We start from the raw sequence: 56,733 nt of genomic DNA, 5'->3' as shown, positions 1-56,733 counted from the left end.
CGAAGTCCGGCCTGAACAAGGCGATCTTGGACAAGGGCTGGTACGGGTTGGAGATCGCGCTGCGGTCCAAGGCTCGCTACACCGGGACGGTGATCGCTGAGGTTCCGGCCCCGTACACCTCACAGACCTGCCCGGCACCGGCCTGCGGGGTGGTGGATGGGAAGAGCCGCAAGAGCCAAGCACTCTTCTCCTGCACCGCCTGCGGGCATACCGAGCACGCCGACATCGTCGGGGCCAAGAACACGCTAGCGAAGTATCAGGCGGCCGGGCTGGTCGTCTCAGGGCGTGGAGACCCATCCGGGTCCGTGAAGCGTCAAGCACCCCGTTCCACAGCACGGGCCGCGCCAGCGGCACGAACTGCCGCGTGAGCGGCACGGGAACCTCCGTCCTTCAGGGCGGAGAGCAAGTCAACCTATCTTGTGTACGCCGAACCCAGGGCCCGCAGCCGCTCGTGCGCCGACTCGTAGACCGCCGCCCGGCCGAGATACTCCTTGGGCATCTTGGCGACCATCGTGTAGTTGGTGTCGCACACGTTGCCGACCGGCGCCTGCCCGGCCTGGCTGACGAGCTGGTAGGCGTCCAGCGTGTCCAGCCCGGTCAGCTCGGAGGCCCAGGTGACGAGGTCGTGCTGGCTGATCCGGTACGCGTCCTCCAGCGGCCTGGCCGAGCCCGTGGACATCAGGTGCAGGTCGTCCTCCAGCCGGGGCCACGGCGTGGCCACGCCCTTGATCAGCTCGACCGCGACCACGGTGTTCATCGCCGACTCCACCGCCGTGCCGCACACCTCGCCGTGCCCCTGCCGCCCGTGCCCGTCGCCGATCGAGAACAGGCCGCCCTCGACGTTGACGCCCAGGTAGACGGTGACGCCCGCGCGCAGCTCGGGGGTGTCCATGTTGCCGCCGTGCGCGTCGGGGGTGATCGTCATGCGGGCCTCGTTCGCGCCGGGGGCCACGCCGACCGTGCCGTGCATCGGGTCGAGCGGCAGCGCCACGCTGAAGTCGCTGTTGCGCGCGTGGTAGACGGCCACGCCCCGGCCGAGGTCGATGTCGTAGCGCCAGACGCGCTCCTCCAGCGGCGGCTGGAGCATGGCCGTGGTGTGCGTGCCGGTCAGCGCGCCGAAGTGGGGGAACGTCGTGGACACCGCCCAGTCCCTGGCCGGGGTGATGGAGACGAAGTGCAGCGCCAGGGTGTCGCCCGGCTCGGCGCCCTCCACATGGAAGGGCCCGGTCACGGGATTGAGGTAGGGGAACTCGCACACCCGCGAGGGCAGGTCGTCCACGCTCCTGACCAGGCCGCCGAAGCAGTCCTCCGTGTACAGCTCCATGATCGTGCCCGGCCGCACCTTGCCGACGGGCGCGCGCCCGCCGAAGGTGTAGCTCAGTTCCTCAGGGGCGGGACGGTAGGAGACGACGTTCACATGACCTCCTTGGGAAGGACGGGCCCGCGGCCCGACAGGTACGACAGGCCGAGGACGACGAGGCCGAGGGCCAGCCAGATGCCGCCGACCCACTGGGCCGCGACGTTCTGGTTGATCACCACGGCCACCAGGATGCCGAAGCCGATCACCGGCGCGACCAGGTGCGCCCAGTAGTCGCGGCTGCCCTGCCTGATCGCGTAGTGGACGACCACGGCCACGTGCAGCAGCAGGAAGGCGGTCATGGCGCCGAAGTTGACCAGCGAGGTCAGCTCCCCGGCGCCCTGCTCCCTGGTGCTCATGAACAGGCCCACGGCCAGCGATATACCCGCCACCGCGAACGTCGCGTTGACCGGTACCTGCCGCTTCGGGTCCACCTTGGCCAGGAATCCGGGCAACTGCCGGTCGCGGGCCATGGCGAACAGCAGCCGCGAGGTGGCCGCCTGCGCGACCAGCGAGTTGGCGAAGCCCCAGGCGATGGCGGTGGCCACGGCGGTGAGCACCGCCAGCCACTGCCCTCCGGCGAACGCGGCGGTGTCGTAGAAGGCGTTGCCGGTGAGGTCGCCCTCGGCGATCAGCTTGTCCCTGCCGGGGGTGAGCAGCGCCGCCACCCAGGTCTGAACCACGAACAGCACGGCCGCGACGCCGAGCGCGGCGAGCATGGAACGGCCGAGGCGCCTGGCGTCCTCGCGGTTCTCCTCCGCCAGCGTGGAGATGCCGTCGAAGCCGAGGAACGACAGCACGGCCACCGACGCGGCCGCGAACATGACGCTCCAGGTGAAGGAGGAGGACTCGAAGATCGGGGAGAACGCGCCCGCCTGGCCCTTGCCCTGGGCCAGCGCGACGACGCCGGCCACGAGGAAGATCGCCAGCACGGCCAGCTCGGCGACCAGCATGACCCGGGTGATCCTGGCCGTCATCTGGATGCCCAGGTAGTTGATGCCGGTGTTGAGCAGCACGAACATGACCAGCCAGGCCCAGACGGGGATCGCCGGCACGAAGGAGTGCATGGCGCCGCTGGCGATCAGGTAGAGCAGCGAGGGCACGAGGACGTAGTCCAGCAGGATCGCCCAGCCGGCCATGAACCCGACCGGAGCCGCGATGCCGCGCCCGGCGTAGGTGTAGACCGATCCGGCCATCGGGAAGGCCCGCGCCATCTGCGCGTACGACAGCGCCGTGAACGCCATCGCCAGCAGCCCGATCACGTACGCCAGCGCCACCATCCCGTGCGAGGTGGAGAAGACGTAGCCGAAGATGCCGAAGGGCGCGATCGGCACCATGAAGATCAGGCCGTAGATCATCAGGTCGGCGAAGCCGAGCGTGCGCTTCAGCTCCTGCCGGTAGCCGAACTGTTCGATGGTGCTCATGGACGGCTCCTTGCTGCCTGGGGGGCTGCGCGGGGTGCTTGAGGGCTGCCCGGGGGGCGTTTCGCACCTTAGAGCCAAAGCTTTCTATTGAAAAGGTTTCTCTAGAAAGAAACTCAGGCCGTCGGCCCGGCCCAGGTGGACGGGGTGGCGGACCTGCCGGTCGAGCAGCGTGACCGTGCCGCGCGCGCTCGTGATCGTGGCCCCGTCGGCCGCCGCGTCGAGCGCCGGCACCGCCAGCGAGCCGGCCCGCGCGCTCAGGGCGGCCAGCATGGCCACCGCCTCGTAGCAGCCGTGGCCGTGGGCGTTGAGCAAAGGGGCGTCCTGGCCGAACCTGGCCGCGTACCGCTGTGCGAAGCCGAGGCCGGCCGTGGTGGGCAGGTCACGGAAGTAACCCATGGAGGCGTACAGGCCGCCCGTCGCGTCGCCGCCGATGCCGAGCAGGCCGTGCTCCTCCAGCGCGCCGCACAGCCGGGCCGCGCTCAGGCCGGAGTCCGCGTACGCGCGGTTGAATTCGATCAGGTCGCTGCCGATCAGCGTCAGCAGGATGGCGTCCGGCCTGGCCTCGGCCACCCGCTCCAGCAGGGGCGCCGCACCGCCGTTCGCGACCAGGCTCTCGCCGACCACGCTCGCCCCCGCCTCCCGCAGTCTCCCGCGGGCGCTGGCGTGCACCAGGCGCGGCCAGATGTAGTCGTTGCCGAGCAGGTACCAGCGGCGTGCCCGCCGGGCGCCGGCCAGCCACTCGATGCCGGGGGCGAGCTGCCGGTCGGGGGTCTCGCCCAGGAAGTAGACACCGGGCGCCCGGCCTCCTCCTTCGTACGGCGGCGCGTACACGAACGGCACCCGCCCCGCGATCGCGGCCACCACCTCCACCCGCACGTCGCTCGCGTGCGCCCCGACCGCGGCCCGCACCGTGCCCGACCGCACCAGATCCGCCACCTCGGCGGCCACCACCCGCGCGGGACGCCCGCCGTCGACCAGGACCAGCTCGATCGGCCGGCCCAGCACGCCGCCCCGGTCGTTGACCTCCTCGGCGGCCAGCACGGCGCAGTTGATCGCGCACGGGCCCATGAGGCCCAGCACGCCCGAGACGGGCACGATCAGCGCGACCCTGACCGAGCCCGACGGGAGGAGTCGTGCCTCGAAGGGATCGACCATCGGCGCCACGCCGACGAGTATCCTCCCTTCTAGCTCCCCGACGAAAGGACCTTGCGATGACCACCTCCGGGCTGGGGTCCTCACTCGCCTACCTGCTCAGCCGTGCGGAGCGGGGCGTCAACCGCGGGCTGGCCGCGGTGCTCGCCGGCGAGGACGTCACGGTCGAGCAGTGGCGCATCATGCGGGCCCTGGCCGACGGCCGCGGCGAGTCGATGGGCGAGCTGGCCGCGGCCGTGCTCATGCCGCACCCCACGCTGACCAAGGCCGTCGACCGGCTCATCGACCGGGCGCTGGTCTACCGGGGACCGGCGAAGGGCGACCGGCGGCGGGTGGCGGTGTTCGTCTCCGAACGCGGCGCCGAGCTGCTGGCGCGGGTGGACGGCACGGTGGCCGAGCAGCAGGGGGAGATCGCGCGGGCGTTCGGGCAGGAACGCACCGAGCAGCTCATGCGCGACCTGGAGGGCCTGGTCGAGGCGCTCGACTACGCCGAGCTCAAGCTCTGACCGCCCGCACGAAGCTGCGGTCGTCCGCGCGGACGGTGCTCAGCGCGGACGCCTCACCGATCCTCGCGCTTCTTGCTCGTGTCGGCCGCGATCAACGCCACCAGCCCGGCCGCGGCCACGCCCAGGTAGGCCGGCAGCGGCAGGTCGACGAGCCGGTGCAGGAAGCCCCACTCGCTGTCGAACCACATCCGCCCGACGAATCCGGCGACGCCCTGGATGACGGCGATCACGCCGACGATGTTGATGATGCCTCTCATGCGCATCACGATGCGGCACGAGGCCCGCCCAGGGCATCGAACCTTGGGCGGGCCTCCTGCTACTTAAGTAGGTCGCACGGTCACGGGTACAGGCCGCGCATCTGGTGCGCCTCGGCCACCCGGCTCACGCCGATGACGTGCGCCGCCTGCCTGAGCGTCAGCCCGCGGTCCGCGGCCGCGGCCGTGACCTCGGCGTAGGCGGCCAGCATGAGCTCGCGCAGCTTCAGCTCGACGTCGCCCGAGCTCCACGAGTAGGCCTGCATGTTCTGCACCCACTCCAGGTACGACACGATCACCCCGCCGGCGTTGGCCAGGATGTCGGGCACGACCGTGGTGCCGTTCGCGGCGAGGATCTCGTCCGCCTGGGGCGTGACGGGCCCGTTGGCGCCCTCGACGATCAGGCGGGCGCGCACCCGGGGCGCGTTGGCCTCGGTGATCGCGCCTTCGAGCGCGGCCGGGACCAGGACGTCCACGTCCAGCTCGAACAGGTCCTCACGAGGCAGCTCGTCGGCCTGGTGGAACCCGCGCACGCCGCCCGACTCGGCCGTCCAGGCGCGCAGGCGGGCGACGTCGAGGCCGGCCGCGTTGTAGACGGCGCCGCTGACGTCGGAGACCGCCACCACCTTGCAGCCCGCGTCGGCCAGGTATTGGGCGGCCGGGCCGCCCACCTTGCCGAAGCCCTGCACGGCCACGGTCACGCCCTCGGGTGAGCGGCCGAGCGCGGCCAGCGTCGCGATCTGCACGCCCCGCGAGGTCGCGCCCGCGCGTCCCAGCGAGCCGCCCAGCGTCGTCGGCTTGCCGGTGACCACGCCGGGCACCGAGTAGCCGGTGTTGACGCTGTAGGTGTCCATGATCCAGGCCATGGTCCGCTCGTCGGTGCCGACGTCGGGGGCCGGGATGTCCTTCTCCGGGCCGATCAGCGGCAGGATCTCGTTGACGTAGCGGCGGGTCAGCCGTTCGAGTTCGCGGGTGGTGAGCCCGGTCGGATCCACGGCCACGCCGCCTTTGGCGCCGCCGTACGGGATGCCGACCAGTGCGCACTTCCACGTCATCCACATCGCGAGCGCGGTGACCTCGTGGATGTCGACGGCGGGATGAAACCGCAGCCCGCCCTTGGCGGGGCCGCGTGAGACGTTGTGCTGCACCCGGTAGCCCTGGACGACGTCCAGGCGTCCGTCCTCGCGGCGCACCGGGACCGAGACGGTCAGGGAGCGGCGGGGCGTGGCCAGCATCGTGCGGAGCCCGTCGTCGAGCCCGAGATGTTCGGCGGCCCGGTCGAGCTGGTGCAGCGCGGAGTCGAGGGCCTGACGGCCCGGGGTGATCAGGGCCGGCGTCGTTGACGGCACCATGATGCTCATGGAAGAACTTCCTCCCGATATGTACGCCCTTTTTACCGGAATAGGCGCCGTTGCCTCTCCCTTTTGGGCGTTGATGTCACGATCATCCTAGAGCGGGGCGTTTGACCTTGCCGAGTTTTGGTAGAAATCGAAGCCGTTGATCGGATGTGGCGGACCGCGCCACTCTGGCAGGCTTGCGCACGAGAGTGTGACGGAACGTCGAACCAGGAGGTTTGTCCATTGCCCGCACTGGTGGTGGGGCCGATGCTGCGGTATGTCGACTCCGAAAGCGCGTCGATCTGGGTGGAGACCGCCGAGCCCTGCACGGTCGCCGTTGAGGCGGGAGGCAGGACTTACCGGTCGCCCACCTTCACCGTGCACGGTCACCACTACGCGATCGTGGATCTCGTCGAGTTGTCCCAGGATATCGCGTCGTACACGGTGGAGCTCGACGGGGAGCGGGTTTGGCCGATGGCGGGTCGCCCGCCGTCCCGGATCAGGCTGCTGCCCCGGGAAGGGGTGCGCCGGCTGGCGTTCGGATCGTGCCGCACCAGCGTGCCCCACGACGCCGCGCACGTGCGTTCCCACGGTGACGACGTCCTGCGCGCCTTCGGCGAGCACCTCCCCGAGGCCGGCGAGGACGAGTGGCCCGACCTGCTGCTGCTCCTCGGCGACCAGGTCTACGCCGACAACCCCTCGCCCGACATGCTGGCCTACATCCGCTCCCGCAGGGACACCGAGCCGCAGGGTGAGATCGCCGACTTCGAGGAGTACGCCGAGCTCTACCGTCAGGCATGGACCGAGACCGAGATCCGGTGGCTGCTGTCCACCGTGCCGAGCGCGATGATCTTCGACGACCACGACCTGCGCGACGACTGGAACACCTCGCAGCCCTGGCGCGAGCAGATGGCCAGGACGTCGTGGTGGCGCCGCCGGGTGGTGGCCGGGCTCGGGGCGTACTGGATCTACCAGCACCTCGGCAACCTCTCGCCCGCCGAGCGGGCGGAGGACCCGCTGCTGCGCAAGCTGATGGAGGGCGACGGCGGGCAGGCCCTCGACGCCTTCGCCGACAAGGCCGACGCCGAGCCCACCAGCAACCGCTGGAGCTACGCCCGCGACCTCGGCCCGGCCCGGCTCATCATGGTCGACACCCGGTGCGCCAGGCAGCTCACGCCCGGCAACCGCCGCATGCTCGACGCGGACGAGTGGGCCTGGCTGGAGGGTCAGGTCGGCCGCCCGGCCGAGCAGCTGATCATCGGCTCGTCGATCCCGTTCCTGCTGCCCGAGGGCGTCCACGGCGTGCAGAACTGGAACGAGGCCCTGAGCGACGGCAAGTGGGGGCCCGCGGTGCGGCGATGGTCGGAGACGTTCCGGCAGGCCATCGACCTGGAGCACTGGGCGGCGTTCCGGCGCTCGTTCGAGGACCTGGCCCGGCTGCTGATCGGGCTGGGCAAGCCGGTGATGATCCTGTCGGGCGACGTGCACTACTCCTACCTGGCCAAAGCCGACCGGGGGCCCGTCTTCCAGATCGTCTGCTCGCCGATCCGCAACCCGCTCAGCCGCATGCTGCGCTGGGCCAACGTGTTCACCCAGTTCTCGATCGCGACCCTGGTGGGCGGCCTGCTGGCGCGCTCGGCGGGCATCCCGCGCCCGCCGTTCCGCTGGCGGATCACGAAGGGCCCGCTGTTCCAGAACGCGCTCGCCGTGCTGACCCTGCCCGACGAGGTCACCTGGTACGGCTCCACCGGCGAGGTGGTCAAGCCGATCGACTCCGCCCGCCTACGCTGATCTCCATGGATGCCAACGCCGTCGCCGTACCCTTCTACGACCTCTGGCACGAGGACGGGCACGTGCCGCTGATCCGTGAGCTGCTGCCGCCCCTGCTGGCCGGGGTGCGGCGCGGGGTGATCGAGATCGGTGCCGGCACGGGCCTGATCACCGACGTGATCGCCCGCGCCACCCCGGCCGAGATCTACGCCGTCGAGCCGTCGCTCGGCATGCGTTCCGTGCTCGTCTCCCGGCTGGCCCAGGACCCGCCGACACTCCGGCGGGTGACCGTGCTGCCGTGCGGGGCCCTCGACGTGGACGTGGACGAGCCGGTCGAGGCCGTGGTGATGATCTCGGTGCTGCAGAGCTTCTCCGCCGCCGAACGGGCCGAGCTGTGGCGGGTGCTGGCCAGGCAGCTGGAGCCGGGCGGGCGGCTGCTGTTCAACTGGCGGCAGCGGGGCGCGGCCGTGCCGGGGGAGCTCGTGTCCATGGGCTCCTATCCGGTGGGGCGGCACACGTACGAGGTGGCCGGGCAGGTGCTCGACGCCTCGGGGGAGAGCGTCACCTCGCGCTTCGTCTACCGGACCAGGCAGCGCGGCGTGGTGGTGAGCGAGGACGAGGTGGTCTCCACCAGCCACTGGCCGGCCGGGGAGGTCCTGGTGGCCGAGCTGAAGGAGCAGGGGTTCGTCGCCGAGGACGCGCCCGACGGCATGCAGGTGTGGTCGCTGCCCGCATGACATGCCGGGAGCCCGGCCACCACGGGTGGCCGGGCCCCTGCCGCCTCCTGCCGCTCCGCCGGGCCCACCGGCGCTACGGCTGCCCTGCTACGGGTGCTGCAGGTCGTAGACGGCGTCGGTGAACTGGTCGATCGCCCAGAGCAGGTCCTCCTCCGAGATGACGATCGGCGGCGCCAGCCGGATCGTGGACCCGTGCGTGTCCTTGGCCAGCACGCCCCGCTTCAGCAGCGCCTTCGAGACCTCGCGGCCGGTGCCCAGGTCGGGGTGGATGTCCACGCCCGCCCACAGCCCGCGCCCGCGCACCGCGACCACTCCGCCCTTGCCGACCAGGTCGCGCAGCCGCGTGTGCAGCAGCTCGCCCAGCTTGGCGGCCCTGGCCTGGATCTCGCCGGTGGCCAGGATCTCGATCACCGCGTTGGCCACCGCGCACGCCAGCGGGTTGCCGCCGAACGTGGAGCCGTGCTGGCCGGGGTGGATGACCCCGAGCACGTCCCGGTTGGCCGCGACGGCCGAGACCGGGACGACGCCGCCGCCCAGCGCCTTGCCCAGGACGTACATGTCGGGCACGACGCCCTCGAAGTCGCACGCGAACGTCTGGCCCGTGCGCCCCAGCCCCGACTGGACCTCGTCGGCGATCATCAGGATGCCCTGGGCCGTGCACAGCTGCCGCACCTCGCCCAGGTAACCGTCCGGCGGCACCAGCACCCCGGCCTCGCCCTGGATCGGCTCGACCAGCACCCCGACCGTGTTCGCGTCCACGGCCTGCCTGATCGCCTCGATGTCGCCGTAGCGGACGACGCGGAAGCCCGGCGTGTACGGGCCGAAGTTGTCGTGCGCGTCGGGGTCGGTGGAGAAGCTGACGATCGTGGTGGTCCGGCCGTGGAAGTTGCCCTCCATCACGATGATGTTGGCCTGGTCCGGCTCGACGCCCTTGACCTCGTAGCCCCACTTGCGCGCCACCTTGATGGCGGTCTCCACCGCCTCGGCGCCGGTGTTCATGGGCAGGACCAGGTCCTTGCCGGTGAGGTCGCCCAGCCCGGCGCAGAACTGCGCGAACTGGTCGTGGTAGAAGGCGCGGCTGGTCAGCGTCAGCCGTTCGAGCTGCTCCTTCGCGGCCTGGATGATCTTCGGATGGCCGTGGCCGAAGTTGAGCGAGGAGTAGCCGGACAGGCAGTCCAGATACCGCTTGCCGTCGACGTCGGTGACCCAGGCGCCGTGCGCCTCGTGGATCACCACGGGCAGTGGATGGTAGTTGTGCGCGCTGCGGCGCTCGCTCACTTCGATCAGCTCTGCGCTGGTGGTCATGATCAGTTCTCCCCCCTGATCTCAAGTGTGCAGCACTTGGGGCCGCCGCCCGCCTTACGCAGCTCCGACAGATCGACCGGGATCACCTCGTAGCCGCGCCGCTTGAGCTCCAGTTGCAGATCGGAGGCCTCGGCGTTGACGACCACGTTCGTGCCGTCGCTGACCGCGTTCAGCCCGAGCACCTCGGCGTCGCGGTCCGTCGCGATCACCGCGTCGGGGAACATGCGGCGCAGCACCGCGAGGCTCCCCGGCGAGAAGGCGGCGGGGTAGTAGCCGACGTTGTGCCCGTCGATCGGGAACAGCGCCGTGTCGAGGTGGTAGAACCGCGGGTCCACCAGCGTCAGCGAGACGACGGGCCGGCCCAGGTATTCCTGCGCCTCCTGGTGGGCGACCACGTCCGTGCGGAAGCCCGTGCCGGCCAGGATGACGTCGTCGAGGGTGAGGAAGTCGCCCTCGCCCTCGTTGACGTGGGACGGTTCGAGCGCCTCGTAGCCGCGGTCGGTGAACCAGCGCAGGTATGCCGGGCCCTCGGCGGTGCGCTGCGGGTAGGCGAAGCGCGCGCCGTAGACGCGGCCGCCCACGACCAGGGCGCCGTTCGCGGCGAACACCATGTCGGGCAGCCCCTCGATCGGGTCGATCAGGCTCACCTGGTGTCCGAGCTCCTCGTACGCCGACTTGAGGCCCTCCCACTGCCGGACCGCCACGTCACGGTCCGCTCCGGCCTCGGGACGCATCCACGGATTGATCGTGTACTCGACCGTGAAGTAGTCCGGGCGGCACATGAGGAAGTGTTTGGGCATGCAACGCTCCAACGGGTCGTAACCAGGGAAAACCCCCTTCAGGGGACGCGCCCAGCCTAGGAATTCCCGATTGGGCAAGCCAAGGGGTTGACATTGCGTCTTGCCGCCGATCGGTTGCGTCTTTCACCCGGTCGAGGGGGATTCGTTGCGCACCTCGGGCACGGACGGGTTGTGAGTTGCGTCCACCAGCCGCGACAGCACGATGGCGCTCTTCGTCCGCACCACGAACGTCTCCGCCGCGATGCGCTCGATCACCCGTTCGACGTGCCGCACGTCCGTCGCCCTGATGTGCAGGAGCGCGTCCGCCTCGCCGGTGATCGTGGCCGCGCCCACGACCTCGGGGAACCTGGCCACGGCCAGCGCGATGTCCGACGGCTTCGTCTTGCCCTGGCAGAACAGCTCCACGTACGCCTCGGTCGTCCAGCCGAGCGCCTGCGGCGCCACCCGCGCGCTGAACCCGGTGATCGCCCCCAGCTCGCGCAGCCGGTCCACCCGCCGCTTGACCGCCGAGGCGCTCAGCCCGACCCGGTGGCCGATCTCGGCGTAGGTCTGGCGGGCGTCGTCCACGAGCGCCGCGATGATGTCACGATCGAGCCGGTCCAGTTCCACGCGCTCTGTATACCGCCTGGCCAGGCTGGCGCGCGACGAGCGGCACGCGGGAGACTGGGCGGGGCGGGCGGCGACCCCCGTCGAGCGCCGCCCCTTCGACTTGTGACCGGAAGGTATTTCGCAGCATGACTATCGCCGGCTTTCCCGAGGATTTCGTCTGGGGAGTGTCCACCTCGGCCTTCCAGATCGAGGGGGCGACCTCCGCCGACGGCCGCACCCCGTCGATCTGGGACACCTTCACCGCCGACCGGGCGGAGGCGTGCGACCATTACCACCGCTATCCCGAAGACGTGCGGCTGATGAAAGAGCTGGGCATGGCCGCCTACCGGTTCTCGGTGAGCTGGACGCGGGTCTTTCCCGACGACTCGGGAAAGGTCAACCAGGCCGGGCTCGACTTCTACGACAGATTGGTCGACGAGCTGACCGGCGCGGGCATCACGCCGTACGCCACGCTTTATCACTGGGATCTGCCGCAATGGGCCGAGGACGCGGGCGGCTGGCCCGCGCGGGACACGGCCTGTCGTTTCGCCGACTACGCCGCCGCCGTGCACGAGCGGCTCGGCGACCGGGTCGGCACCTGGTTCACGCTGAACGAGCCGTGGGTGGCGGCCTTCCTCGGCTACGGCTCCGGCGTGCACGCGCCGGGCCGCGCGTCGGCCCCCGACGCCTTCCGCGCCGCCCACCACATGCTGCTCGCGCACGGCCTGGGCGTGCGGGCCCTGCGCGACGCCGGAGCCGCCGAGGTCGGCGCCGTGCTCAACATCTCGCCCGTGATGACGCCGGCCCAGGTCAGCGACTTCGGCAGGACGCTGTCGGAGGAGGACGCCGAGGCCGTCGCGCGGATCGACGCCCTGGTCAACCGGCAGTTCCTCGAACCGATGCTGCGCGGCGCCTATCCCGCCGAGCTGCTGGAGATCGCCGAGCGACACGGCGGTCTCGGCCACGTGCGCGACGGGGACCTCGACGTCATCGCCCAGCCGCTCGACCTGCTCGGCGTCAACTACTACACCCCGCTGGTCGTCCAGGCCCAGCCGAGCGAGCCCGCCGGCGCGGCCTTTCCCGGCAGCGAGGGAATCCTCTTCTGCACCATTCCCACGGCCGTCACCGCCATGGGCTGGCCGATCGTGCCCAACTGCCTCGCGCTGCTCCTCGACCGCCTTTCCGGCGAATATCCCGACCTCGACCTCATGATCACCGAGAACGGCGCCGACTTCGTGGACGTGGTGACCGGCGACGGCATTCACGACGTCGACCGGATCAGCTTCGTCGAGGAACACCTGCGGGCTTTGCGGGGCGCCGTCGAGAAAGGCGCGAAAGTACGCGGATATCTCGTCTGGACGCTGCTCGACAATCTCGAATGGGCCGACGGATACCAGCGCAAGTTCGGTCTCGTGCACGTCGATTTCGCCACCCAGAAACGCCGGTTGAAGGACAGCGCGCTGTGGTACCGCGACGTCATCAGCCGCAACGGCCTGACCGAGGCCCGGCCCAAGCGCCCGACCCTGGAGACGGTGGCCGCCCGCGCCGGGGTGTCGAGGGCCACCGTCTCGCGCGTCGTCAACGGGGAGTCGTCGGTCAGCTCCGAGGTGCGGTTCGCCGTGATGCGGGCCGTCAGGGAGATCGGCTACGTGCCCAACGCCGCCGCCCGCAGCCTCGTCACCCGCCGCACCAACGCCGTCGCCCTCGTGCTGTCCGTGCCCCGCCAGGGCGGTGACGCGCTGACGGCCGCTGTCGTCCAGTCCGTCGTCCAGTACGTCACCAGCCTGCTGGAGGGCGCCGGCAAGCAGATCACGCTCATGCTGGCCGACACGGCCGAGAGTCATCGCCGCATCGTCGCGCACGTCGAGGGGCGGCTGGCGGACGGGGTCGTGCTGCTGCCGCCCGACCGGGGCGACACCCTCGCCGAGCGGCTCTCGCGCACCGAGGTGCCGGTCGTGCTGCTGGGCAAGCCGCCCATCGCGTCGATGGTCCCGTACGTGGACGTGGACAACGCGGGCGGCGCGGCGGCCGCCACCGACCACCTCGTCTCGCTCGGCCGGCGGCGCATCGGCATGATCTGCGGCCCCATGGACCTGGTCACCGTGCAGGACCGGCTGGCCGGCCACCGTACGGCACTGCGGCGGGCGGGCCTCCGCCCGCACCTGGCCGTGGCCGACGACCTCACCCGCGCGGCGGGGGAGGCCGCCACCCACCGTCTCCTCGGCGACCACCCGTCGTTGGACGCCGTCTTCGCCGCCACCGACCAGCTCGCCATCGGAGCGCTCACGGCGGCGCGGGAGGCCGGCCGGCGGGTGCCGGAGGACCTGGCGGTCGTCGGCTTCGACGACGTGGACGCCGCCTCGGCCACCACCCCGGCGCTGACCACCGTCCGCGTCCCGGTCGCCGACCAGGCGCTCGCGCTGGCCCGGCTGCTGCTGTCACGCCTGGAGGGACGGCACACCACCTCCGTCGTGCTCCCCGCCCGGCTCGTCGTGCGCGAGTCGGCCTGAGGGCGGCTCAGAGTTGCTGCTCGAAGAGGCGGGGGAAGACCTTGGAGACCTTGGACAGCAGGTACTCGCCGTACGTGCCGGTGAAGTCCACCTGGCCGTCCCACCGGCGTCCGGGGGCGTAGGGGAGGGGCGGGACCTCGCTGTCCCAGCCGGGGTCGAAGAAGAACGGGAAGCTGAGGCGCTCGTTGCCGCTGCGGTTGCGGACTCGGTGCGGGGTGGAGCGGTAGTGGCCGGCGGTGAGCTTGTCGAGCATGTCGCCGATGTTGCACACGAACGTGCCCGGCACCGGGGGCGCGTCGATCCAGCCGGATCGCGTACGGACCTGCAGGCCGCCGTTGGCGTCCTGGAGGAGCAGGGTGAGCAGGCCGTAGTCGGTGTGCTCGCCCACGCCCCAGCCGTCGTCGTCAGGCGGGCTCGGCGGGTAGTGGAAGATCCGGAACAGGACGGTCGGGTCGGCGGTGCAGCCCGTACGGAAGTAGTCCTCGTCCAGGCCCAGGCTGAGCGCGATCCCGCTCATGACCGCCTGCCCGAGCTCCGTCATCCGGCGCAGGTACGCCAGCACCGCCTCGCGCAGCTCGGGGACCTGCTCGGGGAAGAGGTTGGGGCCGTGCAGCGGCAGCGTGCCCGCCGGTTCCTCGGCGCCGAAGTAGACGCCCTCCTTCAGGTCCGGACGGCCTGAGGTCAGCTCGCCGCCGACTGGGAAGAAGCCGCGCCAGGCCCGGCCGCCCCGCTCCATCCGGATCTCGTCCTTCACCTCTTCCGGCAGGGCGAAGAAGCGCCGGGCGGCGGCGTCGAGCCGGTCGACGAGCTCGGCCGGCATGCCGTGACCCGAGACGTAGAAGAAGCCGCTCTCCCGGCAGGCCGCCCCGATCTCCTCCGCGACCCGCTGCCTGCCCGCTTCTGACTCAGGGCCGGCTGCGGCGGCGAGGAGGGGCGACACATCGATCACCGGCAAAGCGCTCACCCGCACCATTGTTCCCCAAATCGCCCGGGTATCCATGGCCGTGGCGGATGCTCGACTTAGCATCGAAGGGAGAACCCCGCCGGGGAGGCCCGATGCGCCTGTTACGCCGCAACCGTTCCCGCCCCAACCGTTCCCTCGGCCGCGACCGTACGGACGGCGCCGAGGACGGCGCCGAGGACGGCGAGGTCGTCCGCCGGGCACCCGCCGTGGCGTACGACGGCGACCTCTACCACCTGCCCGACTGGGCGGCGCGCCGGCGCGAGGAGCGCGAGCTGGGCCGCTCGCACGCCGCCGACGGCCAGATCGACACCCTCACCCTGCAGGCCGGCGGCGTGCCCCGCTTCCACGAGCTGGAGGACGAGCGGCTGGAGGAGCTGGCCAGGATCGAGGAGCGCACGGAGCAGGAGATCCAGCGGGCGCGGGCGGAGTTCGAAGGCCAGAAGATCAGCCTGGCGGAGTCGCAGCGCGCGTTCGGGGAGGCCAGGAAGGCTCTTGAGGACAGTCAGCGCCGGGTCGCGGAGCTGGAGCAGCCCAGCAGGCGCCCCGGCGACGGCCGGCCCAGCTCCATCGCCGTCTCGGGCAGCCGCTGGCCGGTCGTGCGCCGCTGGCTGCCCGCCGCGCTGCTGCTGCTCCTGCTGCTGATCGTCGAGGTGCCGATCCTCTACCAGGTCATCTTGAGCTGGGGCGACAGTGTGGCCATGACCGCGCTCCTGGCCGCGGGTGCCGCCCTGATCATGCTCGTGGCGCCGCACATGTACGGGCGCGCGTTCCGGTCGTGGCAGGAGCACGGCAGCCCGCTCAGGGGCCGCCTGCTGCTGATCGGCGCGGCGCTCGTCTGGCTCGGCCTCATCGCCGCCGTGGCCGTCCTGCGCCGCGACGCCCTGGTCAGGCCGCTGGTGGTGGACGGCCAGGAGATCGGCCCCACCTCCGACGGGGTCGGGCAGTTGCCCACCATGATCCTGCTGCTCGCGCTGCTGATCGCCACCGCCCTCATCGCCGCCGACCTGGGACGGCGCATGCACAACCCGAACGACCGCCGCCTGTGGGAGCTGCGCGCCAAGCGCGACGCCGAGTCCCGCGCCTGCGCCGCCGCCCAGGCCGCGTACCAGCGCGACGCCTCGTACGCGGAGAGCATCGCGCAGTACCTGCAAGGGGTGGAACGGCGGCGGGCCGGGCGGGTGCGGCAGCTCGACAGCGGGTTCGACAGCCTGGGGACGGCCTACCTCGGGGGCGTCGTGGAGGGGCTCAGGGATCCGGAGGCGGCCAGCTGGGCCGAACGCATCGTCCACCACCGCCGCACTTCTCGTCCCTGACCGTCCCTTATGCGAGGGCCGAGCCCGGGAAGGTGACCGGGCTCGGCGGGGCTCCTGAAGGCCCGAGTCCCCTCAGGAGGTCGAGAAGCTGAACCAGTTGACGTTGACGAAGTCGGCGGGCTGGCCGGAGGAGAAGGTCAGGTAGACGGTGTGCGTCCCCGTCACCCCTGAGATGTTGGCCGGCACCGTACGCCAGCTCTGCCACCCACCGGTGTTCCCCAGCGCGAAGTCACCGATGGGCGTGGCCGTGGGGCTGTCCAGGCGCACCTGGACGAGCCCGCTCACCCCGGCCCCTGCCCCTGAGGCGACCCGGGCGCGGAACTGGGTGGCGGCCGTCGAGCCGAAGTCGACCCCGTCGTAGCGCAGCCAGTCGCCGTTGGTGATGGCGCCGATGTTCTGGCCGCCGCCGGAGTCGGTGGTCGCCTCGGTGATGGTGCCGGACTGCGCCTGGTACGCCTCCGCCTGGATGGTCGAGCGGGCGTCGACCCCGCCGGGCGGGTTGGTCGGGCCGCCGTTGCTGCCGCTCTGCCACACCGCCACGTAGTCGACCGTCATCGGCCGCCCCGGCACGGTTGCCGCGGTCGGCGTCTGCCCGCCGAGCGCGTTCGGGAAGGCTCCGCCCATGGCCACGTTGAGCAGCAGGAAGTAACCGGCGTGCCCGGTCATGTTGCTCCAGGTCGTCGCGTCGAACTGGGCCTGGTTCACGCTGTGGAACTGCTGGCCGTCGACGTACCAGCGCAGCTGGTTGGGGCTGACGCTGCGGTCCCACTCGAAGCGGTAGGTGTGGAACGCGGACTGGCAGGTGGAGCCGGGGCAGGCGCGGCTGGCGCCCAGGCCGGTGGTCTCGTTGCACGGCCCGCCCGGGTTGACGCCGCAGTGGAGCACGGCCCACACGGAGTTGAGCCCGTTGACGTTCTCCATGATGTCGAACTCACCGATCGCCGGCCAGTTCCAGTAGTTCCCCCGGTACGGCGCCCCGAGCGCCCAGAAGGCCGGCCAGTAGCCGAGGGCGGCGTTGCCGGTCACGTTCGGCATCTGGATCCGGCTCTCGATGCGCAGCACGCGCCCGTCGGCGGGCTTGAAGTCGGCCCGCCTGGTCTCGATGCGGGCCGAGGTCCACTCGCCGGAGGAGCTGCGCAGGGGTGTGATGCGCAGGTTGCCGGAGCCGTCGAGGCTCAGGTTGGAGGTGCTGGAGGTGTAGTTCTGGATCTCGCCGGTGCCCCAGTTGCCGGGTCCTCCCGGGTACGCGTGCCCGGTGTCGATGATCCAGTTGGACGATGAGGGGAGGGTGTTGGCCGAGCCGTTGAAGTCGTCCGACCAGACCAGCGACCAGCCCGAGGGGGTGGGCGGGACGGCGGCGGAGGCACTCACGGCCACTCTGACGAGCAGGCCGCTGAGTGCCAGGAGCACCACGGCCACAGCCGCCAGGCGGCGTCTGTACCTGATTTCTGTTGTCATCATCGCTCCAGGGGGTGCTGAGGCGGGGTGAGAGAGCGCTCTCACCAGATGTGAACACAGGCGTGACTTCCTGTCAACAATCCGCACAGGACACCAGCAAGCGTGGTGACAAGGCGCGGGGAAACGTCAGAGAGCGCTCTCCGGTCCAGCTCAGAGCAGGTCCACCGTGGCCGCTCCCGCCGCCTCGAACGACTCCCTCCAGAAGCCTTCCAGCAGCGGGAACCGGTCGGGGTCCGACGTCTTCGCACGGAGGAAGCCGTGCACGACCACCGCGTACCCGCTGAGGTCCGGCAGCAGCCGCGCGTCCCTCAGCTCCTTGATCTTCCGCTGCCGTGCGCCCTCGCTCAGGTCCAGCCGGTTGACGTCCAGGTCGCCGCGGTTGTTGATCAGATCGCTGAACACGATGATCTGGTGCGCGCTGTCCGGCCGCCGGTGCGCGCTGAGCTGCTTGACCAGGTAACGCAGCGCCCCGAGGACGTCGGAGCCGTCGCCCTCGGCCGGGCAGTCGAACAGCTTCACCGCCCTCGGCAGCACCTCCGTGACGCGATGCTCCCTGACCCGCTCCTCGACGACCGGGTTGTCGTTCGGGTTCTCGGCCCTGGTGGCGGCCAGCGCGACCGGGTCCTGCCGGCACGTGCTGCTCTCCGAGCTGCCGGTGACCGCGGCGAAGGCGATCCAGTCGCAGCCCTCGGTGAAGGGCGGCAGCTTCGAGGTGACGTCGTTCCTGGAGGTGGCCGGGTCGGCGTAGCTGGTGGAGTCCACGATCACGCCACAGACGCCCCTCGCCTCGGTGCCGCAGCCCGCCAGCCCGGCGACGGCCAGCGCCAGCGCCCCGACCCCCGCGACCAGTCGCCGCGCGCCCCTCCCGCCTCCGCCCATCAGCCCCCGCCTCCAGCGGCGTCCTTCGAGCCGTCCCCCGAGCCGTCCTTCGAGCCGTCCTTCGAGCCGTCCCCCGGGCCGTCCCCCGGGCCGTCCCCCGGCGTGGGCTTCGGGGCGTCCTGCCGGGTGATCTCCGGGGTGGTCCCGGTTTCGGGGGCGGCGGGGAGTTCGCGGGGTAACACCTCCGCGTGCCACACCTCGATCCGCGCCTCCACCTCCCGCAGGATCCGCCCGATCTCCTCCCGCCCCGACACCGCCGCCGGCCGGTCACCGGTGGCGTCCATCGCGACGACCTCGCCCTTCCATAAGGAAGGGATCTCCTCCTTGCGCGGATGGCCGCGCAGCACGCCGCTCTTGTAGGCCGCGATGAGCCGCTCGGCCCTGGCGTGCACCGCCTCCACCTCGTGGTCGCGCTCGATCAGCGCGCTCTCCCACTCCTGGGTGAGGTGCTCGATGCGGGCCCGTGAGCGCTGCACGCCGGCGTTCGACTCCTCGACCAGGACCCGCCGCCGCGCCTCCTCCCGCCGCGCCCTCGACTCCGCGATCGAGATGAACGGGTCCGCCGACGCCGGGCCATCCCCGGAGGGCGGGGGCGCGTGGCCGTTCACGGGCGGGCGGGTGTCGGCGCGGCCCAGCTCGCGCAGGATCGTCTCCCGCTCCCCGAGCGCCCGCTCCAGCAGCGCCGTACGCGTGGCGGCCAGCCTCCGGTCCACCCGCGTGATCTCCTCACGGGCCAGGGCCCGGATCTCCGTCACGTACGCGGGCTGGAAGCCGGGATCGGTGAACTCGCTCAGGGGATGCTCGCGGGCGTCCCGCATCCCCCGCCGATGCGCCTCCTCGCGCTCGGCCGGCGGATCGGCCCGCTTGAACAGCCGCGACAAGAACGCCATCCGCGTCTCCTGGCTCCGCCCGGACCGGGACCCCGGTCCCGAGGTGTCCCTGAAACCCAGACTAAGGAGTCAGTGCCCCCGATGGCGCGCCGGAAAGCCAAAAGCGCGCGGCGCCGCACGAGTGTGCGGCGCCGCGACGGGGGGTCGGCGGAAGGTCAGCCCTTCTCGGCCTCGCCCGTGGCCTGCTCAAGGGCGTCTTCAGGGGAGGCCTCCAGGTCCTGTTCGGCGTCGGCGCCCGCCTGGGCGGAGGCCTTGTCCAGGCGCACCCAGCTCGTCACGCTCTCCACCGCGAACAGCACGAACAGGTACGCCGTCAGCACCGCCAGCACCGGCGTCAGCACATCGAGCGCCGCCCCGACGCCGATGATGAGCAGCCGCAGCTCCCAGCCGAGCCCCGCCCGGAACACCCAGGCGGGCGGCCAGATGCTCTGCCGCGTGCGGTAGACGGTGTCGTAGGTGTGGTAGCCGACCACGTACACCAGCACGAACAGCAGCCACTTCGGCGCGTCGGCGGCCAGGCCGACCGCGATCACGGTGAGGAACTCCGCGCCGCGCAGCAGCGGCGGCGTGAGCCAGTCGAAGCGGCCGAGGTGGTCGCGCGGCGTCGTCGGCAGCACGAGCAGCAGCACGATCGCCACGGGCAGCAGCAGGATCGGCCCGCGGTCGAGCAGCCCGGCGGCCGTGATGCCGACCATGGCGAGCAGGGCCACCAGCGTGGCGGGGACGGGCGGCACGCCGCCGCCGATCTTGGTGGACAGCGCGTGGGCGAGGGGCCCGTCGTCGCGGTAGGCGACGAGGCGGGCGGTCTGGATGCGGCGGCGCTCCTCGTCGGGGTCCGGCGTGGGGGTGGCCATGGCCTGCGGGTGGGTGATCATACGAGCGACCTCATGAGGCGTCCGGTGAGGGTGTAGGCGGCGGCGACGGAGCCCCAGATCACCAGGGTGATGAAGGTGATCCGGGCGTCGAAGAGGGCGGCGGTGATCGCGATGGCCGCGAAACGCTCGCCGATGGGGAAGACGATCATCTTACGCGCCCAATGGACCACACGGTACTTGCCCGCCTTCGTCCACATCTTCAGCACGCCGCGGAGCCCCTGGCTCCGCTCGGCCTTGCGGCGGGTGAGCGCCTGGCGCAGCTCGCGGTCGTCGGGGGCGTCGAGCGGCGTCGTGGGCAGCGGGTTGGGGGTCTTGCTGCGGCGGTTGGAGATGCCGAAGGAGAAGTCGAGCAGGTGGCGTACGGACTGCAGGCCGAGCGCGGCCAGCGCCAGGATCCAGATGTCGTCGCCGTTGCCCGAGACGACCCAGCCGACGGCCAGACCGGCGAAGACCACGTATTCCTTGAACCGGTCGAACGTGGCGTCCAGCCAGGCCCCGAGCACGCCGAACTTGCGCGCGTAGCGGGCCACCTGCCCGTCGACGCAGTCGAACACGAAGGCGAAGTAGATCAGCGCGCCGCCCGCCACCATCCAGGGCCGGTCGCCGGTGGCGAAGCAGGCGGCCGCGGCCACGCCCAGGGTGATCGAGATGAGCGTCACCTGGTTGGGCGTCAGCCCGCGCCGGGCGGCCCAGCGGGCGATGTAGCGCGAGTAGGTGGAGACGAAGTAGGTGGTGAAGAAGCCGTCGGCGCCCTTGACCGCGTTGTTGAGGCGGGCGCGGTCTTCGTCCATGCCGGCCATCTCGGCGCCGGCCTCGTTGATCTCCTCCTGGGTGGTGACCCGGCGGTAGAACAGGTCGCGGCGGCCCCTGATGCCGACCGACACGCCGTTGCGCACCAGGCCGAACACGACGAGCTGCATCAGGTCGTCGTCGGCGCCGAACCGGTCGGCCATGTCGGCCAGCTCGCGGCAGGTGGCGGCGAGCGTCGGCGCGTTGCGCGCGCTGATGTGCAGCGGGCCGAGGATGACCGCGTTGGGCCTGGTCACGGCGTGGTTGGCGGTGCCGACCGAGACGACGCGCGACTTGCCGACGCGGACGCGTACGGGCAGCCCCTCGACGCGGTTGAGCCCGATCTCGGGGTCGGCCTCGTCGATCGGGATGCGGTCTTCAGGACCGTTGTCGTCCTGGCCGTTGTCCTCTTGCTCCTCCGTCACCCCCACACGCGGTTCTTTCGCGACGAGCGCCAGCGCACCGCGCTTGGACTTGGTGATCTGGTAGATCAGCTCGTCGTGGACGACCGAGTTCTCCGGGATGATGAAGAGGTTCTCCGTTGCGGACTCGGCAACGTCGGCCAGGGCGCGAAGGGCGGTGGCCACGTCGCCTGACTGGATCGTGGCGAAACGCGGATCCATCGAGGTGAGCTGGCTGTTGAGGCGCTCGGCCACAGTGGGGGTGCCGGGCAGCGCGGCCAGCCTCAGGCCGGTCGGAGAGGTGTCGGGGCCGGGTGAGGAACCCAGCAGGACCACGCGGGTCATGACTCCCTTTCGAGGCGGTAGCGGGGGGTTGAACAACGGGTGATGCGGGGACAGGCGTCAAAGTCTAGTGACGGTGACGTAAAGTCGCGTCAACAGAGCATGCCCGTAACGTCCCGTCCGCCGGTATAGGGGTGGCCGTAAGATGTCCGAGTGAGTCTCTACCGTGACGAAGGCGTGGTCCTGCGCACTCAGAAGCTCGGGGAGGCCGACCGGATCATCACCGTCCTGGCCAAGCGCACCGGCAAGGTCCGGGCGGTGGCGCGTGGCGTGCGCCGCACGACCTCCCGCTTCGGGGCCAGGCTTGAGCCGTTCACCCATGTCGACGTGCAGTTTCACACTGGCCGCACGCTCGACGTGGTCACCCAGGCGGAGACGATCAGGCCCTACGGCGAGGCGCTGGCCGCCGACTATCCCCGCTACACCGCGGGCAGCGCGATGCTGGAGACCGCCGACCGGCTGACGCACGGGGAGAAGGAGCCGGCGCTGCGGCAGTTCCTGCTGCTGGTGGGCGGGCTGCGCACGCTCGCCGACCGGGGGCACGAGGCCAGGCTGGTCCTCGACGCCTACTTCCTGCGCTCCCTGGCCGTGGCCGGTTACGCCCCCGCGCTGGAGGCCTGCGCCAAGTGCCAGGCGCCGGCGATCAGGGCGTTCGCCATCGTCGCGGGAGGCGTGGTGTGCGGGGCGTGCAAGCCGGCCGGCGCGGCCGTGCCGGCCGGGGAGACGCTCGGGCTCATGACGGCGCTGCTGCGCGGCGACTGGGCCGCCGCCGACGCCTCCGAGCCGCGCCATCGCAGCGAGTGCAGCGGCCTGGTGGCCGCCTACCTGCAATGGCACCTCGAACACGGAATACGCTCTCTCCGACACGTCGAAAGGGAGCCCGCGTGAACGTACGACCGCCGACCCCGCACCCGTCGGGAGCGACCCCGCCGTCCATCCCGAAAGAGCTGGTGCCCCAGCATGTCGCCATCGTCATGGACGGCAACGGGCGCTGGGCCAAGGCCCGCGGGCTGCCCCGCACCGAGGGGCACAAGGCGGGTGAGTCCTCGCTGTTCGACGTCATCGAGGGCGCGCTGGAGCTGGGCATCCCCTATCTGAGCGCGTACGCGTTCTCCACCGAGAACTGGAAGCGCTCGCCCGACGAGGTGCGCTTCCTGATGGGGTTCAACCGCGACGTCATCCGGCGGCGGCGCGACGAGCTCAACGCGATGGGCGTGCGCGTGCGCTGGGCCGGGCGGCCTGGGCGGCTGTGGAAGAGCGTCATCTCCGAGTTGCAGACCGCCGAGCAGATGACGCTCACCAACCGCAAGCTCACATTGCAGTTCTGCGTCAATTACGGCGGGCAGGCCGAGATCGTCGACGCGGCGGTCCGGCTGGCGGCCGACATCGCGGCCGGACGGGTCAAGCCGTCCAAGGTCAGCGAGAAGGTGTTCGCCCGCTACCTGGACGAGCCGGAGATCCCGCCGGTCGACATGTTCCTGCGCTCGTCGGGCGAGCAGCGTTTCTCCAACTTCCTGCTGTGGCAGTCGGCCTACGCCGAGATGGTCTTCCTCAACCGGCTGTGGCCCGACTTCGACCGGCGCGACCTGTGGGAGGCGTGCGAGATCTACGCCAAGCGCGACCGGCGTTACGGCGGCGCGATCCCCAACCAGGTCTGACCGCGCGACCCGGCCACGTTCAACCCGCCACCGGGCCCGCGACCAGGTGGGCGGCTGCGGCCGGGGAGCCGTCGTGGGGGGTCGCGTCCCGCGGAACCGCCCGCTCGATGGTGGCGGTGTCCGAGCGGGTGGTGTCCGAGCGGGTGGTGCCCGGGAAGGACGTGCCGGGGTCGGATGCGTCCGGGCGGTGGACGGTGGCGGGCCCTCCGTGGTCGAGACGGAGGAGGGACCCGTGATCGTGGAGGCGTTCGCGCTGCCCGGGCGGTCATCGTGCCCCGGCACGTGCGGGTGCGGCGGGTGCGGACCGTGATCAGGGCCGAGGTGGCGGCGTTGTTCGCGGCGCTGACGCCGGACGTCGTGGACAGCGTTCCCGAGATCCCGGACGAAGCCGCCAGAGCCGCCTCGCGCTGGCTGATGCTGGCGGAGGCCACCGGCACCGGCGGCGGGCGGGCGCGCGGCTGGGTGACGGGCTCCGACGCGTACGGGATGACCGCCGTGATCGCCGTCGAGGGCGCCCGCCGCCTCGCCGCGGACGGCGCCCCGGCCGGTACGCTCGCGCCCGCTCAGGCCTTCGACCCGGCCGGCTTCCTCGACCACCTGACCACCCACGGCGTCACCTGGCAGGTCACCCCCGCCTGACCTGCCCGGCACCTGGTCCGCCTGGCGCTTGGCCGGCGCGGTGCCTGGTCCGCGCTCTGTGCGGTCTTCCCCTGGCGCGATGCCCGTCCTGCTTGGTGTCCGAACGCCGGGTGGCGCTGGGGACCCCGGATTGTCGTGCGGCTATACGCGGGTATAGCTTGCTGTTCTAACGAATAGTCGGCTGTACCTGTGGATAGGAGCTGGTCGTGGGGAACGGATCGCGCGCCGCTCGGTTGCCCGGCATCGCCGCCCTGGTCCGGCTGGCGGTGCGCCGGGAGAGGGGGATCGCGCCCTGGTGGATTCTGGGGCTCATCGCCCTGGCTCTGGTGATGGTCGAGTACATCAGGACCAACATGGCCACCCCCGAGCTCAAGGCCACCTACGTCGAGGTGATCGGCGCCAACGCCTTCCTGCGCGGGCTCGGCGGCGGTGCCGTCGAACCGCGGCTGGAGGTGCTGGCCACGTGGCGCAGCGGCGGCTTCCTCTACGTGGCGAGCGCGTTCGCCGCCCTGATGTCCGTCATCCGGCACACCCGCGCGGAGGAGGACGCGGGCAGGAGCGAGCTGGTGCTGTCGGGCGCGGTAGGCAGGTACGCACCCCTGACCGCCGCGATGCTGGTCTCGGGCGCGGTGAGCCTGCTCGGCGGGACGCTGACCGCCGCCGTGCTGACGGGGATCGGCCTGGAGCCCGTCGGGTCGTTCGCGTACGGGGCCGCCGTCACCGTCGCCGGCTGGGTGTTCGGCGGCGTCGGGGCGGTGGCCGCCCAGGTCGCCGGCGGCGCCCGCACGGCCACCGCCGCCGCGCTGGCCACGCTCGCCGCCGCCTACGTGCTGCGTTACGCGGGCGACGCGGCCGGGGTGTCGTGGACGGCGTACCTCTCGCCGGTGGGCTGGAGCCACCTGGTGCGGCCGTACCAGGAGGAGCGGTGGTGGATGCTCGGGGTGTCGATCGCGGCCGCCGCGATCCTGTACGCGGTCGCGTACCGGCTGCTCGGCCGCAGGGACCTCGGCTCCGGCCTGCTGCCCGAGCGGCCGGGACGCGAGTCGGCCCCCGGGCTGCGCGGCCCGGTCAGCCTGGCCTGGCGGCTGCACAGGGGGCTGCTGGCGAAGTGGGCGGCGGGCGTGGCGGTCTTCGCGGCGGCGGGCGGCGCGCTGAGCCCGCTGACGCGCGACCTGCTGGCGCGGCCGAGCGTCGTGGTCGACAACCTCCGGCGCACCCTCGGCATCGCGTCCGGCCCCGAGGCGCTGGGCGCGTACTCGTGGTACCTGATCCTGATCATCGCCTACGCCGTCGCCCTCTACCCGGTCCTCATGACGCTGCGGCTGCGCGCGGAGGAGCTGTCCGGCCGGGCGGAGAACGTGCAGTCGACGCCGCTGACCCGGCTGCGCTGGGCGGCCGGCCAGCTCGTGGTGACCGCGCTCGGCGCCGCGGCCCTCATGGCCGTGGCCGGGCTCGTCTTCGGCACGGTCTACGCCCTGCTCGTCGGGGACCTGGCGAGCGACCTGCCGGCCTTCCTGGCGGGGGCGCTGAGCACCGTGCCGGCGGCGTGGTGCGTCGGGGCGGTCTGCGTGCTGGCGTACGGGCTGCTGCCCCGGGCGAGTGCGGCGATCTCATGGCTCGTGTGGTGCCTGACCGCCGTCCTGGGTCAGGTCGCCGGTCCCCTGTACGGGATGTGGGGCGGGCTGCCCGTGGAGCCGTTCCACTTCGTCGGCAACGCGATGACGGGGCCGCCGTTCGCCGTCGTGCCCACCACGGGGCTGCTCGCGGTCACGGCACTGCTCGCCTCGGCCGGCCTGCTCGCGCTGCGCCACCGCGACTTCGGCCGCTGACGCCCTGATGCCCTCACGCCCTGATGCCCTCACGCCCTGACGGCCTCATGCCCTCACGCCGGCGCGCTCAGGCGCGGCGGCGGGCCCGGTAGGCGGCCACGTGCATGCGGTTGCCGCACGTGCGGCTGTCGCAGTAGACCCGCGACCGGTTGCGCGACTCGTCCACGAACACCCGGTCGCAGTCGGGGGCCGCGCACGTACGCAGGCGCTCGACCTCGCCCTCCACCAGCAGATGGGCCAGCGCCACCCCGCAGTCGGCCGCCAGGTGCTCCGCCAGCGTCGCATCGGCCGCGTGGTAGTGGACGTGCAGCGGATGCCCGTCGTGCTCGGTCAGCCGGGGCGTGATCCGCGTCTCCGACAGCAGCGCGTTCAGCGTGCGCACGGCCGTGGGCTGGTCGGCGGCGGTGAAGACGCGGTGGAACGCCTCGCGTACGATCCGCACCTGACCCAGGTCGCGGGCCGTGAGCGCGCCGATGCCGCTGACCTCGCGCGCCTCGACGAACGCCGCCAGCTCGGGCAGACCCGGCAGGCCCTCGTCGCCGCCGGTGGACGGCGAGGTGTTGACCAGCTCGACAACGGTGGCCAAAGAATGCACCATGTCATGGCCAAACGGCATGTTGACTCCTGTCCGCGCCGGGTTCTAGCGTGGTCGCAGCGTATCTCCTGTCAGTACTTGTAGGGGTTTCTGTGAGTGCACATCGCCGTATCGTGCTGATCGCGGTCGCCGGTGCGCTCATCATCTCCACCTCCGCTCCTCTGGTGCGGCTGTCCGAGGTGTCGCCGGCCACGTCCGCCCTGTTCCGGTGCGCGTACGCCGTGCCGCCCATGCTGCTGCTGGCCTGGCTGGAGCGGCGCAGGCTCGGGCCGCTGCCGCGCAGGGGCATGGTGGCGGCCTGGCTCGCGGGCCTGATGTTCGCGCTCGACCTGCTGTTCTGGCATCACGCGATCGACTACGTGGGCGCGGGGCTGGCGACCGTGCTGGGGAACTTGCAGGTGTTCATCGTGGCGTTCGCCGCGTGGGCGGTGTTCGGCGAGCGGCCGTCGTCGCGGCTGATGGTCGGCACGCCGGTGGTGTTCGCCGGGGTCGTGCTGATCTCCGGGGTGTTCGACAGCGCCGCCTACGGCAGCGATCCCCTGATGGGGGTGCTCGCGGGGGCGGCGACGTCGGTGGCGTACGCGGCGTTCCTGCTGCTGATGAAGGGCGGGTCCGAGCGGGGCGCGGGGCCGCTGGCGCACGCGACCGTGGTGGCCACGCTCACCATCGCCGCGCTCAGCCCGCTGTTCGGCGGAGCCGACCTGATGCCCACCTGGCCGGGACACGGGTGGCTGCTGCTGCTCGCGCTCGGGCCGCAGGTGCTCGGCTGGTCGCTGATCACGTTCTCGCTGCCGCGCCAGCCCGTCGCGCTCACCGCGCTGCTGCTGCTCATCCAGCCCATGACGACGGTGGCGATCTCGGCGCTGGCGCTGGGGGAGCGGCCGTCGCCGGTGCAGCTGACCGGCTGCGCGGTGATCGTGCTCGGCGTCCTGTACGGCTCCCGCCGCCAGAAGTCCGCCCTGGCCCGGTCGGCGGCGGAGCGGGCCACGGCCGAGGAACGCGCACCGGTCGTCTGATCGGGTCACGGCGTCGTCCCCGGCCGCCACGGGCGCGGCTTCAGGCGATCCTGGACGGCGTCGAGCAGGACGAGCAGGTGCCGAAGACCTCGACGGTGTGGGTGATCTCGGTGAACCCGTGTTCGCTGCCCACCATCTCGGCCCAGCGCTCCACGGCCGGCCCGGCCACCTCCACCGTGCGCCCGCACTTGCGGCACACCAGGTGGTGGTGATGGGCGTCGGTCGCGCACGCCCGGTAGACGGACTCGCCTTCGTCGGTGCGCAGCACGTCGACCTTGCCCCCGTCGGCCAGCGCCTGCAGCGCCCGGTAGACGGTGGTCAGCCCGATCTTCGCCCCGTGCAGGCGCATCTCGGCGTAGACGTCCTGCGCGCTGCGGAAGCCGGAGCTCCCGCGCAGGGTGTCGTGCACTGCGTCGCGCCTCGTCGTCATGCGACCTCCTCCACGCGCAGCTTTGGTCGCTCGCTCAAAGTGGACTCCTGGGTACGGCCTCGGCGTACGAATTTACCGACACCGAGGGCCAGGACGAAGCCGGCGAGCGCAAGAAGAACGATCGCGGCGCCAGGAGGAACCTTGGGGGAGTAGGTGGAGGCGAGCAGGCCGCCCACGGAGGCCAGCACGCCGAACAGCATGGCCAGCCCCATCGTGGTCCGGAACCCGCGCGTGAGCTGCTGACTCGTCGCCACCGGGATCACCATCAGCGCGCTGACCAGCAGCAGGCCGACCACCCGCATGGCGATGACCACGGTGAGCGCGGCGGTGACCGCGATGAGCAGGCTCAGGAAACGCACCGGCAGGCCGCTGGCCCTGGCCATCTCCTCGTCCTGGCAGAGCACGAACAGCTCCCTGCCGAAGATCGCGACGACCCCGAGCACGGTCACGGCCAGCGCGGCCACGATCCAGATGTCCAGAGGGGTGACGCTGGCGATGGCGCCGAACAGGTAGGAGTTCAGCTTGGCGTTGCTGCCACCGGGCGCGACGGCCATGAGCATCACGCCGCCCGCGATGCCCCCGTAGAACAGCAGCGCCAGCGCCACGTCACCGCTGGTCCTGCCGCGTGCCCTGACCAGTTCGATGGCCACGGCGCCGGCGATGGAGACGAGGACGGCGGTCAGCACCGGCGCGGTGCCGGTCAGGAAGCCCAGCGCCACGCCGGTCAGCGCCACGTGCCCGACGCCGTCGCCGAGCAGCGCCAGGCGCCGCTGCACGATGAACGTGCCCACGGCGGGCGCGCAGAGCCCCACCAGCAGCGCCGCGATCAGCGCGAGCTGGAAGAGCTGCTCCTGCAGAAGTTCGAAGATCACCTTGGTTCCCCCTGCCACCCGGTGAGCGGGCCCGCGGCGGCCTCGTCGGCGTGCGGGTGCTGATGCTCGTGCCCCGGTCGCGCGCACTCGCCCTCGGGGCGCGGCGGGCGGCCGTCGTGGGCGACGCGGCCCTCGCGGATCACCACGCCGCGGGTGATGATCGGCTCCAGCGGGCCCAGCTCGTGCGCCACGAGCACCACGGTCTTGCCCCTGGTCACCAGCCCGGCGAGCGTGTCGGCGAGCAGTTGCTGGGTCTCGGCGTCCACGCCCGCGGTGGGTTCGTCCATCACGTACGTGTCCGGCTCGCCGGCCAGCGCGCGGGCGATGAGCACCCGCTGCTGCTGCCCCCCTGACAGCGACTGGACGGGGTCGCCGGCCCGGTCGGCCAGCCGGACGGCCTCCAGCGCGCCGGTCACCGCCGCCCGGTCGGCCGCGCTGGTCCTGCGCAGCCGGCTCTGCCTGGCGATCCGGCCCGAGGCGACCACCTCGCGCACGGTCGCGGGCACGCCGCCCCCGACCTGGAGCCGCTGCGGCACGTACCCGATGCGCCACCAGTCGCGGAAGCGGCCCGGCGGGGTGCCGTACACGAGGGTCTTGCCGCCGGTCAGCGGCGTGAGGCCGAGCAGGGTGCGCACCAGCGTGGACTTGCCCGAGCCGTTGGCGCCCAGCAGGGCGACGACCTCCCCGGGACAGACGGTCAGGTCGATTCCCCGCAGGACGGGCTTGCCGTCGAAGGAGACCCGGCCGTCGGTCATCGCGAAGGCCGTTTCGTTCATGCAGTACACCCCAGTGCTGTTTGTAGGGTTTTGAGGTTATCGCGCATCGCGGAGAGGTAGTCGCCCGAGGGCTTGCTCTCCAGCGGGTCGAGCACGGCCGTCTTGGCGCCGACCTGGCTCGCAAGCACCTCGGCCACCTTCGGGCTGACCAGGGCTTCGGTGAAGATCGTGGTGACGCCCTCGGCCTTGGCCAGCTTGGCGACCTCGGACAGGCGGGCGGGGGAGGGCTCGGTCTCCGGGTCGAGCGTGATGCCGACCTGCTTGAGCTTGTAGCGGTCGGCCAGGTAGCCGAACGCCTCGTGCGCGGTCACCAGCGTCCTGCTCGTGCACGTGGTCAGGCCCTTGGTGAGCTCCTGGTCGAGGACGCCGAGGGCGGCGGCCGTCTTCGTGGCACGTTCCTTGTAGCCCTGGGCATGCGCGGGGTCGGCCGTGGCCAGGCGCTCGCCCAGCTTGGTGGCGACGGTGGCCAGGCGGGAGGGGTCGAGCCAGAGGTGCGGGTCGTACGGGAGCTCCTCGTGACCGTGCTCCTCCTCGCCCTCCTCGCCCTCCTCCGCGTGCTCACCGGCCGGGATGGTCGCCACGGCGGTGGCGGCGTCGAAACTCGTGCCGGGCTCGACGGCCTCGTCCACGGCCGGCTGGATGCCCTTCACGTAGACGGTCAGCGTGGCGTTCTTGAGTTCGGTGACCTGCTGGATGCCCAGCTCCACGTCGTGCGGCTCGACACCGGGCGGGGTCAGCCCGCTCACCTGCGCGTCGGATCCCCCGACCTGCTCGCTCAGCCACTGCAAGGGGTAGAAGGCGGCGACCACTTCGGGCTTGCCGTCGGGGGTGGTCTCAGCGGCACCGGCCCCGCAGGCGGCAGTGGCGAACAACGCGGCCCCCGCCAGCAGACCGCCAGCACGCAACCGGGAAAATCCTGACATCATGGGAGTCAGTATGCGCCAAAATGAAAACGGTTGTCAAAGTCTCCTGTTGTGGCGCCCCGGTTCAGACTGATCGTCAGGTCGATGCGGGAGATGTGGATCGTGCGCGTCATGGAGCTCTCCGCGGACGGCTTCCCGCACATCTCCACGGGTGGCGGCGGCCGTACGCGGACGCGGTTCCCGATCAACCATGGCGGGGCCGAGCCGAGGGGCGGCCTCTCAGGTCGAAGACCTGCAAGGTCCTGCCTTCGGCGTCGACCCGCCAGAAGCGGGCGTAGTCCTGGCCGCCGCGCCAGACGCGAAGCAGTTCGTCCCTGCCGTCGCCGTCGTAGTCGGCCACCGCCCAGGTCTTCACGGAGCCCAGCCGCCACTCCTTGAGGCGCTTGCCGGTGAGGCTCCGGGTGGGGCCGTGATGGGTGACGGACACCCCGGTGCGGTGCAGGCCTCGCGGGGAACCGAAGAGGACCTCGGCCTTGCCGGTGATGACGACGCTCGCGCCGGCGACCTCGCCGGAGACGAGGTCGTCCAGGCCGTCGCCGTTCAGGTCGCCGGCGGCCAGGCTTCCCCGGATGCCGTTGAGCACCTGCGGCTCGCGGTCGCCGCCGTAGAAGACGCGGGTGATGCTCTCGACCGACTGATCCTCGGTCTGCATGCCGGGTTCGTCGTCGCGCGCCCCGCTGTCGCCGATGGCCACGTCGCGGCGTCCGTCGCCGTCGAAGTCGCCGAAAACGGCGGCGCTGCCCCTGGCCACCTTGCGGAGTTCGTCGCCTTTCAGCAGCCCGGCGTCGGCCTGCCCGCCGTCGTCGGGCCCGTACAGGACCGCGTCCGGCCCGTGCGGATCGGTGATCAGGGCACCGGGCCAGTCGCCCTCTGGAACGGGGCGGCTCGTCTTGCGCGCCGGTTCGCCGGATCTGGTGAACGGGCCGTGGAGGAAGGCTAAGGCGCGGGCCTGCGGGTCGCCGCGCGACTCTGTCGCCATGAGGTCGGTCGCGTCGTCGCCGTCGAGATCGGCCAGGCCGGAACCGCGGCCGTACGGCATGAAGGTGGGTGTGCCCCGACCGCCCCAGTAGATCAACATGGACGGGTCGGAGACGATGATGTCGGCGCAGCCGTCGCCGTCGAGATCCGCGAGTCGCGGGACCGCCTCGGCGGACATGCTCCATCGGCCGGCGATGTGCGCGGTGGCCGGTTCGAGGCCACGCGCCGATCCGTACACCACCACGAGCTGATCCTGTTCCAGGTCGTCGCCTGTCGGGCCCGTCCAGATGAAGGCGAGGTCGGCGTAGCCGTCGCCGTTCAGGTCGCCGGGCTCGGCCTTGCCCGAGCAGCGAGTACGCGGGGGCGACGAGGCGGCCGGGGTGACCGCGACCGGTGCGGAGGCGCCGGGTGACGGTGCGGGCCGTGAGGCGGCGGGACCGGTGGCAGTGCAGCCGGTGAGTGCCAGTGCCGTGAGCAGAAGGCCGAGCTTACGCGCCATGGCCGCACACTATGCCGCATCACCCGGCGTACCGCACTGGTGCACCGTTCTGACACCGAGCCGGAGCCCGCCGCCGGCCTTCTCGACGTGCCGGGGGCGCGGACTGTTCCACACCAGAGGACCGGGTCCGGCCCCGCCGGTCATCGAGCTTCTGGCCGGCCTGGTGCGGCGGCACCAAGGCGAGCGAGCCCCCGCCGCCCCGAAGGGTCGGCGAATCAGATAAGGGATGCGCCGCACGGCGGCTGGGGGCCAGGCGCGCCGTGCGGCGTCCCGTCATCACCCCGGTGGTCGTGCGCCGGCAGAGCCGTTGCCGGTGCCCGGGGTGACGTTCTGGCCGGTCCGGCAGCGGGTTGTGGCGCTGCCGGCAGCGGAGGCGGCTATGGACAGGGCAGAATGGGTTCCAGGTGTGTATACGGGCTACGGTATACCGACTTAGACCGCACGAACAACATTCTCGTTGAGCAGGTCGCTGACCGCGTGGATCGCGCGCAGCGTCGGCACCTCGGCCCCGGTGAGGTCGGCCAGTTCGACCACCGCGGCCAGGAGCACGTCGAGTTCCAGCGGTTTGCCCTTCTCCAGGTCCTGGAGTGTGGACGTCTTGTGCTCGCCCGCCTTCTCGGCCCCCCGCAGGCGGCGTTCGATGGAGATCCCCGGGTCGCAGCCGACCCGCCTGGCCACCTCCACGGTCTCCGTCATCATGGCCACGACCAGTTCCCTGGTGCCGTCGTGACGGCAGATCCCGGCCATCGTCGCCCTGGCGAGGGCGCTGATCGGATTGAAGGCGATGTTGCCCATGAGTTTGATCCAGACATCCCGGCGGAGATCACGCTCGACCGGGCACTTCAGCCCACCCGCGATGGCGGCCTGGCTGAAGGCGGAGCACCGCTCGGTCGGCTCGCCGCTGGGCTCGCCGATGGAGAAGCGGGTGCCTTCGAGGTGACGGATCACGCCCGGTTCCTCGATCTCGGTGGCGGCGTACACGACGCAGCCGATCGCGCGGTCGAGGGGTAAGGCGGAGGTCACCGCTCCGCCGGGGTCGACGCTCTCGATGCGGTAGCCCTCGTACGGGCCCTTGAGCCCGTGGAAGTACCACCACGGGATGCCGTTCTGCGCGGCGATGATGCTCGTGGTCTCGTGCAGGAGCGGCTCGATCATGGGGCCCGCGGAGGCGTAGCTGTTCGCCTTGAGGCCCAGGAAGACGTGGTCCACCGGACCGACCTGGGTGGGGTCGTCGGTGGCATGGGGATGGGCGATGAAATCGCCCCTGGGGGTGAGCACCCGCACACCTGCGCTACGAATGGCTTCGAGGTGCTGACCTCTCGCGATGAGGTGCACCTCGACTCCCGCCCTGTGCAGGGCGGCGCCCACGTATGCGCCGATGGCGCCGGCGCCAAGAACAGCGACCTTCATGCTGCGCTCCGTTCTCGCGTCGGATGACAAGTACGGGCCCGTAACTTGCGAACGGGCCGCAGAATCGCGGCCCGTCGTGCATTCGGTATACAGTATGGAAAAACGAGGGTCAAGGAGTGTGCCCGTGGCCGTTGCGTGGCATCCACCAGTGGTGGAAGCGATCTCCTGGCCCGCCGCGCGGGCCCTCGCGGCGGCTGCGGTCTGCCCGGGGAAGCCCGAGACGGTCCCCTTGCGGCAGGCGCTCGGACGCCGGTTGGCAGGGCCGCTGACGGCGCTGGTGGCGGTGCCCGGAACGGACGTCTCGGCGATGGACGGCTACGCCGTGGCCGGTCCTGGGCCGTGGCGCGTGGTGGCGCGCGTGCTCGCCGGCGGGGCGGCCCACGACCGGCCGCTGCGGGCGGGGGAGGCGGTGGAGATCGCGACCGGCGCTCCCGTGCCGCCCGGCGCCGGGTCGGTGCTGCCGTACGAGCGGGCGGACGCGACCGGCGGGCAGGTGCGCGGCCCGGCCGAGGAGGGCAGGCACATCAGGCGGCGTGGTGAGGACGTCCCCGAGGGGGCGGTCGTGCTGGCCGAGGGCGCGGTGGTGACGCCGGTGGCGCTCGGGCTGACCGCCGCGCTCGGCCACGACGAGCTCCCGGTACGGCCCCGCCCGCGCGTCGCCGTGCTGGTCACCGGGGACGAGGTGGTCGATCGCGGGTTGCCGGGCCCCGGCCGGGTCAGGGACGCCATCGGGCCGTTCCTGCCGGGTCTGGTGGAGTGGGCCGGCGGGCGCGTGACGGGCGTGCACCACCTCCCCGACGGCCCCGGCCCCCTGCGCGCCGCGCTCACCGGGGGCTGGCGCGAGGCCGCCCCCGCGTGGCAACATGCCCCCGAGGAGGGCGGCCGTTCACCGGAGCGGGCCGCTCTCGCGGACGGCCGCTCGCACGAGCCGGCCGCTGTCATGGACGGTCGTCCCCCGGAGGGAGCGGCCGAGATCGTCGTCGTGTGCGGGGCCTCGTCGAGAGGGCCCGCCGACCACCTGCGGGCCGTGCTCGACGCTCTGGCCGCCGATGTGCTCGTCGACGGCGTCGCCGTACGCCCCGGGCATCCCCAGCTCCTGGCCCGCCTGCGCGACGGCCGGCTCGTGGTGGGCCTGCCGGGCAACCCGTTCGCGGCCCTGGCCGCCGCGCTCACACTGCTCGCCCCGATCCTGCGCGAGCTGACCGGGACGCCCGCGGCCGTCGAGACGAGCCCGCTGCACGGGGTCGTGCGCCCGCATCCTCGTGACACCCGGCTGGTGCCGGTGCTCAGATCCGAGCTCGGCGCGATTCCCGCAGGGCATGATCGGCCGGGCTCTTTGTGGGGAGCGGCCCTGGCCGGAGCCCTGGCGGTGGTGCCTCCGGGGTGGTCGGGAGAGCGGGTCGAGCTGATCGAGTTGCCCCCTGGGGTCTAGACAGGCCCATCGCCAGGGGGTAACCATTGCGTTCATACGGTATGCAGTATGCGGAAGACAGTGGGCAGTTCAGTCGCCGGGAAAGGGTGGCATGATGTCGGAAACGATCTCCGGTGGTCATCTCGTAGCCAAGGCACTCAAGGCCGAGGGCGTGGAAGTGATCTACACGCTCTGCGGCGGCCACATCATCGATATCTACGACGGCTGCGTCGATGAGGGCATCGAGGTCATCGACGTACGCCATGAGCAGGTGGCCGCGCACGCCGCGGACGGTTACGCGCGCATCACCGGCAAGCCCGGCTGCGCGGTGGTCACCGCGGGGCCGGGCACGACCGACGCCGTCACCGGCGTGGCCAACGCCTTCAGGGCCGAGAGCCCGATGTTGCTCATCGGCGGTCAGGGGGCGCTGAGCCAGCACAAGATGGGCTCGCTGCAGGACCTGCCGCACGTCGACATGATGACCCCGATCACCAAGTTCGCGGCCACGGTGCCCAGCACGGAACGGGTGGCCGACATCGTGTCGATGGCCTTCCGCGAGTGCTACCACGGCGCCCCCGGGCCGTCCTTCCTGGAGATCCCGCGCGACGTGCTCGACGCGAAGGTCCCGATCGAGAAGGCGCGCATCCCCGAGGCCGGCCACTACCGGGCCTCCACCCGCCAGCAGGGCGACCCCGAGGCGATCGAGCGGCTGGCGGACCTGCTCGCGCACGCCGAGAAGCCGTGCATCCTGCTCGGCAACCAGGTCTGGACGTGCCGGGCGACGGACGCGGCCATCGACTTCGTCAGGACGCTGAACGTGCCCGCGTACATGAACGGCTCCGGCCGCGGCACGCTCCCGCCCGGCGACCCGCACCACTTCCAGCTCAGCCGCAGGTACGCCTTCACCGAGGCCGACCTCATCATCATCGTCGGCACCCCGTTCGACTTCCGGATGGGTTACGGCAAGCGCCTGTCGCCGACGGCCAAGGTCGTGCAGATCGACCTCGACTACCGCACCGTCGGCAAGAACCGCGACATCGACCTCGGGATCGTCGGCGACGCCGGCCTCATCCTCGCCGCGGCGGCCCAGGCCGCCAGCGGCCGCGTCGAGAACAGCGCCGCCCGCCGCAAGGAGTGGCTGGAGGAGCTGCGCGCGGTCGAGACCAAGGCGTACGAGAAGCGCCTGCCCCGCCAGCTCTCCGACGCCCAGCCCATCGACCCGTACCGCCTCGTGCACGAGATCAACGAGTTCCTGACCGAGGACACGATCTACATCGGCGACGGCGGCGACATCGTCACCTTCTCCGGCCAGGTCGTGCAGCCGAAGTCGCCGGGCCACTGGATGGACCCGGGCCCGCTGGGCACGCTCGGCGTCGGCATGGCCTTCGCGATGGCCGCCAAGCAGGCCCGCCGCGACAAGGAGGTGCTGTGCCTGTTCGGCGACGGCGCCTTCAGCCTGACCGGCTGGGACTTCGAGACCATGGTCCGCTTCGACCTGCCGTTCATCGGGGTCATCGGCAACAACTCCTCGATGAACCAGATCCGCTACGGCCAGGCCGCCAAGTACGGCGAGGACCGTGCCCGCGTCGGCAACACGCTCGGCGACATCCGCTACGGGGAGTTCGCCAAGCTCCTCGGCGGCTACGGCGAGGAGGTGCGCGATCCGGCCGAGATCCGCCCCGCCCTTGAGCGGGCCCGGCAGTCGGGCAAGCCCTCACTGATCAACGTCTGGGTCGACCCAGAGGTGTACGCCCCCGGAACCATGAACCAGACCATGTACAAGTAGGGGAAAGCTTAGAGATGAAGGCTCTCGAAGGTGTCCGCGTCCTCGACATGACCCATGTCCAGTCCGGCCCGTCGGCCACCCAGATGCTCGGCTGGCTGGGCGCCGACGTGGTCAAGCTGGAGGCGCCGACCGGCGACATCACCCGGCAGCAGCTGCGCGACGTGCCCGACGTCGACAGCCTCTACTTCACGATGCTCAACTGCAACAAGCGCAGCATCACCCTCAACATGAAGAGCGAGCGCGGCAAGGAGATCTTCACCGAGCTGGTGAAGAACGCCGACATCCTGGTGGAGAACTTCGGCCCGGGCGCGGTGGACCGCATGGGCTTCTCCTGGGAGCGCCTCCAGGAGCTCAACCCCCGCCTCATCTACGCCTCGATCAAGGGCTTCGGCCAGGGCAAGTACGCCAAGTTCAAGGCGTACGAGGTGATCGCCCAGGCCATGGGCGGCTCGATGAGCACCACGGGCTTCGAGGACGGCCCGCCGCTGGCCACCGGCGCCCAGATCGGTGACTCGGGCACCGGCATCCACGTGGTGGCCGGCATCCTGGCCGCCCTCTACCAGCGCGGCCAGACCGGCCGCGGCCAGCGCGTCCAGGTGGCCATGCAGCACGCCGTGCTGAACCTGTGCCGCGTCAAGCTGCGCGACCAGCAGCGCCTGGCGCACGGCCCGCTGCGCGAGTACCCCAACAAGACGTTCGGCGACGAGGTGCCGCGCTCCGGCAACGCCAGCGGCGGCGGCCAGCCGGGCTGGGCGGTGCGCTGCGCCCCCGGCGGCCCGAACGACTACATCTACGTGATCGTCCAGCCGGTCGGCTGGAAGCCGGTCTCGGCCATCATCGGCCGGCCGGAGCTGGCCGACGACCCCGAGTGGGCGACGCCGGAGGCGCGGCTGTCGAAGCTGGACAAGATGTTCCAGCTCATCGAGGAGTGGACGATCCGGCACGACAAGTGGACGGTGCTCGACCGGCTCAACGCCGAGAACATCCCCTGCGGGCCGATCCTGTCCACCAAGGAGCTGGTGGAGGACCAGAGCCTGCGCGAGGAGGGCATCGTCGTCTCGGTCGACCACCCGCAGCGCGGCGAGTTCGTCACCGTGGGCAGCCCGCTGCAGCTGTCCGACTCGCCGGTGGACGTGCGCACGCCGCCGCTGCTCGGCGAGCACAACCACGAGATCTACGGCGAGCTCGGCGTGAGCGCGGACGAGCTGGCGGAACTCAAGTCGAACGGAGTCATCTAGTGGAGCGGCGAGTAGGGCCCGTCAGCGGCAGCCCGCGTAACCAGGGAGCGCGACCATGAGCACAGTGGGGCCCAGGGAAGTCATCGAGAAGGCGCTCGCCGAAGGGCGCACGGCCCTGACGGCCCCCGAGGGCCGCGAGCTCTGCCAGGCGTACGGCATCGCCACCCCCGGCGAGGGGCTGGCCACTTCGGCCGACGAGGCCGACCGGCTGGCCGGGGAGATCGGGTTCCCCGTCGTGCTGAAGATCGTCTCGCCGGACATCCTGCACAAGACGGACGCCGGCGGCGTGCTCGTCGGGCTGAAGAGCGCCGAGGAGGTACGCGCCGGCTACGACACGATCCTGACCAACGCCCGCGCCTACAATCCCGACGCGAAGATCGACGGCATCCAGGTGCAGCAGCTGGTCGGCGGCGGCCATGAAGTCATCGTGGGCGCGGTCACCGACCCGACCTTCGGCAAGGTCATCGCCTTCGGCCTGGGCGGTGTCCTGGTTGAGGTACTTAAGGACGTGACCTTCCGTCTTGCCCCGGTTTCGGGTGATGATGCGCTGAAGATGCTGGACGACATCAGAGCGGCCGAAGTGCTCCGCGGGGTCCGGGGGGCCGAGCCCGCCAACCGCGAGGCGCTGGCGGCGCTGATCGAGCGCGTCGGCCGGCTCGTCACCGACATCCCCGAGATCGTCGAGGTGGACCTCAACCCCGTCTTCGCCGACGCGAACGGCGCGGTCGCCGCCGACGTGCGCGTCATCATCGGCACCCCGCAGCCCGAGGTCGCCCGGCTGTCGCGCGAGGAGATCCTGCGGCAGATGAACCGGATCTTCAAGCCGCGCTCGGTCGCCGTGATCGGCGCCTCGGCCGAGACCGGCAAGATCGGCAACTCGGTCATGAAGAACCTCATCAACGGCGGCTACCAGGGGCAGATCTACCCGATCAACCCCAAGGCCGACGAGATCATGGGGCTGAAGGCGTACAAGAGCGTCGCCGACGTGCCCGGGGACGTGGACGTGGCCGTGTTCGCCATCCCGGCCAAGTTCGTCGCCCCCGCCCTGGAGGAGGTCGGCCGGAAGGGCGTGGCGGGCGCCGTGATGATCCCGTCCGGGTTCGCCGAGACCGGGAACGTGGAGGGCCAGAAGGAGATCGTCGAGATCGCCCGCAGGCACGGCGTACGCATGCTCGGGCCGAACATCTACGGTTACTACTACACGCCGGAGAACCTCTGCGCCACCTTCTGCACCCCGTACGACGTGCGCGGCAGCGTGGCGCTGACCTCGCAGAGCGGCGGCATCGGGATGGCCATCCTGGGCTTCAGCCGCACCACGAAGATGGGCGTCTCGGCCATCGTCGGCGTCGGCAACAAGGCCGACGTGGACGAGGACGACCTGCTGACCTTCTTCGAGCAGGACGACAACACCAAGGCCGTGGCCATGCACCTGGAGGACCTCAAGGACGGCCGCGGCTTCGTCGAGGCCGCCCGCCGGGTCGTCAAGGAGAAGCCGGTCATCGTGCTCAAGGCCGGCCGCACCGCGATGGGCGCGCGGGCCGCGGGCTCGCACACCGGCGCGCTGGCCGGCGACGACAAGGTCTACGACGACATCCTGCGCCAGGCCGGGGTGGTGCGCGCGCCGGGGCTCAACGACATGCTCGAGTACGCCCGCGCGCTGCCGATCCTGCCCGCGCCCAAGGGCGAGAACGTCGTCATCATCACCGGGGCGGGCGGCTCTGGCGTGCTGCTCTCCGACGCGATCGTGGACGCCGGGCTGACCCTCATGGACATCCCCGACGACCTGGACGCGGCCTTCCGCGCCTACATCCCGCCGTTCGGCGCGGCGGGCAACCCCATCGACATCACCGGCGGCGAACCTCCCTCGACCTACGAGAACACGGTCCGCCTCGGCCTTCAGGACGACCGCATCCACGCGCTCGTCCTGGGCTACTGGCACACGATCGTGACGCCGCCGATGGTCTTCGCCGAGCTCATCGCGAGAGTCGTCGCGGAGGAGCGGGCGAAGGGCAACACCAAGCCGGTCGTGGCATCGCTCGCCGGCGACACCGAGGTTGAGGAGGCCAGCGAGTACCTGTTCGAGCATGGCGTGGTCGCGTACCCGTACACGACGGAAAAGCCCGTGGCGGTCCTAGGTGCGAAGTACCGCTGGGCCAGGGCAGCCGGGCTGTTGCGCTAAGAGCCGAGCGCGGCAGCACAGGCGAGGGGGCTTATTCGGGGCGCACGAGGAAGGCAACAACCCCCCAGGAGGTCCGTAGGTGGACACATCGAACACACCACCGGCGACGGCCACGCCGCCGGTCGAGGATCAACGAGTATGGAAAGCGGGCCGGCTTGAGCCGATGCCCATCAGGAAGCTCCCCGACGCGCCTCCCTCGGTGCACATTCTCGGGCCGACGGTGTTCCTCGTCGCCCTGGGCGTGGGCATGGGCGAGTCGTACATGTGGCCCCGGCTGGTCCTGCTCTTCGGGCCGGAGATCCGGTGGCTGTTCCTGATCGGCGTCACCCTGCAGGCCGTGGTGATGCTGGAGATGGCCCGGTACGCCATGGCCACGGGGGAGAGCATCTTCTCCGGCGCGGCCAGGGTGTTCAAGCCGCTGATGTGGTTCTTCTTCATCGTGGCGATCGCCGTCTACATCTGGCCGGGACACCTGTCGGCGGGAGCGGCGGCGTTCGAGGAGATCACCGGCATACCCTGGGTGGTGACCGCGGTCGCCGGGCTGGTCCTCGTCGGCGTGGTCTTCACCCTCGCCAAGGTGATCTACAACCTGCTCGAGAACGTGCTGTCGCTGCTCATCGGCGCACTCGTGCTCGGCACGGCCGTGATCGCGGCCATGGTCGGCTCGTGGAGCGACGTGGTCTCCACCATCTCCGGCATGTTCTCCTTCGGCTACCTGCCGCCGGAGGCCATGTCGGCCGCCTGGTTCCCCGTCATCGTCGGGGCGTGCGCCTTCGCCGGTCCGTCGGGCATGCAGCAGATGTGGTACACGCTGCACCTGCGCGACTCCGGCGCCGGCATGGGCGTGCACCTGCCGAAGGTGCGCGGGCTGCGGCACGCGGGCGAGGAAGAGGAGATGCCCTCGCGCGGGTTCATGTTCGACACCTCGGACCCGGCCGAGATGGCGAAGTGGAAGGGGTGGCGGCGCTGGGTCACGTTCGACGCGCTGCTGCTGTTCTGGGGCATCACCATGCTGGTCACGATCTCCTTCACGGTGATCGCCCAGTCGGCGGTGCGGCAGAACCCGGCCGTGCGCACGGCCATTCAGGGCGACGACCGGGAGGCGGCGCTGTCCGCGATGGCCGACGCCGTCTCGTCGGCGGGCAGCTCGGTTCTCGGGGTCGTGTTCCTCGGGTTCATCGCGCTGATCGGCCTGAACGCCACGCTGGGCCTGTTCGACTCCTTCTCCCGCGGCCAGGCCGACATGTCCTTCCACTTCGTCCCCGGGGCGAAGAAGCTGGGCATGTCGAAGCTGTACGGGATCTTCCTGTGGGGCGTCATCCTCTTCGGCATCCTGATCCTGCTGTTCGGGCCGGCTGACGGGCCGAGCGGGATCCTGGACACGCTGGCGTTCCTGTCGACGTTCGCCATGGGCGCGTACTGCGTGACCCTGCTGCTGGTGAACAACCGCATGCTGCCGAAACCGATCCGCCCCAAGTGGTGGACCAACGTGATCATCGGGTTCGGCGCGGTGTTCTATCTCGGGATGCTGTTCTACAGCCTCTTCGCCTACGGCGTGGTCGTGGGCTGATGGGTGGACGGCACAGCCTCGAACTCGCCCTGCCAGGGGCGTCGATCGGAGCCGTAGCCGGTGCCATGGCCGGTGGGCTGACCCTGCTCGCGGGGCAGCCCACCGGTATGGCCGCGCTGGCTGCCCTGGCGCTCGCCGTACCGCTCGGCCTCTTCGGCGGCCTGTACGGCATGCTGCTCGGTCACGGCGTCTTCCGGCCCGGCACCTTCGGGCCGGTGGGCCTGTACTGGATGGCCGCCTTCCCGGTGTCCCGGCTGGCGCAGGAGATCCTGGCCCCGACCGGCGGCCTGGCCGAAGGGGTTCCGGCCTTCCTGGCCTACCAGGCGATGATCGCCCTCGGCTTCGCGATCGGCTTCCTCTGGCTGCACGAGCGGTTCATGCCGCACTGGCTGGTCCGCCGGGCCGGCGACAACCCGCTTGCCCAGGACCTGCTCGGCACCTACCTGCGGTTCGCCCGAGTGGTGGAGAAGCGCAAGAGCGCACGGAAGGGGGCGCGTAGATGACGCCGGCGATGGAACTGCCCCTGTGGATCTGGCTGGCCACGATCGGCGGCTTCTGCGTCGTGCTCGCGTTCGACTTCTGGCTCGTGGCCCGCAACCCGCACGAACCCCGCTTCAAGGAGTGCGTGGCCTGGGTCTCCTTCTACGTGGGGCTGGCCGTCGCCTTCGGCGTCGGCCTGCTCCTGCTGTCCGGCCCGGCGCACGGAGGGGAGTTCTTCGCCGGGTGGATCACCGAGTACTCGCTCAGCGTGGACAACCTCTTCGTCTTCCTGTTGATCATGAGCAGGTTCCGGGTGCCCCGGGAGTACAGGCAGAAGGTGCTGCTCATCGGCATCGTCCTGGCCCTGCTGCTGCGCGGCGGCTTCATCGCGGCCGGCGCGGAGGCCGTCACCAGGTTCGACTGGCTCTTCTACGTCTTCGGCGCCTTCCTCGTCTACACCGCGTGGAAGCTGATCGGGCACGAGGACGAGGAGGCGGAGTTCTCCGAGAACCTCGCGCTGCGCACCGTGCGCCGGGTGCTCCCGACGACGGACACCTACCACGGCGCCCGGCTCACCGTGCACCACGGGCGCAGGATGGTCACCCCGATGCTGATCGTGATGATCGCCATCGGCACCACCGACCTGCTGTTCGCGCTGGACTCCATCCCGGCCATCTTCGGGCTGACCAAGGAGCCCTACCTGGTCTTCACCGCCAACGCCTTCGCCCTCATGGGGCTGCGGCAGCTGTTCTTCCTGATCGGAGGGCTGCTCGACCGGCTCGTCTACCTGAGCAAGGGACTGTCGGTGGTGCTGGCCTTCATCGGCGTGAAGCTGATCCTGGAGGCGCTGCACCACGACGGTGTGTCGTGGGCGCCGGAGATCCCGATCATGGTGTCTCTGGGGGTCATCGTCGGCACCCTCGCCGTGACCACGGTGCTGAGCCTGCTCAAGTCGGCTCGGGACGCCAAGGCCGCGGCCAAGGAGGTGGAGCCGGCGCAGGTGGATTGACGCGGGCCGCGCGGGGGCGGTGGCTGCTCATGGGTGGCCGCCCCCCTGCCGCGGCTCATTGGCATGCGTGCCCGATCTGGCGGTCAGTGGCGCGTGTTGTCACGCACGTCGTGCCGCTCGGCGCTCCACTGGCGCAGGTAGAGCTCCGCGTCCTGCGCGGAGTAGTGCTTCCTGAGCGCCGCAGTGAGGCCGGCGCCGATGGTCCCGCCGTCCGCGGACTGGCCCTGGGGATCACCCAAGAGAAAGCGGATGAACGCTTTCATGTCGTGCACCTCCATTCGGTAACAGCTCCACCCTCTACCCGAGGTGTTTCGGAGCATGTGGACTTACGTGAACGCCGTGTCAAAACCCGGAAACCGCTGGTCGACCCCCGGACGGCGTGGTTCCGGGCGTGCGTGTTCCCGGGCAGGCCGAACCCGGGCGGGATCGGTCCAAGCCAGGCCGGCTCGGACGAGACCACCCCAAGTGAGACCGCCCTGAAGATCGAACCGGTCCAGATGCGACCGGCCCAGGGAGGTTCAGCGAAGGTTCAGCCCAGGCGGCGCGGGCGGCGCCTGCGTACGGGCTTGGGCGCCGGCTCGGCCGGCGCGCCCTCCCGCTGCTCCATGTAGGAGGACCGGGTGTGCTCGGTGTGCTCGCGCATGATCTTCGCGGCCTTGCGCTCGTCACCGGCCTCGATGGCGTCGATCAGCTCGGTGTGCTCGTCCCACGACGCCATGCCACGCTGGCGGGCCACCGGCGTGTGGTACCACCGCACCCGCCTGGCCACCTGGGCGGCGAGCTCGGCCAGGACCCGGTTGCCCGACAGGTCCGTGACCAGGGCGTGCAGCTCGGAGTTGGTCGCCACCGCATCGTCGACGTCGTCGGACTGCACGGCGGCGATGCCGCGCGCGCACAGCGCGCGCAGCCGCTTGACGCCCTCCTCGCCCGCGTGCTGCGCGGCGAGCCTGGCGGACTCGGTCTCCAGCAGCGTGCGCACGGCGAGCAGCTGGTCGGCCTCCTCCACCGTCGGGACGTGCACGAACGCGCCCTGCCCCGGGTGCAGATCGACCCATCCCTCGCCGCTGAGCTGCTGCAACGCCTCGCGGACCGGTTGCCTGGAGACGCCGAGCAGCTCGGCCAGCTCACTCTCGACGAGATGCTGGCCCGGCTTGAGCTGCCCGGAGACGATGAGCTCTTGGATAGCCTCGATGACGCTCTCGCGGAGCGTCGTCGGGCGGGGAATCTTGGCGGCCGCCGTCTGACCGGCCTGATCCGACAGCAACATGGACACGTCTCCAGGACATTAAGGTTTTTGGTCGACTGCCTACAGCATACCGTGGAGGGGTTCTCCATGGTCGTGAGACTCATCACAGGGGACAAAACGGGGGGATTTTAGGGGGAATTGAGGGTGGATTTCCGGTCAGAGCGGGATGGTGGCGGGCAGGCCGGGGATGCGCAGCCGGGGCGTGGCCAGGGCCGGCAGAGCCGCCAGCGCGGCGGCGGCCAGCAGGGCGGTCCCGGGAGCGGTCAGTGCGACCATGGCCAGGACGGCGGCCACGACTCCGGCCACGGCCTTGGCGCTGTAGACCACCGCGTGGATCTCCGTGGCCCGCTCGGTGCCGAACAGCTCGCGGACGAGGCTGGCCAGCAGGGGGTAGAACGCGCCACCGCCGAGCCCCGCCGCGACGGCGCCGAGCCACAGCAGCGGGTTTCCGGCGGACGCCGGCGGTGAAACGGTGTTCTGCACGGCCACGGCCAGCAGGATCTGGCCGAGGGCGAGCGCGGCGAAGACCGTGGCCAGCACCCGGCGGCGGCCGAACCGCTCCGACGCCCGCACCGCCACCGACCTGCCCGCGCCGTTCAGCGCCACGAGCAGGGCCAGCGCGCCCCACGCGCCTGTGCCGGCCACCACGATCACGTCGAACACCGACACCGCCCCCGCGCACGTCAGCAGCAGGGCCAGGGCCGGCAGTGTACGGGTGCGCACCGCCTGGGCCAGCCCGAACTGCTTGACCGCCTCGGGGCTGGTGCGCAGCCGGGCGGCGTCGAGGGCGTGGCTGCGCGGATCGACGTCGTCGGGCCACCAGCGGGCCGGGGGCAGCCGCAGCTCACGGGCGGCCAGGCCGACGACGGCCGCGGCGAGCACGGCGGAGACCAGGAAGGCGGCGGACGTGGCGCCGGGGGCGATCCCGGTCCAGAGCAGCAGCGGCACCGCTCCGTAGCCGAAGGCGCCGGTGATCAGGCCGACCCGGGCGGCCGGGCGCTCCGGGTACCAGGAGGAGACGACCTCGCCGCAGACCCCGTAGACCAGCCCCGCGCCGAGCCCGCCGAGCAGCGCGTACCCGATGAGCGCGACCGGTCCCGGGCCGGTGAGGGCGGCCGTGGCCAGGCCCAGGCCGCTCAGCGCCGCGCCCGCGGCCAGGCACGCGCGGACGCTCAGGCGTCCGCGCCGGACGAGGTGCAGCGCGGGCAGGGCGCCGGCGGCCTGGCAGGCGATCCACACCGCCAGCAGGGTCAGCCCGCCGGCGTCTCGGGCGAGCAGGGCCGCGTAGCCGTACTGCAGGGGGGCGATGACCGCCATGGCGGCCAGGGCCAGCCGGAACATGCGGGCGCGGTCGGCCGGGACGGGTCCAGGGCAGTACGAACGCCCCCGCCAGTCCTTAATTGCATTCTCCATACTGTATGGAATATCCCGCCGGCCGACCGCTGTCGAGGCCCTAGACGAAGGATACTCCATACGGTATACCGTCTACAAAGGAGGCTCGAATGGACCTGTACGAGTACCAGGCGAAGGAGCTCTTCGGGCGTCACGGGATCCCCGTACCAGCCGGCGCGATCGCGACCACACCGGCGCGGGCCGGCGAGATCGCGGCCGAGCTGGACGCGCCCGTGGTCATCAAAGCCCAGGTGAAGACCGGCGGACGGGGCAAGGCGGGCGGGATCAGACCGGCGGCGGGGCCGGCCGCGGCCGCGACGGAGGCCGACCGCGTCATCGGTATGGACATCAAGGGGCACATCGCGCGCCGCGTGCTGGTGGAGGCCGCGACCGTCCCGTTCGAGGAGTACTACGCCGCCTTCCTGGTGGACCGGGCGGAGGGTACGTTCCTGGCCATGGTGTCGGCCCAGGGCGGCATGGAGATCGAGGAACTGGCCGCCACCGACCCCGACGCCATCGTGCGACTGCCGATCGACCCCGCGACGGGCGTGGACGCCGACACCGCCAGGCTGCTGGCGGCCAAGGCCGGGCTCCCCGAGCAGGCGGCCGGGGTGCTGGAGCAGCTGTGGCGGGTGCTGGTCGAGGAGGACGCGCTGCTGGTCGAGGTCAACCCCTTGATCTGCACCACCGACCAGCGCATCGTGGCGCTCGACGGCAAGGTCACCCTGGACGACAACGCGGCCTTCCGGCACGCGTGGGAGGACTACGAGGAGAGCACCGACAGCCTGGAGGACCGGGCCAAGGCCAAAGGGCTCAACTACGTCAAGCTGGACGGCACCGTCGGCGTCATCGGCAACGGCGCCGGGCTGGTCATGAGCACACTCGACGTGGTCGCGGGCGCGGGCGCCGACCCCGCCAACTTCCTCGACATCGGCGGCGGGGCCTCGGCCAAGGTCATGGCCGACGGGCTGGAGATCATCCTGGCCGACCCCGACGTGCGCTCGGTGCTGGTCAACGTCTTCGGCGGCATCACGGCGTGCGACGCGGTGGCGAACGGCATCGTCACCGCGCTCGAACTCCTCGGCGAGCGCGGCCACGGCAGGCCCATCGTCGTACGGCTGGACGGCAACAACGCCGAAGTGGGCCGGCGCATCCTCAGTGACGCCCGGCACCCGGCGGTACGCCAGGTCTCCACCATGGACGGCGCCGCCGAGACGGCGGCTCGACTCGCGGCAGGTGCGTAAATGGCGATCTTTCTCACCAAGGACAGCCGGGTGCTCGTGCAGGGCATGACCGGCGCGGAGGGCACCCGGCACACCGCCCGCATGCTCGCCGCCGGCACCGACATCGTGGCCGGGGTGACGCCGGGCAAGGGCGGCTCCTCGGTGGACTTCGGCGAGCGGACGGTGCCGGTGTTCGGCTCGGTCGCCGCGGCGGTCGCGGAGACCGGGGCCGACGTGTCGGTGATCTTCGTGCCGCCGCGGTTCACCGCCGCGGCCGTGCAGGAGGCGGTCGAGGCCGAGGTGCCGCTCTGCGTGGTGATCACCGAGGGCGTGCCCGTGCACGACGCCGTGCGCTTCCGCGCCCTGGCGAACGGCCGTACCCGGATCATCGGGCCCAACTGCCCCGGCCTGATCAGCCCCGGCCAGTCCTCGGCCGGCATCATCCCCGCCGACATCACCTCGGCCGGGCGGATCGGACTGGTCTCGAAGTCGGGGACGCTGACGTACCAGCTCATGTACGAGCTGCGCGACCTCGGCTTCTCCACCGCCGTCGGCATCGGCGGCGACCCCGTCGTCGGGACCACGCACATCGACTGCCTCCAGGCGTTCCAGGACGATCCCGGCACCGACGCCATCGTGATGATCGGCGAGATCGGCGGCGACGCCGAGGAGCGGGCCGCCGCCTACATCGCCGCGAACGTGACCAAACCCGTGGTCGCCTACGTGGCCGGCTTCACCGCGCCCGAGGGCAAGACGATGGGCCACGCGGGCGCGATCGTGTCCGGCTCGTCCGGCACCGCCCAGGCCAAGAAGGAGGCGCTGGAGGCGGTCGGGGTCCGCGTCGGGCGCACCCCCTCGGAGACGGCCCGGCTGATGCGGTCCGAGTTGAGCCGCGGGACCGGGACGTGACCGCGGTGCGCTTCGACGTCAATCTCTCCATCCTGCTGACCGGCCTGCCGCTGCTCGAACGTCCCGCGGCGGCGGCCAAGGCCGGGTTCGACGCGGTCGAGCTGTGGTGGCCGTTCGACTCGCCCGACCCGGGCGGCGCCGAACTGGCCGCGCTCAGGAGCGCGATCGAGGACGCCGGCGTGCGGCTCGCCGGGCTCAACTTCGACGCCGGGGACATGGCGGCGGGCGAGCGCGGCCTGCTGGCCAGGCCGGACGGCTCGGCCCGCTTCCAGGCCAACATCGACGTCGCGGTACGGCTGGCGGGGGAGCTGGGCTGCACGGTGCTCAACGCCCTGTACGGCAACGACCCCGGCACCGACAGGGATCTGGCCGTGGCGAACCTGCGCCGGGCGGCCGACGCCGCGGCGGACATCGGCGCGACCGTGGTGGTCGAAGCCCTCAACTCCTACGAGAACCCGCGCTATCCGATCACCTCGTCGCAGGCGGCGTTCGAGCTGATCGACCAGGTGGACCGGCCCAACGTGGCCTTCCTGGCCGACCTCTACCACCTGCACCGGATGGGCGAGGACGTGCTCGCGCTCATCGACGGGCACAGCGCCCGCTTCGGGCACGTGCAGATCGCCGACGACCCCGGGAGGGGACGTCCTGGGACCGGGGACATGCCGTACCCGGAGATCCTCGCCCGGCTGGAGGCGGCAGGCTACCGCGGCCACGTCGGCCTGGAGTACCGGCACGAGGGGCCGGACGCGTTCGACTGGAGGCAGGAATGAACATCGGGTTCGTCGGCTTGGGGATCATGGGCAGCCCGATGGCAGCCAACCTCCTCAAAGCCGGATATGTCGTGACCGGCTACGACGTGAGCGCCGCCCGCGTCGAACAGCTCGCGGAGCTGGGCGGCAAGCCCGCCACCGGCGTCGTCGACGCGGTCGCGGGCGCCGACGTGGTGATCACCATGCTCCCCGACTCCCCCCAGGTCGAGGAAGTGGCCCCGCTCGTCGTCGAGTACGGGAAACCGAACCTGCTCTACATCGACATGAGCACCATCAGGCCCGAGACCTCCCGCCAGGTCGCCCGGCGGGCGAAGGCGGCCGGCGTACGGGCCCTGGACGCTCCCGTGAGCGGCGGCGAGCGCGGCGCGATCGACGGCACCCTGTCGATCATGGTCGGCGGCGAGCCCGAGGACGTCGAGGCCGCCGCGCCCGTCCTCGGCCGGCTCGGCACCACCGTCGTGCACGTCGGCCCCGCGGGCGCCGGCCAGACCGTCAAGGCGGCCAACCAGCTCGTCGTGGGCGGCATCTACGGCCTGGTGTCGGAGGCGATCGTGCTGCTCGAAGCGTCGGGGGTGGACGCGGGGCCCGGCCTGGACGTGCTCGCCGGCGGCCTGGCCGGATCCCGCATCCTCGACCTCAAGCGGCACACCATGCTCAGGCGGGAGTTCGCCCCCGGCTTCCGCATCGACCTGCACCACAAGGACATGGGCATCGCCGTCGCCGCCGCCCGCGAGGCCGGGGTCAGCCTGCCGCTCACCGGCCAGGTCGCCCAGCTCGTCGCCGCGGCCAGGGCCCAGGGCCACGGCTCGCTCGACCACTCCGCCCTGCTCAAGGTGATCGAAAGGCTGAACGGTTGACATCCTCCCCCTCCTGATGGAGAGGGATTCCCACGGTCACCCGTGAGGTTTCCTGCTTCATCGCCAGTCGCCCGCCCGAGAAGGCTCTCTCGTTAAGGTCCTACACCAGCTCCACAGGCGTTTCGCCTCTCCGCCAGCCCGGCGGCGAGGGTATCTCCGATCGTTGCTCTGGCGGCTTGGTCATCGGCGCAGTCGAGCACACTACCGGACCTTGCGGCATCGCGCCGCGTTTCAACGGTGGTTCGCCTGGCGGCGAATCGCCTGCCCCTGTCCTGCTCCGCAGGGGTCCGATTCCTCCCCCGCCCGAAGGCAGGGGTTTCCTCGGAGGTTTCTGATGAAGAAGGTGCCCTGCATGGAGGCAGTGGTGTCGGTGCTGGAGTCGGAGGGCGTGGACACCGTCTTCGGCATCCCCGGCGCGGCCATCCTGCCGCTCTACGCCGCGCTCCAGAACAGCTCGATCCGGCACATCACCGTACGGCACGAGGAGGGCGGCACCCACGCGGCCGACGGCTGGGCCAGGGTCACGGGGAACGTCGGCGTCTGCATCGGCACCTCGGGCCCCGCCGGCACGAACATGATCACCGGCCTCTACACCGCGCTCGCCGACTCCATCCCGATGATCTGCGTCACCGGGCAGGCCATGACCTCCAAGCTGCACCAGGAGGCGTTCCAGGCGGTCGACATCGTGGAGATCGCCCGGCCGGTGACCAAGTGGGCGGTTCAGCTGAAGGAGCCGGCGCAGGCGCCGTGGGTGTTCAGGGAGGCGTTCAGGCGGGCCCGCTCGGGACGGCCAGGGCCCGTGCTCATCGACCTGCCGATCGACGTCCAGCGCGGCCTGTGCCTGTACGACCCCGACGTGGACGCGCCGCTGCCCGTCGAGGTGCCGCAACCGCTGCCCAGAGCGGTCACCGCGGCCATGGACCTGCTGGAGGGCGCCAGGCGGCCGATCATCCTGGCCGGTGGCGGCGTGATCGGCGCCGAGGCGTGCGACGAGCTGCGCGCGCTGGCCGAGCACCTGCAGATCCCGGTGCAGGTGACGCTCATGGGCAAGGGTGCCTTCCCCGAGGACCATCCGTTGTTCGCCGGGATGGCCGGCATCCAGACGCAGACGCGGTGGGGCAACGCCGCGTTCCTGGAGAGCGACCTGGTCCTCGCCGTGGGGGCCAGGTTCGGCGACCGGCACACCGGCGACCTCGACGTCTACCGGCGCGGGCGCAAATTCGTGCACGTGGACATCGACCCCCTGCAGATCGGCCGGGTCTTCCAGCCCGACCTCGGCGTCGTCGGCCACGCCAGGCCCGTGCTGGCCGCGCTGCGCGACGAGGCCCGGCGCAGGAGCGAGCCGCGTCAGGCGGGCAAGTGGGTGCGCAAGGTCGGGGAGTTGCGCGGCACGCTGGGGCGCAGGGACGACTTCGACGACGTGCCGATCAAGCCGCCCAGGGTGTTCAAGGAGATCAACGACTACTTCCCCAGGGACACCACGTTCGTCACCGCCATCGGGCTCTACCAGATCTGGTCGGGCCAGTTCCAGACGACGTACCTGCCGCGCCGCTACCTGGTCTGCGGGCAGGCGGGGCCGCTGGGCTGGGAGGTGCCGGCCGCCATGGGGGTCAAGCTGGCCCATCCGGAACGGCAGGTCGTGGCGGTGGCCGGCGACTACTCCTTCCAGTTCCTGATGGAGGAGGTGGCGGTGGCCGCGCAGTACCGGATTCCGTTCGTCATCGTCATGATCAACAACGAGTACCTGGGGCTTATCAGGCAGGCGGAGATCCCGTACGACATGAACTACGCCGTGGACCTGCACTACGGCGAGGGCGGGATCGACCACGTCAAGGCCATGGAGGCGTTCGGCTGCCCGGCCCGCCGGGTCGAGCTGCCCGGCGACATCCGCGGCGCGTTGGCCTGGGCGAGCGCGGAGGCGGCGCGCGAGCGGCTGCCGGTGCTGGTGGAGGTGATGGTGGAACGCGAGGCGAACGCCGCCATGGGCCCCTCGCTGGAGGCGATCAAGGAGTTCGAGCCGCTGCCCGAACTCATCACCGCCGACTGGTCCGACTGAGGAGGATGCATATGCGGCTCAAGCCGGGCACGTCCTGGCGGGAGACCTACGAGCAGTGCTGCTCGGTGGCTCCCGAAGCCTTCCACGACGACCGGGTGCTGAACCACTGGGGCGGCATCTGGCACCGCGACGGGCGCCCTGTGCCGGCGTTCTCACCCCTGGACGGAACCGCCATCGCCGGCCTGCCCCGGCTGGACCGGGCGGGCGCGGGCCGCGCGGTGGCGGGCGCGGTCGAGGAGCACAACCGCTGGCGCTACCTGCCGCTCGCCGAGCGCAAGGCGATGGTGTCGGCGGCGGTGGAATCCATGGCGGCGCACCGCGACCTGCTGGCCCTGCTGCTGGTCTGGGAGATCGGTAAGCCGTGGAAGACGGCCCGCGCCGACGTGGACCGGTGCCTGGACGGCGTGCGCTGGTACGTCGGCGAGATCGACCGCATGGTCGAGGGCCGGGTGCCGCTGCCCGGCCCGGTCAGCAACATCGCCAGCTGGAACTATCCGATGAGCGTGCTCATGCACGCCATGCTGATCCAGGCGCTGGCCGGCAACGCGGTGATCGCCAAGACGCCCACCGACGGCGGATTGTGCTGCCTCACCCTGGCCTGCGCCCTGGCCGTCCGGGAAGGGCTGCCGTTCACGCTGGTCAGCGGGGGAGGGGCGGAGCTGTCGCCGGTGCTGGTGGCCGGGCGCTCGCTCGGGTGCGTGTCGTTCGTCGGCGGCAGGGACGCCGGGGCGAAGGTGGTCACCTCACTGGCCGACCTCGGCCGCCGGCACGTGCTGGAGCAGGAGGGGCTCAACTGCTGGGGAGTGTGGGAGTACGGCGACTGGGACCTGCTCACGAGGCAGATCAGGGCGTCCTTCGACTACGCCAAGCAGCGCTGCACCGCCTACCCGCGCTTCGTCGTGCAGCGTTCGCTCTTCCCCGAGTTCCTGGCCGCCTACCTCCAGGCGGTCGGGTCGCTGCGCTTCGGGCATCCGCTGGCCGTGGCCGATCCCGGCGATCCGCTGCCGGAGCTGGACTTCGGTCCGCTGGTCAACGCCTCGAAGGCCAAGGAACTGGCCGACCAGGTGGACGAGGCGGTGGCCAGGGGCGGCGTGCCGATCCACCGGGCGTCCCTGGAATCCGGACACTTCCTCCCTGGTCAGGATATTTCCGCCTACTTTGCGCCGACCGCGCTGCTCAACCCGCCGCCCTCCTCACCCCTCCACCACGCCGAGCCGTTCGGCCCGGTCGACACGATCGTGCTGGTGGACACGGAGGCGGAGCTGCTGGCCGCGATGAACGCCAGCAACGGCGCCCTGGTGGCCACCCTGTCCTGCGAGCGGGAGGAGACCTTCGGCCGGCTCGCGCCCGAGATCCGCGCGTTCAAGGTGGGCCACAACAGGCCGCGCTCGCGCGGGGACAAGGAGGAGCTCTTCGGCGGGCTCGGCGCGTCGTGGCGCGGCGCGTTCGTCGGCGGCGACCTGCTCGTCCGCGCCGCCACCAGCGGCCAGGACGGCGAGGCCGAGCGCCTGCCGGGCAACTTCCCGCACTACACGCTGCTGCCGTGACCCAGGTGGGCTCATAGACAGGCTGACGGGCTCAGAAGGCCCCGAAGCGGGTCGCCGCGAGCAGGACGAGAAACGTCAGCACGGCGACCCGCAACAGCTTGCCGCCCACCCCCAGCGACGGCCACGACAGGTAGGCCAGCCACCCGATGAACGCGAGCACCGGCAGCACGGCCACCCCGCCCAGCGGATTGGCCACGGCGAACCCCACCAGCAGCAGGACCACCAGGAGGACCGGCGCCACCCACCGGGGCACCTGGGTGAACAGGAACGTCATCGGCACGGCGCTGCGCCGCTCCACCGCCGCGCGCAGGCCGGTCGCGCCGGGCGTGAAGAACTGCTCGCCCTGCGGGATGGGACGCTTGCCGCCGCGCTTGTTCTGAGGGGCCACGTCCAGAGCCTACGGGAGATCGGGCGACCTGGGGGGTGAGCGCCTTTAGGCTGGTCGGGTGCTCGCCGTGATCCGATACACCGTTCCAGAGTCCCAGTCGCAGGACTTCGTCAAGCAGGGCCACACGATTCTCGACACGTTCGCCACCCAGCCCGGCTACCTCCGGGGCCGGCTGGCGCGCTCGGTGGACGAGCCCAACCTGTGGGCGCTGGTGTCGGAATGGGAGGGCGCGGGCTTCTACCGAAGAGCGCTTTCCGCGTCCAGGATGGTGATGTATCCGCTGATGATCCTCATGGTCCACGAACCCAGCGCGTACGAGGACGTCTACCTCAGGGACGGGGCGTAGCCCTACTCGCGCGCGAGAGCGGCGCCCGTCCCCTAAGCTGGGATCTCACCGATTTCCCTCGCCGACCTCCAGCCGGAAAGAGAACCAACCAAATGGCACGACGCACCGACGTCATGGACACCATCGTCAGCCTCGCCAAGCGCCGCGGGCTCGTCTACCCGTCGAGCGAGATCTACGGCGGACTGCGCGCGTCGTGGGACTACGGTCCTCTGGGCGTCGAGCTGAAGAACAACGTCAAGCGGCAGTGGTGGCTGTCGATGGTCCAGTCGCGCGACGACGTGGTGGGCCTCGACTCCTGCGTCATCCTGGCCCCCGAGGTGTGGCGGGCCAGCGGTCACGTCGAGACCTTCACCGACCCGCTGACGGAGTGCCTGTCCTGCCACAAGCGCTTCCGCGCCGACCACCTCGTCGAGGCCTACGAGGAGAAGAACGGCAAGGAGCCCGAGGGCGGCCTGGCCGGCATCACCTGCCCCAACTGCGGCAACAAGGGCACCTTCACCGAGCCCCGGCAGTTCAGCGGCCTGCTCAAGACCTACCTCGGCCCGATCGAGGACGAGTCGGGCCTGGCCTACCTGCGGCCCGAGACCGCGCAGGGCATCTTCATCAACTACCTCAACGTGCAGCAGTCGGCGCGCAGGAAGATCCCCTTCGGCATCGGCCAGGTCGGCAAGTCGTTCCGCAACGAGATCACGCCGGGCAACTTCATCTTCCGCACCCGCGAGTTCGAGCAGATGGAGATGGAGTTCTTCGTCAAGCCCGGCACCGACGAGGAGTGGCACCAGTACTGGATCGACGAGCGCTTCCGCTGGTACTCCGACCTGGGCATCAACAAGGACAACCTGCGCCTTTACGAGCACCCCAAGGAGAAGCTCTCCCACTACTCCAAGCGCACGGTCGACGTCGAATACCGGTTCAACTTCACCGGCTCGGAGTGGGGCGAGCTCGAAGGCATCGCCAACCGCACCGACTTCGACCTGACCGCCCACTCCAAGGCGTCGGGCACCGACCTCAGCTTCTTCGAGCAGGACACGGGCGAGCGTTACGTCCCCTACGTCATCGAGCCGGCCGCCGGTGTCGACCGCGCCACGCTGACGTTCCTGCTCGACGCCTACAGCGAGGACGAGGCGCCCAACGCCAAGGGCGTGCTGGAGAAGCGCACGGTCATGCGGCTCGACCACCGGCTCGCGCCGGTCAAGGTTGCGGTGCTGCCGCTGTCGCGCAACGCCGACCTCTCGCCGAAGGCCCGCGACCTGGCCGCGCAGCTGCGCCGCAGGTGGAACGTGGAGTTCGACGACGCGGGCGCGATCGGCCGCCGCTACCGCCGCCAGGACGAGATCGGCACGCCGTTCTGCATCACGGTCGACTTCGACACCCTTGAGGACCACGCGGTGACCATCCGCGAGCGCGACTCGATGGCCCAGGAGCGCATCTCCATCGACGGCGTCGACGCCTACCTCCGCCAGCACCTCAACGACTGACCGCCGCTCGACCTGACGGGCCGCCCGCCGACTTCCCGGCGAGCGGCCCGTTCGCGTGTCCGGGCAAGCTCGAACGTACTCGGGGCCAAGTCGTCAAATGTTTGACCGGATGTGGCCGTCATGATTGACAAGCCTCCGGCATACGCCGACATTGCGGGCATCCTTTGCGGCAATTCGGGGGCTGATTACTTCGGAGGCGCGATGAAGCGCGCACTGATCATGTTCGCCGGCACGCTCCTGTTACTCGGCTCGTTCACCATCCCACCCGCCTCGGCGGTGCCGAAACCACCCCGGAGCGGGCCCGACGGCGTCTTCGTCTACAGCGGTGAGCTCACCGCCGACCAACTGGCCAAGCTGGTCGCCGCGGGCGTGGACCGCGAGGAGATGCGGATCGTCAAACGGGCGGACGGCAAGGTCACCGTCGACGTGATCCTGGCCGCCGCGCTGGCCGAGTCCCTCGCCGGCCAGGGCGTCACCCTGCGCGCCCAGAACACCGCCGCCCGCCGGGCGCTGCAGGCGGACGGGGTCTTCAAGCGCTACGCGGGCGCCGGCGGCATCCGCGAGGAGATCATCGCGGCGGCGAACGCCAAGCCGGGCATCGCCAAGGTCGTCAACCTCGGCAACAGCCTCAACGGCACGCCGATCACCGCGATCAAGGTGACCAAGAACGCCAGGACCCTCGGCGACGGCAAGCGCCCGGCCATGCTGTACTCGGCCGCGCAGCACGCCCGCGAGTGGATCACGCCCGAGATGGTGCGGCGGCTGCTGCACCACTATCTCAACGGCTACGGCGCCGACGCCGAGCTGACCAAGCTGATCAACACCACCGAGCTGTGGTTCCTGCCGGTCGCCAACCCCGACGGCTACGACTACACCTTCACCCCCGACAACCGCCTGTGGCGCAAGAACCTGCGCGACAACGACGGCGACGGCCGGCTCACCAGCGCCGACGGCGTGGACCTCAACCGCAACTTCGCCTACAAGTGGCGCTACGACGACGAGGGCTCCTCCAGCCTCGGCTCCAGCCAGACCTACCGCGGCGCCGCCGCCCAGTCGGAGCCCGAGACCGTGGCGCTGGACAACCTGGCCAAGCGGGTGCACTTCACGTACCTGCTGAACTATCACTCGGCCGCCATGCTGCTCCTGTACGGGGTCGGCTGGCAGCAGGCCACCCCGTCGCCCGACGACCTGATCTTCGAGGCCATGCTGGGCGACGACGCCAACCCCGCGGTCCAGGGCTACGACCCCGACATCGGCGCCGAGCTCTACACCACCAACGGCGAACTCGACGGGCACATGACGAACGTACGGAAGGTCATGTCCATCACGCCCGAGATGTCCACCTGTGAGGACGCTGTCGAGCGCGACCCGAACGACGAATGGACGCTGGCGGACTGCGCGGGCGGCCAGGGCTTCACCTTCCCCGACAGCGAGGCGCTCATCCAGGACGAGTTCCTGCGCAACGTCCCGCTGGCGCTGGCCGCCGCGAAGTCCGTGCACACGCCGGACAAGCCGGTCTCCGTGGTCGGACGCACCGTGCCCGACTTCCAGCCGGACTCCTTCTCCGTCTCG

General features: G+C 71.1%; 52 protein-coding genes (2 of these 52 running past the window's edge). 27 read left to right on the top strand and 25 right to left on the bottom strand.

Features of this window, described 5'->3' with window-relative positions:
- On the top strand, nt 1-368 hold the end of the coding sequence (locus tag OIE67_RS34645) for an RNA-guided endonuclease InsQ/TnpB family protein (RefSeq protein WP_326628434.1). Its footprint begins 532 nt before the window's first position; only the last 368 of its 900 coding nucleotides appear in the window; the start codon falls outside the window, past its left edge; its stop codon occupies nt 366-368.
- A 44-nt stretch (nt 369-412) separates the two neighbouring features.
- Here the strand turns inward: OIE67_RS34645 and OIE67_RS34640 are convergent, their stop codons facing one another.
- The 3 genes from OIE67_RS34640 to OIE67_RS34630 all read right to left on the bottom strand — a co-directional run bounded on the left by OIE67_RS34640 (nt 413) and on the right by OIE67_RS34630 (nt 3,936).
- Nucleotides 413-1,417, bottom strand: coding sequence for an acetamidase/formamidase family protein (locus OIE67_RS34640; protein WP_326628432.1), 1,005 nt, complete (start codon nt 1,415-1,417; stop codon nt 413-415).
- Nucleotides 1,414-2,781: an APC family permease gene (locus OIE67_RS34635; RefSeq protein WP_326628430.1), complete on the bottom strand. Its 1,368-nt coding sequence runs from the start codon at nt 2,779-2,781 to the stop codon at nt 1,414-1,416. Before OIE67_RS34635 ends, OIE67_RS34640 begins: the two co-directional genes overlap by 4 nt.
- Before the next feature lie 84 nt (nt 2,782-2,865).
- A complete protein-coding gene (locus OIE67_RS34630) occupies nt 2,866-3,936 on the bottom strand; it encodes a substrate-binding domain-containing protein (RefSeq protein ID WP_326645541.1) in 1,071 nt (356 codons plus the stop codon).
- 56 nt (nt 3,937-3,992) lie between these two features.
- Here OIE67_RS34630 and OIE67_RS34625 point away from each other — a divergent pair, with 56 nt between their 5' ends.
- A complete protein-coding gene (locus OIE67_RS34625; protein ID WP_106236062.1) occupies nt 3,993-4,439 on the top strand; it encodes a MarR family winged helix-turn-helix transcriptional regulator in 447 nt (148 codons plus the stop codon).
- A gap of 53 nt (nt 4,440-4,492) precedes the next feature.
- On the opposite strand, the gene OIE67_RS34620 is transcribed toward OIE67_RS34625, so the two are convergent.
- Together OIE67_RS34620 and OIE67_RS34615 are read right to left on the bottom strand one after the other, a co-directional pair.
- A complete protein-coding gene (locus OIE67_RS34620) occupies nt 4,493-4,696 on the bottom strand; it encodes a hypothetical protein (RefSeq protein ID WP_326628427.1) in 204 nt (67 codons plus the stop codon).
- 80 nt (nt 4,697-4,776) lie between these two features.
- On the bottom strand, nt 4,777-6,054 hold the full coding sequence (locus OIE67_RS34615) for a Glu/Leu/Phe/Val family dehydrogenase (RefSeq protein ID WP_326628425.1): 1,278 nt from the start codon (nt 6,052-6,054) through the stop codon (nt 4,777-4,779).
- Between the two features lie 231 nt (nt 6,055-6,285).
- Here OIE67_RS34615 and OIE67_RS34610 point away from each other — a divergent pair, with 231 nt between their 5' ends.
- A complete protein-coding gene (locus OIE67_RS34610; protein ID WP_435876035.1) occupies nt 6,286-7,821 on the top strand; it encodes a DUF7800 domain-containing protein in 1,536 nt (511 codons plus the stop codon).
- A gap of 5 nt (nt 7,822-7,826) precedes the next feature.
- Nucleotides 7,827-8,537 (top strand): class I SAM-dependent methyltransferase, encoded by a 711-nt coding sequence (locus OIE67_RS34605; protein ID WP_326628422.1) that lies wholly within the window; start codon nt 7,827-7,829, stop codon nt 8,535-8,537.
- 87 nt (nt 8,538-8,624) lie between these two features.
- Here the strand turns inward: OIE67_RS34605 and rocD are convergent, their stop codons facing one another.
- The 3 genes from rocD to OIE67_RS34590 all read right to left on the bottom strand — a co-directional run bounded on the left by rocD (nt 8,625) and on the right by OIE67_RS34590 (nt 11,251).
- The gene (gene rocD, locus OIE67_RS34600) at nt 8,625-9,842 is read right to left on the bottom strand and encodes an ornithine--oxo-acid transaminase (RefSeq protein WP_326628419.1); all 1,218 of its coding nucleotides are present in this window, start codon (nt 9,840-9,842) and stop codon (nt 8,625-8,627) included.
- Nucleotides 9,843-9,844: 2 nt separating this feature from the next.
- The gene (gene ddaH, locus OIE67_RS34595) at nt 9,845-10,642 is read right to left on the bottom strand and encodes a dimethylargininase (RefSeq protein WP_326628417.1); all 798 of its coding nucleotides are present in this window, start codon (nt 10,640-10,642) and stop codon (nt 9,845-9,847) included.
- A 123-nt stretch (nt 10,643-10,765) separates the two neighbouring features.
- A complete protein-coding gene (locus OIE67_RS34590; protein ID WP_326628416.1) occupies nt 10,766-11,251 on the bottom strand; it encodes an Lrp/AsnC family transcriptional regulator in 486 nt (161 codons plus the stop codon).
- 125 nt (nt 11,252-11,376) lie between these two features.
- On the opposite strand from OIE67_RS34590, the gene OIE67_RS34585 reads away from it, so the two are divergent.
- Nucleotides 11,377-13,740 carry a GH1 family beta-glucosidase gene (locus tag OIE67_RS34585; RefSeq protein ID WP_326628414.1) on the top strand — a complete coding sequence of 788 codons (2,364 nt, stop codon included), beginning with the start codon at nt 11,377-11,379 and terminating at the stop codon, nt 13,738-13,740.
- A 7-nt stretch (nt 13,741-13,747) separates the two neighbouring features.
- Here the strand turns inward: OIE67_RS34585 and OIE67_RS34580 are convergent, their stop codons facing one another.
- The gene (locus OIE67_RS34580) at nt 13,748-14,704 is read right to left on the bottom strand and encodes an isopenicillin N synthase family dioxygenase (protein ID WP_326628412.1); all 957 of its coding nucleotides are present in this window, start codon (nt 14,702-14,704) and stop codon (nt 13,748-13,750) included.
- 92 nt (nt 14,705-14,796) lie between these two features.
- Between OIE67_RS34580 and OIE67_RS34575 the strand changes: the two genes are divergently transcribed.
- The gene (locus OIE67_RS34575; RefSeq protein WP_326628410.1) at nt 14,797-16,017 is read left to right on the top strand and encodes a hypothetical protein; all 1,221 of its coding nucleotides are present in this window, start codon (nt 14,797-14,799) and stop codon (nt 16,015-16,017) included.
- A gap of 72 nt (nt 16,018-16,089) precedes the next feature.
- Here OIE67_RS34575 and OIE67_RS34570 read toward each other — a convergent pair whose 3' ends face one another.
- From OIE67_RS34570 to OIE67_RS34550, 5 genes are all read right to left on the bottom strand, one after another.
- Nucleotides 16,090-17,436, bottom strand: a complete 1,347-nt coding sequence (locus OIE67_RS34570) for a glycoside hydrolase family 16 protein (protein ID WP_326628408.1) — start codon at nt 17,434-17,436, stop codon at nt 16,090-16,092.
- 189 nt (nt 17,437-17,625) lie between these two features.
- Complete coding sequence (locus tag OIE67_RS34565) at nt 17,626-18,354, bottom strand: vWA domain-containing protein (protein WP_326628407.1); 729 nt, start codon at nt 18,352-18,354, stop codon at nt 17,626-17,628.
- Nucleotides 18,354-19,244 (bottom strand): hypothetical protein, encoded by an 891-nt coding sequence (locus OIE67_RS34560; RefSeq protein WP_326628405.1) that lies wholly within the window; start codon nt 19,242-19,244, stop codon nt 18,354-18,356. Before OIE67_RS34560 ends, OIE67_RS34565 begins: the two co-directional genes overlap by 1 nt.
- 155 nt (nt 19,245-19,399) lie before the next feature.
- A complete protein-coding gene (locus OIE67_RS34555; protein WP_326628402.1) occupies nt 19,400-20,119 on the bottom strand; it encodes a DUF5941 domain-containing protein in 720 nt (239 codons plus the stop codon).
- Nucleotides 20,116-21,654: a CDP-alcohol phosphatidyltransferase family protein gene (locus OIE67_RS34550; protein ID WP_106235561.1), complete on the bottom strand. Its 1,539-nt coding sequence runs from the start codon at nt 21,652-21,654 to the stop codon at nt 20,116-20,118. The genes OIE67_RS34555 and OIE67_RS34550 overlap by 4 nt, the downstream gene beginning before the upstream one ends.
- Nucleotides 21,655-21,804: 150 nt before the next feature.
- Here OIE67_RS34550 and recO point away from each other — a divergent pair, with 150 nt between their 5' ends.
- The 4 genes from recO to OIE67_RS34530 all read left to right on the top strand — a co-directional run bounded on the left by recO (nt 21,805) and on the right by OIE67_RS34530 (nt 25,777).
- Nucleotides 21,805-22,539 carry a DNA repair protein RecO gene (recO, locus tag OIE67_RS34545; protein WP_106235563.1) on the top strand — a complete coding sequence of 245 codons (735 nt, stop codon included), beginning with the start codon at nt 21,805-21,807 and terminating at the stop codon, nt 22,537-22,539.
- Nucleotides 22,536-23,309, top strand: coding sequence for an isoprenyl transferase (locus OIE67_RS34540; RefSeq protein ID WP_106235565.1), 774 nt, complete (start codon nt 22,536-22,538; stop codon nt 23,307-23,309). The genes recO and OIE67_RS34540 overlap by 4 nt, the downstream gene beginning before the upstream one ends.
- A 270-nt stretch (nt 23,310-23,579) precedes the next feature.
- Complete coding sequence (locus OIE67_RS34535; protein ID WP_326628397.1) at nt 23,580-23,948, top strand: saccharopine dehydrogenase family protein; 369 nt, start codon at nt 23,580-23,582, stop codon at nt 23,946-23,948.
- 206 nt (nt 23,949-24,154) lie between these two features.
- Nucleotides 24,155-25,777 (top strand): ABC transporter permease, encoded by a 1,623-nt coding sequence (locus OIE67_RS34530; RefSeq protein WP_326628395.1) that lies wholly within the window; start codon nt 24,155-24,157, stop codon nt 25,775-25,777.
- Nucleotides 25,778-25,844: 67 nt separating this feature from the next.
- Here OIE67_RS34530 and OIE67_RS34525 read toward each other — a convergent pair whose 3' ends face one another.
- The gene (locus OIE67_RS34525; protein ID WP_326645539.1) at nt 25,845-26,372 is read right to left on the bottom strand and encodes a CGNR zinc finger domain-containing protein; all 528 of its coding nucleotides are present in this window, start codon (nt 26,370-26,372) and stop codon (nt 25,845-25,847) included.
- 92 nt (nt 26,373-26,464) lie between these two features.
- Between OIE67_RS34525 and OIE67_RS34520 the strand changes: the two genes are divergently transcribed.
- The gene (locus tag OIE67_RS34520; RefSeq protein ID WP_326628393.1) at nt 26,465-27,388 is read left to right on the top strand and encodes a DMT family transporter; all 924 of its coding nucleotides are present in this window, start codon (nt 26,465-26,467) and stop codon (nt 27,386-27,388) included.
- A gap of 40 nt (nt 27,389-27,428) precedes the next feature.
- Here OIE67_RS34520 and OIE67_RS34515 read toward each other — a convergent pair whose 3' ends face one another.
- The 6 genes from OIE67_RS34515 to OIE67_RS34490 form a co-directional block, all read right to left on the bottom strand.
- Entirely contained in the window at nt 27,429-27,818 is a 390-nt protein-coding gene (locus OIE67_RS34515; protein WP_326628391.1) for a Fur family transcriptional regulator, read from the bottom strand.
- Nucleotides 27,815-28,687, bottom strand: coding sequence for a metal ABC transporter permease (locus OIE67_RS34510; RefSeq protein WP_106236066.1), 873 nt, complete (start codon nt 28,685-28,687; stop codon nt 27,815-27,817). Before OIE67_RS34510 ends, OIE67_RS34515 begins: the two co-directional genes overlap by 4 nt.
- Entirely contained in the window at nt 28,687-29,466 is a 780-nt protein-coding gene (locus OIE67_RS34505; protein WP_326628389.1) for a metal ABC transporter ATP-binding protein, read from the bottom strand. The genes OIE67_RS34510 and OIE67_RS34505 overlap by 1 nt, the downstream gene beginning before the upstream one ends.
- Entirely contained in the window at nt 29,463-30,392 is a 930-nt protein-coding gene (locus OIE67_RS34500) for a metal ABC transporter substrate-binding protein (RefSeq protein ID WP_326628387.1), read from the bottom strand. The genes OIE67_RS34505 and OIE67_RS34500 overlap by 4 nt, the downstream gene beginning before the upstream one ends.
- Nucleotides 30,393-30,573: 181 nt before the next feature.
- Nucleotides 30,574-31,866 carry an FG-GAP repeat domain-containing protein gene (locus tag OIE67_RS34495; RefSeq protein WP_326628386.1) on the bottom strand — a complete coding sequence of 431 codons (1,293 nt, stop codon included), beginning with the start codon at nt 31,864-31,866 and terminating at the stop codon, nt 30,574-30,576.
- A 432-nt stretch (nt 31,867-32,298) separates the two neighbouring features.
- A complete protein-coding gene (locus tag OIE67_RS34490; protein ID WP_106235585.1) occupies nt 32,299-33,276 on the bottom strand; it encodes a 2-dehydropantoate 2-reductase in 978 nt (325 codons plus the stop codon).
- 124 nt (nt 33,277-33,400) lie between these two features.
- On the opposite strand from OIE67_RS34490, the gene OIE67_RS34485 reads away from it, so the two are divergent.
- From OIE67_RS34485 to OIE67_RS34455, 7 genes are all read left to right on the top strand, one after another.
- The gene (locus tag OIE67_RS34485) at nt 33,401-34,708 is read left to right on the top strand and encodes a molybdopterin molybdotransferase MoeA (RefSeq protein ID WP_326628382.1); all 1,308 of its coding nucleotides are present in this window, start codon (nt 33,401-33,403) and stop codon (nt 34,706-34,708) included.
- A gap of 91 nt (nt 34,709-34,799) precedes the next feature.
- On the top strand, nt 34,800-36,473 hold the full coding sequence (locus OIE67_RS34480) for a thiamine pyrophosphate-binding protein (RefSeq protein ID WP_106235589.1): 1,674 nt from the start codon (nt 34,800-34,802) through the stop codon (nt 36,471-36,473).
- Between the two features lie 14 nt (nt 36,474-36,487).
- The gene (gene frc, locus OIE67_RS34475; RefSeq protein ID WP_326628379.1) at nt 36,488-37,711 is read left to right on the top strand and encodes a formyl-CoA transferase; all 1,224 of its coding nucleotides are present in this window, start codon (nt 36,488-36,490) and stop codon (nt 37,709-37,711) included.
- A 55-nt stretch (nt 37,712-37,766) separates the two neighbouring features.
- Nucleotides 37,767-39,890: an acetate--CoA ligase family protein gene (locus OIE67_RS34470; protein ID WP_326628377.1), complete on the top strand. Its 2,124-nt coding sequence runs from the start codon at nt 37,767-37,769 to the stop codon at nt 39,888-39,890.
- Nucleotides 39,891-40,053: 163 nt separating this feature from the next.
- A complete protein-coding gene (locus OIE67_RS34465) occupies nt 40,054-41,460 on the top strand; it encodes an Nramp family divalent metal transporter (RefSeq protein ID WP_326628375.1) in 1,407 nt (468 codons plus the stop codon).
- On the top strand, nt 41,460-41,963 hold the full coding sequence (locus OIE67_RS34460; protein WP_326628373.1) for a hypothetical protein: 504 nt from the start codon (nt 41,460-41,462) through the stop codon (nt 41,961-41,963). The genes OIE67_RS34465 and OIE67_RS34460 overlap by 1 nt, the downstream gene beginning before the upstream one ends.
- A gap of 8 nt (nt 41,964-41,971) precedes the next feature.
- Nucleotides 41,972-42,949: a TerC family protein gene (locus OIE67_RS34455; RefSeq protein WP_326645536.1), complete on the top strand. Its 978-nt coding sequence runs from the start codon at nt 41,972-41,974 to the stop codon at nt 42,947-42,949.
- A gap of 83 nt (nt 42,950-43,032) precedes the next feature.
- On the opposite strand, the gene OIE67_RS34450 is transcribed toward OIE67_RS34455, so the two are convergent.
- The 3 genes from OIE67_RS34450 to OIE67_RS34440 form a co-directional block, all read right to left on the bottom strand.
- Nucleotides 43,033-43,212, bottom strand: a complete 180-nt coding sequence (locus OIE67_RS34450) for a hypothetical protein (protein WP_326628371.1) — start codon at nt 43,210-43,212, stop codon at nt 43,033-43,035.
- Nucleotides 43,213-43,478: 266 nt separating this feature from the next.
- Complete coding sequence (locus OIE67_RS34445) at nt 43,479-44,216, bottom strand: GntR family transcriptional regulator (RefSeq protein ID WP_106235603.1); 738 nt, start codon at nt 44,214-44,216, stop codon at nt 43,479-43,481.
- 135 nt (nt 44,217-44,351) lie between these two features.
- Complete coding sequence (locus OIE67_RS34440) at nt 44,352-45,536, bottom strand: MFS transporter (protein ID WP_326628367.1); 1,185 nt, start codon at nt 45,534-45,536, stop codon at nt 44,352-44,354.
- A gap of 161 nt (nt 45,537-45,697) precedes the next feature.
- Between OIE67_RS34440 and sucC the strand changes: the two genes are divergently transcribed.
- The 6 genes from sucC (at nt 45,698) to OIE67_RS34410 (ending at nt 52,949) form a co-directional block, all read left to right on the top strand.
- Nucleotides 45,698-46,831, top strand: coding sequence for an ADP-forming succinate--CoA ligase subunit beta (gene sucC / locus OIE67_RS34435; RefSeq protein ID WP_326628365.1), 1,134 nt, complete (start codon nt 45,698-45,700; stop codon nt 46,829-46,831).
- Nucleotides 46,832-47,719: a succinate--CoA ligase subunit alpha gene (sucD, locus tag OIE67_RS34430; protein WP_326628363.1), complete on the top strand. Its 888-nt coding sequence runs from the start codon at nt 46,832-46,834 to the stop codon at nt 47,717-47,719.
- Complete coding sequence (locus OIE67_RS34425; RefSeq protein ID WP_326628361.1) at nt 47,716-48,489, top strand: hydroxypyruvate isomerase family protein; 774 nt, start codon at nt 47,716-47,718, stop codon at nt 48,487-48,489. Before sucD ends, OIE67_RS34425 begins: the two co-directional genes overlap by 4 nt.
- On the top strand, nt 48,486-49,346 hold the full coding sequence (locus tag OIE67_RS34420; RefSeq protein ID WP_326628359.1) for an NAD(P)-dependent oxidoreductase: 861 nt from the start codon (nt 48,486-48,488) through the stop codon (nt 49,344-49,346). Before OIE67_RS34425 ends, OIE67_RS34420 begins: the two co-directional genes overlap by 4 nt.
- 334 nt (nt 49,347-49,680) lie before the next feature.
- Nucleotides 49,681-51,402: a glyoxylate carboligase gene (gene gcl, locus OIE67_RS34415; RefSeq protein WP_326628357.1), complete on the top strand. Its 1,722-nt coding sequence runs from the start codon at nt 49,681-49,683 to the stop codon at nt 51,400-51,402.
- 5 nt (nt 51,403-51,407) lie between these two features.
- A complete protein-coding gene (locus tag OIE67_RS34410) occupies nt 51,408-52,949 on the top strand; it encodes an aldehyde dehydrogenase family protein (protein WP_326628354.1) in 1,542 nt (513 codons plus the stop codon).
- 31 nt (nt 52,950-52,980) lie between these two features.
- Here the strand turns inward: OIE67_RS34410 and OIE67_RS34405 are convergent, their stop codons facing one another.
- Nucleotides 52,981-53,337, bottom strand: coding sequence for a DUF6703 family protein (locus tag OIE67_RS34405; RefSeq protein WP_326628353.1), 357 nt, complete (start codon nt 53,335-53,337; stop codon nt 52,981-52,983).
- Nucleotides 53,338-53,395: 58 nt separating this feature from the next.
- Here OIE67_RS34405 and OIE67_RS34400 point away from each other — a divergent pair, with 58 nt between their 5' ends.
- The 3 genes from OIE67_RS34400 to OIE67_RS34390 form a co-directional block, all read left to right on the top strand.
- Nucleotides 53,396-53,683 (top strand): antibiotic biosynthesis monooxygenase family protein, encoded by a 288-nt coding sequence (locus OIE67_RS34400; RefSeq protein ID WP_326628351.1) that lies wholly within the window; start codon nt 53,396-53,398, stop codon nt 53,681-53,683.
- 92 nt (nt 53,684-53,775) lie between these two features.
- Nucleotides 53,776-55,161 carry a glycine--tRNA ligase gene (locus OIE67_RS34395; RefSeq protein ID WP_326628349.1) on the top strand — a complete coding sequence of 462 codons (1,386 nt, stop codon included), beginning with the start codon at nt 53,776-53,778 and terminating at the stop codon, nt 55,159-55,161.
- A gap of 201 nt (nt 55,162-55,362) precedes the next feature.
- On the top strand, nt 55,363-56,733 hold the 5' portion of the coding sequence (locus OIE67_RS34390; protein WP_326628347.1) for a M14 family metallopeptidase. 1,740 nt of this gene lie beyond the right edge of the window; the window shows 1,371 of its 3,111 coding nt (coding positions 1-1,371); its start codon is at nt 55,363-55,365; its stop codon lies off the right edge, out of view.

This window comes from Nonomuraea fuscirosea, assembly GCF_035917475.1.
Taxonomy (GTDB): Bacteria; Actinomycetota; Actinomycetes; order Streptosporangiales; family Streptosporangiaceae; genus Nonomuraea; species Nonomuraea fuscirosea.
The sequence above is the reverse complement of the archived record's forward strand: the minus strand, read 5'-3'. Positions and strand labels throughout refer to the sequence as shown.

Excerpts from the sequence above, each read along its gene's own strand:
- OIE67_RS34605 (WP_326628422.1), top strand. The coding sequence starts at position 7,827 with ATGGATGCCAACGCCGTCGCCGTACCCTTCTACGACCTCTGGCACGAG.
- OIE67_RS34625 (WP_106236062.1), top strand. The coding sequence starts at position 3,993 with ATGACCACCTCCGGGCTGGGGTCCTCACTCGCCTACCTGCTCAGCCGT.
- OIE67_RS34480 (WP_106235589.1), top strand. The coding sequence starts at position 34,800 with ATGATGTCGGAAACGATCTCCGGTGGTCATCTCGTAGCCAAGGCACTC.
- OIE67_RS34450 (WP_326628371.1), bottom strand. The coding sequence starts at position 43,212 with ATGAAAGCGTTCATCCGCTTTCTCTTGGGTGATCCCCAGGGCCAGTCC.
- OIE67_RS34490 (WP_106235585.1), bottom strand. The coding sequence starts at position 33,276 with ATGAAGGTCGCTGTTCTTGGCGCCGGCGCCATCGGCGCATACGTGGGC.
- OIE67_RS34500 (WP_326628387.1), bottom strand. The coding sequence starts at position 30,392 with ATGATGTCAGGATTTTCCCGGTTGCGTGCTGGCGGTCTGCTGGCGGGG.
- OIE67_RS34515 (WP_326628391.1), bottom strand. The coding sequence starts at position 27,818 with ATGACGACGAGGCGCGACGCAGTGCACGACACCCTGCGCGGGAGCTCC.
- OIE67_RS34395 (WP_326628349.1), top strand. The coding sequence starts at position 53,776 with ATGGCACGACGCACCGACGTCATGGACACCATCGTCAGCCTCGCCAAG.
- OIE67_RS34630 (WP_326645541.1), bottom strand. The coding sequence starts at position 3,936 with ATGGTCGATCCCTTCGAGGCACGACTCCTCCCGTCGGGCTCGGTCAGG.
- OIE67_RS34470 (WP_326628377.1), top strand. The coding sequence starts at position 37,767 with ATGAGCACAGTGGGGCCCAGGGAAGTCATCGAGAAGGCGCTCGCCGAA.
- sucC (WP_326628365.1), top strand. The coding sequence starts at position 45,698 with ATGGACCTGTACGAGTACCAGGCGAAGGAGCTCTTCGGGCGTCACGGG.
- OIE67_RS34555 (WP_326628402.1), bottom strand. The coding sequence starts at position 20,119 with ATGATCACCCACCCGCAGGCCATGGCCACCCCCACGCCGGACCCCGAC.
- OIE67_RS34585 (WP_326628414.1), top strand. The coding sequence starts at position 11,377 with ATGACTATCGCCGGCTTTCCCGAGGATTTCGTCTGGGGAGTGTCCACC.
- OIE67_RS34575 (WP_326628410.1), top strand. The coding sequence starts at position 14,797 with ATGCGCCTGTTACGCCGCAACCGTTCCCGCCCCAACCGTTCCCTCGGC.
- frc (WP_326628379.1), top strand. The coding sequence starts at position 36,488 with ATGAAGGCTCTCGAAGGTGTCCGCGTCCTCGACATGACCCATGTCCAG.
- OIE67_RS34410 (WP_326628354.1), top strand. The coding sequence starts at position 51,408 with ATGCATATGCGGCTCAAGCCGGGCACGTCCTGGCGGGAGACCTACGAG.
- OIE67_RS34495 (WP_326628386.1), bottom strand. The coding sequence starts at position 31,866 with ATGGCGCGTAAGCTCGGCCTTCTGCTCACGGCACTGGCACTCACCGGC.
- OIE67_RS34465 (WP_326628375.1), top strand. The coding sequence starts at position 40,054 with ATGCCCATCAGGAAGCTCCCCGACGCGCCTCCCTCGGTGCACATTCTC.
- OIE67_RS34455 (WP_326645536.1), top strand. The coding sequence starts at position 41,972 with ATGGAACTGCCCCTGTGGATCTGGCTGGCCACGATCGGCGGCTTCTGC.
- OIE67_RS34440 (WP_326628367.1), bottom strand. The coding sequence starts at position 45,536 with ATGTTCCGGCTGGCCCTGGCCGCCATGGCGGTCATCGCCCCCCTGCAG.
- sucD (WP_326628363.1), top strand. The coding sequence starts at position 46,832 with ATGGCGATCTTTCTCACCAAGGACAGCCGGGTGCTCGTGCAGGGCATG.
- OIE67_RS34565 (WP_326628407.1), bottom strand. The coding sequence starts at position 18,354 with ATGGGCGGAGGCGGGAGGGGCGCGCGGCGACTGGTCGCGGGGGTCGGG.
- OIE67_RS34620 (WP_326628427.1), bottom strand. The coding sequence starts at position 4,696 with ATGAGAGGCATCATCAACATCGTCGGCGTGATCGCCGTCATCCAGGGC.
- OIE67_RS34460 (WP_326628373.1), top strand. The coding sequence starts at position 41,460 with ATGGGTGGACGGCACAGCCTCGAACTCGCCCTGCCAGGGGCGTCGATC.
- OIE67_RS34635 (WP_326628430.1), bottom strand. The coding sequence starts at position 2,781 with ATGAGCACCATCGAACAGTTCGGCTACCGGCAGGAGCTGAAGCGCACG.
- ddaH (WP_326628417.1), bottom strand. The coding sequence starts at position 10,642 with ATGCCCAAACACTTCCTCATGTGCCGCCCGGACTACTTCACGGTCGAG.
- OIE67_RS34560 (WP_326628405.1), bottom strand. The coding sequence starts at position 19,244 with ATGGCGTTCTTGTCGCGGCTGTTCAAGCGGGCCGATCCGCCGGCCGAG.
- OIE67_RS34420 (WP_326628359.1), top strand. The coding sequence starts at position 48,486 with ATGAACATCGGGTTCGTCGGCTTGGGGATCATGGGCAGCCCGATGGCA.
- gcl (WP_326628357.1), top strand. The coding sequence starts at position 49,681 with ATGAAGAAGGTGCCCTGCATGGAGGCAGTGGTGTCGGTGCTGGAGTCG.
- OIE67_RS34550 (WP_106235561.1), bottom strand. The coding sequence starts at position 21,654 with ATGACCCGCGTGGTCCTGCTGGGTTCCTCACCCGGCCCCGACACCTCT.
- OIE67_RS34445 (WP_106235603.1), bottom strand. The coding sequence starts at position 44,216 with ATGTTGCTGTCGGATCAGGCCGGTCAGACGGCGGCCGCCAAGATTCCC.
- rocD (WP_326628419.1), bottom strand. The coding sequence starts at position 9,842 with ATGACCACCAGCGCAGAGCTGATCGAAGTGAGCGAGCGCCGCAGCGCG.
- OIE67_RS34505 (WP_326628389.1), bottom strand. The coding sequence starts at position 29,466 with ATGAACGAAACGGCCTTCGCGATGACCGACGGCCGGGTCTCCTTCGAC.
- OIE67_RS34615 (WP_326628425.1), bottom strand. The coding sequence starts at position 6,054 with ATGAGCATCATGGTGCCGTCAACGACGCCGGCCCTGATCACCCCGGGC.